This is a genomic window from Tatumella ptyseos, assembly GCF_030552895.1.
In the GTDB taxonomy this organism is placed as follows: Bacteria; Pseudomonadota; Gammaproteobacteria; order Enterobacterales; family Enterobacteriaceae; genus Rosenbergiella; species Rosenbergiella ptyseos_A.
In genome coordinates, this window is the sequence record NZ_CP130649.1 from 1,845,214 (window position 1) to 1,902,884 (window position 57,671).

The window sequence follows — 57,671 nt, forward strand, 5'->3', positions numbered from 1 at the left end:
TGTAGTTCAGTCGGTAGAACGGCGGACTGTTAATCCGTATGTCACTGGTTCGAGTCCAGTCAGAGGAGCCAAATTTAAAAATCCCGCTATCGCAAGATAGCGGGATTTTTGCTTTCATGCCGGTTTGCGAATCTTAATATGTCCCAGATTCATTGGGTTAGCGTGAAAGTCTTCCCGATGCATTTTCAGTTTACCCTCTGCACCGGCAGAATTTAGTGGTCAGATTTGGGGTCTTTCCGGTTCGATAATGGAGTGACCCGCCTATGTCTCTTAACGACTCAAAAATCCGCAACTTAACACCACCTGTTCCCCCCATAAAATTATCCGATTCACACGGCCTGAATCTTCACGGTAAACCTACTGGTTCAGATAATGCTGCCAACCTGTTGATGACCATTTGAATCTGCAGTCATTCAATCCTTGTAACACCAAGTGATCTTGTTATCAGTGAAAATATGGAATCAACAAGTTGGTATCATTATCCCCAATTCCAATCTAGTCGATGTAGTTCGACACCTAAGCGTTATGCGAGGATTGATACACATCCTCGTTAATAACTCATATTTATCGTTGCTTCATCACCTTCCAGAGAAAGAAGCGACACTTGGCCATCTCGTTGATTACCCAGATTATGGAATACGAATCAGAGCTTGCCGTGGGAAAAATATTATCGACCACTACGATGATATTCCCTACGACACCCTTAAATTAAGTCGTAATTGGAAGCATAATAGCCGTAGAAAGAAGTAATTTTACCGTTAATGTTAAGCCCTTAATTAAGAGGGTATTACCAAGAAAATAGAGGGTAGATGATGAGAACAATCACCCTACGCGAACAATATTTAACTAAAGGGGACGTTAGTGAGAGGACGGCTACACATATCATGACTGACGTGCGGGGCCTTGAAACGCTGTGCGGAGTTAGTTTTGCTAAACTACATAATGATAATAATGAGATCGTTGTATTGGTTCGGGGCAGCTTCTAATGACTTGCGCAGCCTGTCGCTTGATCTGGCATGATGCATATCACTTCAAGCAGACTGATTTTGATATAAGTCCTGAGAAAGGGAGATTTGAAGAAACCCCTCTCTCTGAGATCACCCTAGGGAAAGAGGCCGAGACAGAATAGGACCATATAACCGGCTAAACCTATACCTGACCTTCCCCTTTGTAAAAACTGCCCGTTAAGGACAATGCTGGCGGCTGTAGAGGCACTAACGACCCTATTAGGTATATGATGATGAAAATTAAAGGCATCCCTTACTCAGAATTTAAAGCCAGAGCATTAATGGAGAAGTTAGTGTGGCGAAATTATCAGCGTGAGCGCAGATCTGAAGCCATGAAATCGGTTATTAACGCCATGGCATACATAGGTATCGCAGCGCTTATGAAATATATCTTTGTTGGGTAGATTAAAAAGGTAACACCTTAACCCTATGATACAGTAGGATATATTATAAATACTGATACTGCTGAGTCGTTAAATAACTCAACAGACTAGAATATAGAGGGAAAAATGCTCACGAAAACAGCTACCATTTTATTCACATTAGTATTGGTTCTGTGCGTTTGTAACTCATTATTAGGAACGTACAATTTTTTCCTAGATACAAGTAAAACTACTACGCTCAGCGTATTACACTACTACACACCAACTTTAGTTGTGGGTGTCTTCTACTACTTTTCCGTATTGAGAAGAAAACGTACTTTATCATAAGTAAGTCCTCTCAATACTCTATTCTTGAGGGCTGACATCTTTCTAGGAAACTCGTCTCGATATCGCTACCCACCGTCTTTATGCCTGGATAGAGAAATACGAGCAGGCCTCTTCCACCAACAAAGAGCAGTCAGATGCTCAGGCCGATATCCGTCGACTCCAGCAGGAGTTAAAGCGGATTACTGACGAACGGGACCTATTAAAAAAAAGCCGCTGCGTATCTCGCAAAGCTGTCCGACTGCGGAACGCTTTTATCCGTGACAACTCCTGGTGTTGGACTGTTCGTCTCCTCTGTCAGGAGCTGAATATTCATCCGAGTGGGTGACACACTTCGGTTCAGCAGCCATATTTGCCACGGCACCAGACGGATTTCAGACTGACAGGACAAATCAAAAAACTCTGGCTGGCGTCCGGTTACGTTTATGGCTACCCTAAGATCCATCTCGACCTGAGATATGCTGCCTTAGGGTTAGGTTATGACGTTCAATACGCTAAGTAAAACGCTTACTATTAGACTGTATTTCTCTCTTCAGTCTTTTCACGTAAGTGGGTTAACCGTCTGTCGCCCAGACCACAACAGCGGACTCAGAGAGTAGCGCCAACAAAGGTTCCAGTGTATCTAGATTTTTTTCTCCGAATGCTTGTCAATCAGCGAGTTAATGGCTGAGGCGATCCCCGTCAGAGGAACCAAACTCTCCATTTCATACTCGAAAAATGTATTATCAATCCCTTCCTCGAACCTAAAATTAACTCTTTAAGCCTGTTTGTTTAAGGGTGGACTTTATCAAGCTTCCCCTCCTCTTCGGCAATCCCTATCAATCAGCAAAGTCATTAATCTCTCGTATTCGGTAAATCTTCAACTTGATAGTCATTTCCCCCTGATTACGTCACTCTTTACTCTCTAAGTGGTATTGTGCTTAGGCTCAGTTATCCAGTATCGAAATACCCAGCCTTCTCAACAAAATACAGAATAGGTGACCAGTGAGTCCAACAACCCATGAAGAGGTTTTTGAGTTCTCAAACCGAGTCGCAGCTTACAGCTAATAACCTTATCGAAGTTTCAATGCGCCCAACACAACGATTAGTAATGAAATCGCGATAAAAATAAATGCCGCCGCTAAACTGCTTAAATGGGCGATAAAGCCAATTACGGCAGGGCCCATAAGAATACCGAGATAACCGACTGTTGAGACAAAGGCAACAGACATATTCGAAGGCATTATTTTTTCTAATCCCGCAAGGGTTGTGACGACCGGCGCCACATTGGCAGCACCAATACCCACCAGAATAAAGGCAGCAAGCGAGGTTTCCCACCCAGGCAATAAAACGGCTAAGGTGTAGCCGCTCATCGCACAAATACCACTCAAGATAAGTAATTTTCTACGCCCCACTGCACTAATCAGTCTATCCCCCATTAGCCGCATAATGGCCATCGCAACCGCGAAAGTGGCATACCCCCATCCAGCATGGTCGAGAGAGAGCCCCCGCTCGGAAGTCAGCCAGATACCGCTCCAATCAAGCATCGCCCCCTCAGCAAGAAAGCATGTCATGCACATTAATGCCATAAGCAGTAATCGTGGATGCAGTCTGAAACGGCTCTGTTCTGCTTCGGCATGTGTTGCGAAAGGCAGTAGATGCTTACCTACCATAAACATGACCAAAACAATCACGGATAACGCGGCGATAGACATCATCATGGGTGACAGTCCACTACTGAGGGCAATACTCCCGCCTGCCGCACCCACTATGCCCCCTATGCTAAATAGCCCATGGAACCCGGACATCAGTGGCTTAGTGGAGGTTTGCTCAATCAGCGCTCCTTGAATATTGACGGTCACATCGGTTAACCCTACCCCCGCCCCAAAGAGGGCGAGACTCAGGATCATAACCCCTATCGATTCGGCTGTCGCGAGGAAGGGGAAAGCAAAACAGACCATCAATGAGCCCGCAATGATCACCGCACGACAGCCAAAGCGCCCGGCGAGCCGACCCGAAAATAACATACTGATCAGTGAGCCACTGCCAAGACACAATAAAAGCAGACCGAGTGAACCGGAATCCAGCTGTAAACGGTGTTGTGCATAGGGTACCAATGGAGCCCAAGCTCCCATGGCGAAGCCCGCCACAAAGAAAGCGGCTCGTGTAGAACTTCTTCTGGAAGAGGTGTTAATTGCGTGAGGTGCAACAGTTGTAGGCATCGATCCTCAGTGGGTGTAAGCAGTAGATGGTATCGATAGTATAAGTAGAAGAGCACTAAAAACCCAATTCCCGAACGTTAACGGGCTCTTCACTGTCAACATCGGATAAGTTATTCAGCACCGTGCAGCGTTCTATAACCTTTTAGTAAAAGATGAGTTGATTTTGAACCCGATGACCTGTGTAAAAGAGGACTCGTGAAGATGGCAACGATAGGCTCACCATGGTTAATTCCCGCCAAAAATAGCTCACCGCCTTAAGCGGCCTCTAGACGAATGTATAATCGTATTTCTCTGCCTGACTCCCTTGGGTAACGATTGTATCCCTCTGTATTCCAAACATCTGTATCTGTCACCAACATATCGAGATGCGTATCATCATTACAATATAGTTTACTTACTCACTTGAGAAGAGGTTGGTTATGCAAGCGTTAGCGGTTAATTTTAAGCAGGTCGATGTATTCACGTCTACACCCTTCAAAGGTAACCCCGTGGCAGTCATCCTGGATGCTCGTGGTTTATCAACGGCTCAGATGCAAGCCATTGCTAACTGGACTAATCTATCAGAAACCACCTTTGTTCTCCCCGCTGAAAACAGTGAAGCTGACTACCGTGTAAGAATTTTCACCCCTAAAAGTGAACTCCCTTTTGCGGGTCACCCAACCATTGGCACCGCCTGGGCGTTACTGGAAGCGGGGAGAGTCGTGCCCCATGAAGGTCATCTTATCCAAGAATGCGGTGCTGGACTGGTTAGACTGACCCTTACCCTAGGTCATAACGGGGAGACCTCGATCGCCTTCGATCTACCCAAGCCTCACATCACTGAACTGAGTCCTGAACAAATAGATGCAATTGAGGAAATGATTGGTTGCAAGATCAGTCGCTCCCTCTGCCCCGCTTTGGTCGACGTCGGCGCTAAATGGATAGTTGCTCAGTTATCTGACGCCTCATCCGTACTCAATGTCACGCCTGATTACGCACGATTGCGTCAGCATGACCTCGCCATGGCGATTACGGGGATATGCCTTTACGGTGATTATCCTCAACAAGAAGAAATGACGATTGAAGTTCGCTCTTTTGCCCCCGCCTGTGGCGTTAACGAAGATCCGGTTTGTGGCAGCGGAAACGGCAGTGTAGCCGCCTTTATTCGTTATCACGGCAAAGAGCTGTCAATGCCTCTTCAGGTAAAGGCTTCTCAAGGACAAGCCTTGGGTCGAGAGGGTAAGGTATCACTTATTATCGATCACGATATTATCAAGGTGGGGGGATGTGCCGTGACCTGTATTGATGGGCAAATTAACCTTTAAGTTAAAGCGGTATACTGACGCTAAACTTATCTGCATTAATGATAATTCGTGTAAATCCGTACCACCCGGTACAACAGTATTTTCTAAGGGGTTAGCTTACTCACCCTGCCACGTAACAGAAAGGTGATTTACCGCTTTGCCGTTAACCTCTTGTAATACAGCGACCTAATATTACGACGCGTTAGCGGCTTAGCCCTTATCCCCTTCCCGACGGATAAAACCAGCCATGCCCTGACACGACAGGACTACAGTAATTCCCTTACTTTTATGCTAAAAAGGGTCTTAGATCGGGGCTGAATAGAGTGAGCAGGAACATAATATGAATAAGCGAGCAGTGACGCTTTATGATGTGGCACGCGAAGCGGGTGTCTCTTACCAGACAGTTTCCCGCGTAATCAATCAATCAGCCCATGTTTCGAGTGAAACACGTCAGCGCGTCTTTCAAGCCATTGATCAGCTGCACTATGTCCCGAATAAAGTTGCGCAACAATTAGCCGGCAAACAAAGTCGAACCATTGGTCTTGCGACCACCAGCCTTGCCTTGCATGCCCCATCACAAATTGCCGCGGCAGTAAAAGCGCGTGCCACTGCAGAACACTATAATACGGTGATTGCGATGGTTGACACTCCACAGCCGCAGGCTATCCATGATGCGATCAAGCAACTTCTGGCACAACGCGTCGATGGCATCATTATTAATATTCCATTAAGCGATAAGTTAGCCGCTGAAGCACGCCAACTCGCACCACAACTGCCGATGCTGTTTAATGATGTTTCACCGAGCTGCGCTGAGCCTCACGTCATTTTTGATCCGACTCTCGGAAGTCAATTAACCATTGATCGCTTGGTTGCCCTCGGACACCGCGAAATTATTCTCCTGACTGGCCCACAGGACTCTATCTCCGCAACCTTACGTGCTAAGAGTGCTCAAGCTCAACTGCGCAGCCATCAATTAGAACCGGTATTGACGGTAGCCGGTGATTGGAGTGCTAAATCCGGATTCGATGCCATGACTTTCGCAATGATGCAGAGGCATTCTTTTACCGCGGTGGTGGTCGGCAATGACCAAATGGCGTTGGGGGCGTTGCGAGCGCTAACTGAAGCCGGTTTCTCTGTCCCCAACGAAATTTCAGTGACAGGTTATGATGATACCTCTGATAGTGCCTTCTTCACGCCGCCTTTAACCACGGTACAGCAAGATTTTTCGCTACTGGGTCACTCGAGTGTCGAACAACTCCTCACCTTGATGGCAGGAGGGGCCGCCTATAATCGTATTCTTCCCGTCAGTTTCATCGAGCGCGATACCATTGCCTCAGTCACACAAAATAATACGCTCTCAGTCCAACAACTTGCACGCCAACTCAAAAAAGTCTCCATTCAACTCGATCAACTTTCTGGTGGATAAATTAGCAACACTTTCTGTGATAAACCTCACGATGAAGATTTAGGCTACTTTACAGCTTAGTAAAATCGGCATAAGCCTATATGTGAGCGAATAACATATAGGGCCGATCATGACTTTACTTTCACTGCAAGCACTGCTTTCCCGACAAGACTGGCAACAGCCGGCAGTCACTCATTTCAATCAATTACCTGCCCACCCTCGATACAGGAGTTGGCGTGATCGGTCACAAGCACTCAGTAACTTAGCCTCCCCCTCTCTACAATCGCTCAATGGTCAATGGCAGTTCAGCTTCTTCGAGGCTCCCCAGCAGGTGCCCAATGAATGGCAGTTCTCTGATTTACCTGATGCAAGACCGATTTCGGTACCCAGTAATTGGCAGTTGCAAGGTGTAGATGATGTACCTATCTATACTAATGTCACCTATCCTTTTCCTGTTGACCCACCGAAGGTTCCTGATAGAAACCCAACCGGATGTTATTCGCTCACATTCTCCATTGAAGAGGCGTGGTTAACCTCGGGATCAACCAGAATCATTTTTGAAGGGGTCAATTCGGCTTTTTATCTCTGGTGTAACGGTATATGGATAGGTTATGCCCAAGACAGTCGTTTACCCTCCGAGTTCGACTTAACCTCAGTATTGCAGAGGGGTGAAAATCGCTTGGCGGTGTTGGTGCTTCGCTGGTCAGATGGCAGCTATCTTGAAGACCAAGATATGTGGCGGATGAGTGGTATTTTCCGCGAGGTGAACTTACTCCACAAACCTAGCTGCTACGTAAAACAATGGAAAATCACCTCACAATTATCCGCCAATTACACTCAAGCTGAGGTTAAGGTTCAGGTCGATGTGGGGGGTGACTATGACAGATTAACCACCCTCGCGATCGAGATTTGGGATGACACACAGTGCGTGGTATCACAGCATTCCGCCTTAGGGAGTACCCTCGTTGATGAACGCGGTGCCTATAGCGATCGGGCAATCCTTGAGTTATCCGTTCCCTCGCCACGCTTATGGAGTGCGGAGACGCCAACGCTTTATCGTGTATTGCTCTGTTTATACCAAGATGATCACTTAATCGAGGTCGAAATCAGCCCGCTGGGATTGCGTGAGGTAACCATTCAGCATGGACTGCTCACACTCAATGGCCAACCACTGCTTATTCGTGGGACCAATCGCCATGAACATCATCCAATTACCGGTCAAACTGTTACGCGTGAAGGGATGCTCAAGGATATTTTGTTGATGAAGCAGCATAACTTTAATGCCGTCCGCTGCTCCCATTACCCCAATCATCCCGATTGGTACGATCTCTGCGATCAATATGGGCTCTATGTCGTGGATGAAGCGAATATTGAAACCCATGGCATGGTGCCAATGAACCGATTGAGTGATGACCCTGGCTGGTTACCTGCGATGATGGAACGGGTCACGCGTATGGTGCTAAGAGATCTCAACCATCCTTCGATTATCATCTGGTCATTGGGTAATGAGTCGGGCTATGGCCATAATCACGACGCCCTCTATCAATGGATTAAAAAGTTTGACCCCACCCGTCCCGTGCAATACGAAGGCGGCGGCGCGAATACGCCTGCTACCGATATACTCTGTCCAATGTATGCGCGGGTAACTGAGGATCAATGCTTTCCAGCCGTCCCTAAATGGTCGATAACTAAATGGATATCCTTACCCGATGAGCAGCGGCCACTGCTCCTATGTGAGTACGCTCATGCGATGGGAAATAGCCTAGGGGGGTTCGAGGCATACTGGCAGGCGTTTCGACACTACCCGCGCTTACAGGGGGGGTTTATTTGGGATTGGGCGGATCAATCGTTACAAGCCTATGATGATGAGGGTAACCCTTATGCGGCATATGGCGGCGATTTTGGTGATACCCCTAACGACCGTCAATTTTGTATGAACGGCTTAGTCTTTGCTGACCGCAGCCCCCACCCCAGCTTGTATGAAGCGAAGTATCACCAACAGTTTTTCCAGTTTAGCTTTGCACAACGTACTCTGACAGTGACCAGTGAATACCTGTTCCGTCATTGTGATAATGAACAGCTTAATTGGACAGTGTCACAGCGTGGGAAGATCATCGGTCAGGGAGCATTTCCTCTTACTTTAGCCGCGAGAGAAACCCGCTCCTTTGTTCTGGACCTGCCTGATTTAGCCAATATTGACCAAGCGTGGTTAACCATCAGGATCGTACAGCCGAAGGCTACGCCATGGAGTGACGCCGGACATTGCGCCGCTTCTGCACAATGGCAATTAGCGACGCCATTACAATTACCGATCATCGCTGCATCTTCCGAGCAGGTCCAAGTTGAAGAGAACGAAAAAGCCATCATCCTGCGTTGTGCCGCGCAAAAATGGTCTTTTTCACGCGATACCGGCTTTCTGACTCAGTGGACGCGCGATAACGTAGAACAGCTGCTTACGCCGTTAACGGATAACTTTACCCGCGCCCCCATTGATAATGATATCGGAGTGAGTGAAGTCACGCGTATTGATCCCAATGCCTGGATTGAGCGCTGGAAAGCCGCCGGAATGTATCAGTTAACGAGTGAATGCCTTGAATTGAGTTATTCAACTGTCCACGACGGGATTATGGTCAATACTGTGCATAGTTATTCTTCTGGCGAGACCTTACTGTTTATTAGCCGCAAAGCGTTTAAGTTCACTGGACCGGGCAACGTCACTATAACAGTCGAGGTGGAACGCGCGTTAAATGCCCCCCCTCCGGCGCGGATTGGCCTCACCTGCCAACTCGCCGCCCATTATCCTGAGGTCAGCTGGCTAGGATTAGGGCCTCACGAAAATTATCCCGATCGTTGCCGTGCTGCCCACTTCGATCATTGGACCTTACCACTCGCCGCAATGCATACCGATTACGTTTTTCCTTGTGAGAATGGCTTACGTGGGGGCACCCAACAACTTACTTATGGTCCTCATCTGATAGAAGGAGACTTCCTTTTCTCTGTCAGTCGTTACAGCCAGCAGCAGTTAACGATGACGAGTCATCGCCATCTGCTTAAGCCCGAGGTAGGGAGTTGGCTTGTTCTCGATGGATTTCATATGGGGGTTGGCGGCGATGATTCGTGGAGCCCAAGCGTCGCCGCCCCCTTCTTATTAACCGCCAGCCACTTCCATTATCAGTTGAAGTGGAGTAGCGCCCCTCTCTCACAGCAAGACTCATTATCCGGCGGTGACTATGTTCTATCTTAAAAACAGTAATTTCTGGATCTTCGGCTTATTCTTTTTCTTCTACTTCTTTATCATGGGAGCGTACTTCCCTTTCTTTCCCATTTGGCTTCACGATATTAACCATATCAATAAAGGGGATACCGGCCTTATTTTCGCCTCCATCTCTTTCTTTTCATTAGTCTTTCAACCTATTTTTGGATTGCTGTCTGACAAGCTCGGGCTAAAAAAACACTTATTGTGGCTGATTACCTTACTGCTTGTGCTTTTCGCGCCGTTCTTTATTTATCTTTTTGGTCCATTACTGAAAACCAATATCTTTCTTGCCGCCATTGTTGGGGGGATCTATCTCGGATTTATTTATAATGGCGGCGCTCCAGCGATAGAGGCCTACATCGAAAAGGTCAGTCGTTATAGTGCCTTCGAGTTTGGGCGAGCACGACTCTTTGGCTGCATAGGGTGGGCAATTTGTGCATCGATCGCAGGGATAATGTTCACGATTAATAATGAGTTTGTATTTTGGCTTGGTTCGGGCTGTGCCGTTATCTTAGCCCTGCTTCTGTTTTGTGCTCGGCCCACCGTGCCAGCAACGAATCGTGTTATCAATTCTTTAGGGGCTAACCACTCTTTATTTAGCCTTCGTCTGGCCTTTGAACTCTTTAAAAAACCTAAGCTCTGGTTCTTATCGCTGTATGTGGTCGGCGTTTCCTGTACCTACGATATCTTTGACCAACAATTCGCCACCTTCTTTACCGGTTTTTTCTCCTCAGCGGAGCAGGGAACCCGTGTGTTTGGCTATGTCACGACCGGGGGCGAACTTCTGAATGCATTAATTATGTTTTTCGCTCCCACCATCGTAAACCGTATCGGCGGCAAAAATGCTTTACTGATTGCGGGATCGATTATGTCTATCCGTATCTTGGGCTCGGCTTATGCCAGCCAAGCCTGGGAAGTCGTTATTTTAAAATGCTTACATATGTTTGAGGTACCAATGCTTATCGTTGGCTGTTTCAAATACATCACGACGCAATTTGAGGTGAGATTTTCAGCGACCGTTTACCTTGTCTGTTTCTGTTTCTTTAAACAATTAGCGATGATATTTATGTCTGTCTTGGCGGGAAAAATGTATGACTCGATAGGCTTCCACGGGGCTTATCTCGTGCTCGGGCTGATCGCCCTACTTTTCACGCTACTCTCTCTATTCACCCTCACCGCCCCCTCACGCGCCCAACCTCTTTAAGGGTTAAGCTATCACCCGCGACTTAAGTAGCGGGTGATAGCACCTTAGGTTAAGTATAAGAAGATTTTAGCTTCTCACCAGCGCCATCGCCCTCTACACTTACCCTTTGCCCTGCTTAATCCTAATAAGGACGCTAAAATGAAATCACGTGCTGCGGTCGCTTTTGCACCCAATCAACCGTTGAAAATTGTCGAAATCGATGTTGAAGCGCCAAAGAAAGGCGAAGTATTGATTAAGAATACCCACACCGGTGTCTGCCATACCGATGCGTTCACCTTATCAGGCGAGGATCCTGAAGGCTTATTCCCGGTTGTTCTGGGTCATGAAGGCGCGGGGATTGTCATCGAAGTGGGTGAAGGCGTAACCAGCGTAAAACCCGGCGACCATGTCATTCCGTTATATACCGCAGAGTGTGGCGAGTGCGAATTTTGTCAGTCAGGAAAAACTAATCTCTGCGTTGCGGTGCGAGAGACACAAGGCAAAGGCGTCATGCCAGACGGCACCACGCGCTTCTCTTATCAAGGCCAACCGCTCTACCATTACATGGGGTGTTCGACCTTTAGTGAGTATTCCGTGGTCGCAGAAGTCTCTTTAGCCAAAATCACCCCTGAAGCAAATCATGAGCAAGTCTGTCTACTGGGCTGTGGGGTCACCACCGGTATCGGTGCAGTACACAATACCGCTAAAGTTCAACCAGGTGACTCAGTCGCGGTATTTGGCTTAGGTGCCATCGGACTCGCGGTCATCCAAGGTGCTCGTCAGGCGCAGGCCGGTAAAATTATTGCGATCGATACTAACCCCGGAAAATTTGCTTTAGCGACTCAATTTGGGGCAACAGAGTGTATTAACCCTAAAGACCATGATAAGTCGATCAAAGATGTGCTCTTAGAGAAGAATAAATGGGGTATCGACCATACCTTTGAATGTATTGGGAATGTCGACGTAATGCGCCAAGCGTTAGAGAGCGCTCACCGCGGCTGGGGACAATCTATCATCATCGGTGTGGCAGGTGCAGGAAAAGAGATCGCGACTCGCCCCTTCCAGTTAGTTACTGGGCGCAGCTGGAAAGGCTCAGCCTTTGGTGGTGTGAAGGGACGTAGTCAATTACCGGATATGGTCAAGCAAGCCATGGTCGGTAAGATTGACCTTGCGCCTTTTGTTACCCACACCCTGCCCTTGGATGAGATTAATCAGGCCTTCGATCTGATGCACGAAGGTAAATCTATCCGTACCGTTATTCGTTTTTAAGGGGGAGAGATGGCTACCGATTCACTCACCCGTGTCGAACGGCATGCGAGTTTTGGCGGGTGGCAAGAGGTATGGCAACATACCTCCGCGACCCTAGGCTGCGATATGAAGTTTGCGGTCTATCTACCCCCGCAAGCCGCGCATCAGTCGGTTCCCGTCCTGTATTGGTTATCAGGCCTCACCTGTTCGGAGCAGAACCTGATCACCAAGTCTGGATTCCAGCGTTATGCCGCCGAACTCGGTATGATGGTTGTAGCGATTGATACCAGCCCAAGAGGTGAACAGATTGCCGACGATGAAGCCTGGGATCTCGGGCAAGGGGCCGGGTTTTATCTCAATGCGACTCAGCAGCCTTGGGCCAGGCATTACGCGATGTTCGACTATCTGACTGAAGAGATCCCTGCGCTAATTGCCGCCCACTTTCCGAGTAATGGTCGACAAGCGATTGCCGGCCACTCGATGGGCGGGCATGGTGCATTAATGGTCGCGCTCAAATCTCCGGGCCGTTTTGACAGCGTCTCGGCTTTTGCGCCTATCGTTGCCCCTAGCCAGGTTAAGTGGGGGCAAAAGGCCTTCACTGCTTATTTGGGGAGTGATACCACTCAGTGGCAACAGTGGGATAGTTTATGGTTAGTTGACAATGGTTATTCGTTACCTTCAACCCTGATTGACCAAGGCTTAGCGGACCCCTTCTATCCTCAGCAACTGACGACGGAATTGCTAGAAGCGGCTTGCCAAGAAAAAGCACTACCCGTCACTTTCCGCTACCACCCGGATTACGACCATAGCTACTACTTCATCAGCACCTTTATTGAGGAACATCTCCGTTTCCATGCTAAAGCGTTGATGGCTTAATCGTAATGCTAAAGCAGAGTGTTGAGTTATTCATCACTCTGCTGATAAAAGCGGCAAACAGACGGCAGTCGTTAATAATTGTTTTGACAAGCCTGTCAGCAAACCGTACATTACGCACCAAGCAATTCCTCTGTAGTTCAGTCGGTAGAACGGCGGACTGTTAATCCGTATGTCACTGGTTCGAGTCCAGTCAGAGGAGCCAAATTTAAGAAGCCAGATATCGAAAGATGTCTGGTTTTTTTTGTTCTATAACCTCTTGTTATGCCCACCCTATAACATTTTCTAGACCCCATTTACCCATTCTGCGTTAGGATAAGGATTCCACTTGTCACAGGAATACTCGTTATGACGGCAACGCCAATCCGCCCCCCTCTTCCGCCTTTTACCCGGGAAACGGCGATTCAAAAAGTACGACTTGCTGAAGATGGCTGGAATAGCCGAAATGCTGAACAAGTCGCCTTAGCCTATTCGATGGATACGCACTGGCGTAACCGTATAGCCTTTATTGAAAATCGGCAGCAAGCGGCTCACTTCCTCGATCAAAAATGGCAGAAAGAATTACATTATCGGTTGATAAAAGAGTTATGGGCCTTTGATACTCATCGTATTGCAGTCAGGTATGCCTATGAGTGGCAAGACGATTCAGGTAACTGGTTTCGGTCATACGGCAACGAAAACTGGGAGTTCAATGATGAGGGGCTGATGACACACCGCCATGCCTCCATTAATGATAAGCCGATTACCGAAAGCGAGCGGCTTTTCCATTGGTCCTTGGGACGGAGACCAATAGATCATCCTGGATTATCGGAATTAGGACTGTAGGGGTTTTGTCAGAGGAGAAAGGCATGTTAACCGGCCTAAATCATCTTACTCTCGCCGTCAGTGATATTGGCAGGAGCTGGGCATTTTATACCGAATTATTAGGCTTCGTTCCGAAGGCAAAATGGAATACCGGGGCCTATCTCTCATTAGGGGAGTTATGGCTCTGCCTCAGCCTAGATACAGTCGGTACTAAAAATGACTATACCCACTACGCCTTCACTGTTTCACCCGAGGTTTTTGCTCCCTTAGTTGAACAGTTACGATTAAAGAAAGTGGCTGAGTGGAAAATAAATCAAAGTGAAGGTGATTCACTCTATTTCTGTGACCCGGATGGTCACAAACTAGAAATTCATAGCGGAAATCTTGAAAGCCGTTTGGAGTATTGTCGACGTCACCCTTACGCTGGAATGGAATTCTACTAAAGTCCCCTAACATTTGCCCCCAGAGAGCGGCTGCTCTCTGGGGGAACGAGGATTACTCTTCGACAATAATGGGTTTTGCAATACTGGTTTTGGCTCCCCAGTAATAACAGATCAGTGCTACCACCGTCACAATAATCATGTCCAATGGGGTACTGAGTAAGTTTAGCCCATCAAAGGTGCCGATTTTAGAAAGAATTAGCATCGCCACGTAATAGGCTAAGAGCCACCAGCTACAAGCGATGTCTTGCTTATAAGTAGGACTCTTTCTCGTTAACAGTGCGTAACCCAGCCACGCCACGATAAAGATAGGGATCAGAATTTCGTTCACTGGCCAACCACTCCAGTAGATCAATAGCGTGCTAGCGACAAAAGAGAGCGGACTCAAAATCGCTGCCATCGGTAAACGGAAAGGTCGATGTAACTCCGGTAGATGGGTACGAAATGCGGCTAAGGTTACCGGTCCTGGCATATAAGTGAAGACCGTAGCAGAAGTTACTGCACCGATCAGCCCTCCCCATACTTGGAATTCTGAAGGTAACGTCCAAGCAATAGATAAGATTAACGCCAGCCATAATGCGCCACGCGGTACGCCTGACTTTTCATCTATCTCACCTGCACTCTTCCACAGATGGCCATTACGCGCCAAGGCAAAAAGAACTCGCGCCGCACTAGCCAGATAAATATTACCCGTCCCGGCGGGAGAGATCACGGCATCAACCAAAATAAGATTGATCAACCACATCAAACCTAGGCTACGTGCCAAGTCGGCATAAGGGGATTGGAAAATCGCTTTTAATCCCGCCCAGCCATGCGCAGTAAGCACGTCGCTAGGTACAGCCCCCATAAACGCATATTGTAAGGCAAGATAAATAATAAAGCTGACCGCAATAGCGATACAGATAGCGATAGGCACGTTACGTTGCGGATTCTTCGCCTCGCTCGCAAAATCAACCGCTTGTCGAAATCCTAAGTAAGCGAAGACGATACCTGCACCAGTCAGTGAGGTAAAGACTCCATGTGCACCGCCAGGAGGCGCCGGCGGAACCTGTAAGTTAGCAGAGTTAAAGTAGAGGAGTAGCGTAACGATAGTAATAAGTGGCACGATAAACTTAAAGGTGGTGATGATGGTGTTCACCCGACCAAAGACGCTGACGCTCCAATAGTTAAGCAAAAAGAAGATAACTAATAAGCCAATCTGTACAGCAAACCCTAAGGTAGTGGGATTGCCGTTGCTATGGCCGAGTGCTGGCCACCAGTACAGCGCATATTGTCGCACTGCTTCGACTTCAACCCCTGCGGTACTGGTATAGGCGAGCAGTGAGCTGACCCCGATAACAAAACCAACGATATTTCCATGTGAGTAATTAGGATACCTTACGAACCCCCCTGCACGAGGGATGGCCGCAGAGAGTTCCGCCGAGACTAATCCAATAAGTAATACAATAATAGCGCCTAAGGTCCACGCCCACCCTGTATTACCGCCTGCATACCCTGAACTATTTAACGCTGCATACAGCCAACCCGAACCAATCATCGACCCGATACCGAGTAATGATAAGTCAATTAAGCTGAGTCTTTTTTTTAATTCACCCTTTGCCATAAGCGTTACCCCTGTCTTGTTTTTATTGTGACCTACAACATAGACAAAGCAGGTTTTATGCCAACTTAGGTGAAAAAAAGGTTAAATTACTCTCCGCAAACGGTTACCACTGCTAAAATGACTGACATTCTCAATCATTTGATGCACCATTTTTTGCCTCGCTTGCGCACTGCCCCACGCCACATGCGGCGTGGCAATAACTTTGTTAAGGAGTTCTTGAGCGAGGAGAGGATGTGAGGCCGCCGGCGGTTCATCACAAAATACATCAATTCCCGCTCCAGCCAGCCGCCCTTCCGTCAAGGCTTGCGCTAAAGCCTCTTCATCAACAATGGCTCCACGTGCCGTGTTAATAAGATAAGCACTAGGTTTCATTAAGCCTAATCGTTCTGCTGAAAAAAGCCCACGCGTCTGTTCGGTAAGGGGGCAATGTAGACTCACGATATCGGCTATAGGAAGTAACGCATCCAGTGGTACTCTATCTGGGCGAGTCGGCCTACCAGGGATTTCGGCGAGTTTTACCTCCATACCGAAAGCTTGTGCGAGCAGTTGCACACGTTGTCCGATAGCACCATGACCAACGATCACTAATGTTTGTTGCTTCAGTTCAATAATTGGCTCGCTAAGTAGACAAAATGTCCCTGCCTGTTGCCACAGGGGACTTCTCACCGTACGTTGAAACTGTGGAATGCTATTAGAGAGTGCCAGTATTAATGCAAGAGTATGCTGTGCAATGGCCTCGACACCATACTCCTGGCAATTATAAATCGCGATACCGAGATCACGGGCTGCGTGGTAATCAACATATTCGTAGCCCGTCCCGCCAATTAAGATTAAACGCAGCTGCTGAGCTTGTAAAAGTTGCTCTCGCGTCAAAGGGGTACCATTGGTGATCACCACCTCAGCGGACCGGATACGGGTAACACACTCTTGCGGCGAGGATGATGCAAAACGTTCACACTGCGTAAACGCTTGCAACAATCTATCAATATCTGCTTTCTCTGCAATAAGCTGAGCTTCATCGAGCAGCACTGCACGCAATGTCATCAGTCCCTCCCTAGCTGTTTGCGTGCAGTGACTCACGCGCCATTAAGATTTTTTTCATTTGCTCAAAATGCGCCTGCGAAAAATCAGTGATAGCCTCCCAACCTTGAGCCGTTTTTTCAGCCACCTCATCCGAGAGAACTCGTAAAGGTTGACCGGTGCTATAAGCCTTCACTAAAAAAGTACAAGCACGCTCTAAGGTATAAATATCATCGAAGGCTTCGCCAATCGTTTTGGCGGTCACCATCACCCCATGATTGCCCATTAGTAACCGCGAGTGGTGACCCAATAGTTTTACCAGCCTCGCCCCTTCGGCTTCAGTTTCTGCCATTCCGCCATATTGCTCGTCAAAAGCTACTCGGTTGAAATAACGCGCCGTCGTTTGGTCGATAGGTAAAATACGCGGATCCTCGAGACAGGCTATCGTCGTCGTATAAATAGGATGCAGATGAAGCACCGCCCGAATATCTGGGCGACGACGGTGGATCTGTCCATGTATTGCCCAAGCTGTCGGATCAACATCCTCTCGTAGAGCATCTTCAGGATTGTTTGCGTCCAGTAACAGTAAACTTTCCGCAGTAATTTGCGAAAAATGTACCCACTTAGGGTTAATTAAAAAAGTATTCCCCTCGGCTGAAACCGCTGCACTAAAATGGTTCGCGACGGCTTCGTGTAATCCCAATTCTGCGACCAATCGAAAACAAGCGGCCAAATCGATCCGTAACTGTAATTCATGCTCTGTCATATCGACCTCTTACTCGCTGGCGGCGAGAGATTGGATTTCTTGTTCGCTGGGCGCAGTGAAATGATAGCGCTCAAACAGTTGATGGTACTCCGCTGTTTGCCGGAATTGCGCTAACCCTTTGGTAATTGCTGCTTTAACATCTGGAGCATCCTTTCTGACCCCAATCCCCATTAATACCGGATAAAGCAATTGGGTTGAGCTCACTTTTACTTTACCTGGAAGTTTGCTTACTGCTGCTTGGGCTACCGCAACGTCGGTAATTTGCGCATCGATCGCATGAGATAGGAGCGCCTGTGTCGTTTGAGGATCAGTCGGGAATTCACTGATTTTTATTGCGGGTTTACCCTGTTTTACACATTGGTTTTCTGAGAATTGTTGTAAATGCTGTAAGAACGATGAACCAGCCATACTACCAATTTTATGCCCACAAAATTCATCGGGTGCCTTGGGTTGGTAGTGACTATTACTCAGTGACAGGATTTGCTGGCCTGTTTTGAGATAAGGCACCATATCGATCACTTTCAATCGCTCTGGCGTGATATACATCGCTGAATTGGTAACGTCAAAACGTTTTCCCCGCAGCCCAGGAATTAGATTAGGGAAGCGGGTGTCTACTGTCACCACTTGTCTATTGAGCTGTTTAGCGATGCCCGTCAACATTTCTATATCGAAGCCTGCGGGTTTCCCTTGGTTCATATATTCATAAGGTGCGAAGGTGACATCAGACCCAGCAATAATTTTTGCGGGTTGTAAAAATTCGGCGTGAGCGTTTACCATATTGAGAAAAACCATCATCCCGCACGCGTTAACTATTACTGTTTTTTTCATAATGATTACCTTTTAGTTTACTGAGATATCTTTGAGAAATTGTTGGATACGCGGGTGACTACCCTGACGCAGTTTTTCTGGGGTGTCATCACAGACCACTCTTCCTTGCTCCATAAAGACCACACGGTCAGAGATACTGAATGCGAATTTCATTTCATGTGTCACGATAAGCATCGTTATCCCTTCACGCGCGAGCTGTTCAATAACCTGTAATACCTCTGCTACTTTTTCCGGATCTAAAGCGGAAGTGGGTTCATCGAATAGCATAATGCGGGGTTTCATCATCAGCGCACGCGCGATAGCCACTCGCTGTTGTTGCCCCCCAGATAACTGATGGGGATATTTATTGGCATGATCGAGCATCCCAACTTTAGATAAAATCAGGGCCGCACTATGCCGACGTTGTGCCGCACTCCCTAACTTATGCCAAGTGGGGGCCAGTAATAAATTCTGCAAAACGGTAAGATGCGGAAAAAGGTTGAATCCTTGGAAAACCATGCCGATTTGCTGACTCAACTGCGTATTTTCGTAAAAGGTTTCTTTTGCAGGACCGTTACGTTCAAGCTTGATAAAGGGCTGATCGTTAAGCCACACTTCTCCACTATCGATTTTATCCATACCATTAAGCAGTCTGATAAAAGTCGTTTTTCCTGAGCCTGAAGGGCCAATGATCGAAATGACCTCACCGGGCTTGACCGCTAGAGAGACCCGCCCTAATACTTCAACGTTATTAAAGGCTTTATGGAGATCCTTAGCTTCTAAAGCATAATGTGAGTCTGAGGTGTGGAGGTCGTTCGAGGCACTAGGCGTTGTCGCCAATTCATAGAGTACCGGGTCTACAGGGGGACGTTGAGTGCGTTTGGACAGGTCTAACCATACTTCAAAACGCTTAAGCGCGGTATCGAAAACGGTAACGACCAAGATGTAGTAAAGTGCGACAGCACACATCGTTTCCATCACCAAAAAATTCTCGGTGTATAAACGCTGCCCTACCAACAAAATCTCCGTTAATGACACCACCGATACCAGTGAGGTTAATTTAACAATCGAGATAAATTCATTAGCCAGTGCGGGTAACGCGACACGAATAGCTTGTGGGATAATCACTCGATACTGCAGTACGCCATAACGAAGCCCCAATGCTTTCCCAGCTTCGTACTGTCCTTTTGGAATAGAGAGTAGCCCACCACGGTGGATTTCTGCGATGTACGCACTCTCACTTAGCACCAAGGCAATCAGCCCTGACCAATAGGGATTACTAAGGACGATTGATGTCGAAGGTAACGCTTGGGGTAAGTTATAAACAAAAATCAGTAAAACGAGTAACGGTAAACTTCTAAAGAACCAGATGTAGCTCCGTGCGAAGGTTTGAGGTATCCAATGTTTTTGCTGCCGTGCTAAAGCAAGGAAGAACCCTAGAACAATACTTATCCCCCATGCAGACAGGCTCAGGCTAACCACAGTCCAGGTTGCAGACCAAAAATCTTTATCTTTGAATAAACTGAAAAAATAGCCCCAATCAAAACTCATAGTCGAATCCCTTAATCGCTAGATACCACACGGCATCTACATGAAACACTGGGTGAGTTCTGCAATCTTCAGACCATTAGCTAGGAAGGTAAAATATTAAATTTATTCATTCAAAAGATAAAAAAACTATGCTTACATAAGCGTATTAACGCTTAATAAGCTCTGCTCGAGGGACGGTCTGTGGCGAACTATACATTAAGGCAGCTGAAGTATTTTATTACCACGGTAGAATGCGGTAGCGTTGCTGAAGCCTCCCGCCAATTATTTATTGCCCAACCCTCAATTTCGACCGCCATTAAGGGGCTAGAGGAGAGTTTTGGGGTAACACTATTTATTCGTCATCATGCTCAGGGGGTTTCACTGACCCCTTCCGGGGCAAGGTTTTATCATAAGGCACTAAAACTGATCAGAACGGCTCATGAATTTGAGCAGAATGCACTGGCTGATAACAATGTGGTATCAGGTAAAATCGAGATCGGCTGCTTCGAAACCGTTGCACCGCTGATACTGCCTAAATTATTACGGGGTTTTAAGGATCGCTATCCTGGCGTGGAGATAACGGTTCGCGATGGTGAACAGCATGAACTCGTTAAAGGATTAATTGCGGGAAGCTTTGACTTGGTACTGCTCTATCAACATCAACTTGATGTCACGATAGAAACCATGCCCCTTCTTCCTCCACAAGCCCCTTATGTGTTATTACCTGCTGATCATCCCTTAGCCCATAAAGCGTCGTTAAGCTTAGCTGAGCTAGCCCCACTACCAATGATTTTGTTAGATGTATTACCAAGCCGACATTATTTCGTCAGTCTGTTTACGCAAGCGGGTTTAGAACCGAATATCCTTTTCAGTTCTCCTTCAATCGAGATGGTCAGGGGAATGGTCGGCCAAGGATTTGGATTTGCGTTTCTGGTGACGCGTCCGCAAGGTGATACGACCTATGATGGCCAAAAATTAGTCACCCTTAAACTTAAAGACGTCGTAGAAGGATCGGGATTAGTGACCGCCTGGCTAAAACAGAATCCATTGACGATGCCAGCCGAATTGTTCAAACAATTTTGTGTGGAAAACATCACCTCAAAGATGACTTCTCACAGAGATGCTGAATGATTTTTTCGAGTAGCGCCAAGCATTGTACTAACTGACCTTTTTCTATGTATTCATCGGCTTTATGCCCCTGCTCCATGCTACCCGGGCCGCACACCACTGAGGTTATCCCCGATGCTTGGTATAGCCCCCCCTCAGTCCCAAAGGATACGGTCTGTGGGCTTGAGCAGTCGGTCCACTTTAGTAATCTTTGTAACCACGGCGTTGTTTCATCGAGGTGAAGGCCAGGATAAGCAGCGAGTGTTTCAAAGGTGATATTACTGTCACGACTCCTCTCCCGCATGTTGGGTAGCAGTTGCTGCTGCGCGTAAGCCTTTATTCCCTCAATTAGAAAAGAGGCTGAATAGCCGGGTAGATAACGTAATTCCATATCGAACTTACAATTATCTGGAACAATATTCAGTGCCTCGCCCCCTGAAATTGTCCCAACATGAAGTGTACTGAACGGCGGGTCAAAACGCGGATTGCGCTCTGTGGTTAAGATATTTTCTTGGTCGAGAATAAAATGGATTAAACGGGAGGCGTAATGAATAGCGTTCACCCCTTGAGGGGTATAAGCGGAGTGGCAAGCTTTACCTTTAACCTGACAGCGAAGGGCAATTTTCCCCTTATGGCCGTTAACCGGCTGCATCGAGGTCGGTTCCCCCACTACACAGAGTTCGGGCTTGATCGGCTGTGAGTCAAGATAGGCCACGAGATCATGCACGCCTAAGCACCCGACTTCCTCATCATAACTCAATCCCAGCCATACAGGCTTTTTGAGTTGGTCAGCGTCAAGGACAGTGATCATAGCAAGACTACAGGCAATAAAGCCTTTCATGTCTGTAGTGCCCCTTCCATAACAGCGTTCGTTATCGAGGATCAGAGAAAAAGGGGGATAGTGCCATTGCTGTCCATCAACAGGGACAACATCCGTGTGACCAGAGAGCAGGATGCCCCCTGTGACGCGAGGGCCAATACAGACCACTAAATTGGCTTTAGTTCGCTCTGGATTATAAAGAATCTCGGCTTGGAAGCCCTGTTCGGCAAGATAGTGTTGTACATAATCAATTAGGGCGAGGTTACTCTCACGACTGGTTGTATCAAAACTCACTAACTTGCTGAGTAATTCCAAGGTAAGTGGTAAATAATCATTCATTTCCTGGCACTCCATATCGGGGAGCCAATCGTGGATCTAACGCTCGCACTAAATAGTCTTGTTGCTGGGGCTGCCATAACGTCCACAGTTCACGTAACCTTACCGTAGGATTATCGGCCCAGTCTACTCGTAGATCGCACAGCGGCCATGACGGCTCACCATAGACTTTCAGCGCCGCTGAATGCACAGGCCCAGCTTCGCCTCCCGCCGCAATAGCCGCCTCTAAGGCCGATAAAAGCCGTTCGCCAAGTTCGCCTTCCCGAGCCATAAACTGCTGTACGGCCACTTCTGGCACTTGCTCTGACGCCAACATATTTCCCGCAGCGATACAGTATTCGCCTTGGCGAGACTGCCAAATACCCAAGGTATTGGCACCACTCCATACAGCAGTACGTCCTAGAGCGTCAATGACAGTCACCTGACGAAAATCGCGGTGAGGTTCTTGTTCCATCACTATTGCTAACGCTTGTTCAGCATTTCTTCCTGCGTCCAATTCTGCCAGTACCGCAGGCCCTAATGAAGGTAATGTCACATTTTGTGAAGAGACCGCGCCAATACCGGGCTGGATCCAAGGGCAGCGTTGTCCCACGGCAATACTGGATGAACTAATGGCAATACCAAATTGCCCCGTGTTTGGGCAGTAACCGCTGATCGAGATCGTCATTCGTTTTCCTCAGCGTCGGGGATAACCGCAATAATATCGATTTCCATTAACCATTCCGCCTGGGCTAAACCACTTACAACCAGGCCAGTTGAAATAGGGAAAACGCCCTTTAACCATTTACCGACTTCTCGATAAACCGGCTCCCTAAAACGAGGATCGGTTATATAGGTCGTGGTTTTAACAATATGACTCAGATCAGAACCTGCTTCTTCGAGGAGTATTTTAACGTTCTTCATCGCTTGTTCTGCTTGCGCGGCGGGGTCACCTAGGCCGACCAGATTGCCATTAAAATCAGTACCGACTTGCCCTCTTACATAAACGGTATTCCCTGCCCTCACCGCCTGGCATAAATCATTATCCAATGATTGATTGGGGTAAGTCTCTTTGGTGTTGAACATTCTAATACGCGTATGAGTGGGCGACTTCATCGTCTGTTCCTTATCACGTTAGGCTGTAGGGGTAATGTTTGATAAATAATGGTGCTGGATAGCAATCTGGTCAGCGATATATTTAGCATCATGCCAGACTCCCCAGATAAACGAAGAACCGCGACGCGATTGCCAAGGCAGGCCAAGGAAATAGAGACCTCGCTCGCAAGATACGCCTCGCTGCTGACGCGGTTTACCCTGTTCATCGATAACATCAATCTCTAACCAGCGATAATCGGTAGTGTAGCCAGTCGCCCAAATGATCGTCCCCACCCCTGCCGCCCTTAAATCGAGTTCCATTAAGGGGCTGCGCAAACACTCAGCATCTTCGATGATTTCACGCGCGCGTGGATCCTCTGGAAATGCTACCCCATTGCGTTCAACCCATGCATCAGCCGCATCAAGCAGGGTGAGATAACTTTCATCACCATTTTTAATATTTTTCAGGAGATCTTTTTTAAAGGTCACGACATTTTCCTCAACGGATTCAGTCATTCCCGTAAGAATGATGCCTTGCTGTGCGAGCCGTCGAAAATCAATGGTCTCCCCTCCTCTCGCGCCACTGACCGCAATGGTTACATGGCTCTTCCCCGGTGCATGTTCGGTGGCATCCCATAAACCGAGAACCCCCAGCCACCAACAAAAATCTTGACCTCGATAGCGTCTTGGTGGGCGATCATGCGGGCCAACGGAGAGGTAAACTTGACGTCCTGAGCGTTGGATCTCATCAGCGATTTGCACACCAGAAGATCCCGCTCCCACCACCAAGACCGCTCCTGGTGCTACTTGCTGAGGATTGAAATAGTCTGCGGAATGAATTTGTTGAATACCCGTCACTGTCGTGGCTAACGAAGGGATCACGGGATGATGGAAAGGTCCGGTCGCCACGACCACGTTGTTTGCGACCAGCGATCCGGTAGAGGTTTGAATGTGAAAACCCGGTTTATTATCCCGTTTAGTGACCCGCTGAACATCAACCCCACACTCTACGGGGAGATTAAATTGTTCAACATAGTCAACGAAGTAATCAGCCACATCTTCTTTCGCCACAAAGTGGTTAGCTTCATACTTCGAAAACTCACGATCGGGGAAGCGGTCATGCCAAGCGGGACCATTGGCGACTAGCGAATCCCAGCGTCCGCTACGCCAAGCTTCCGCGATACGATTTTTCTCCAACACACGGTGGGAAATCCCTCTTTCCAATAAGTGCTGACTCATCGCAATACCTGCTTGGCCCGCACCGATTACAAGCGTATCGACCTGTTGTTCACTCATCCACTCAGCCTCATTATTCATCGTCTTTTACACTCAGAATAGGCATTGGACTAAGGTAAATAAAATAGTATAAAACTACGGGTTAACCATAAATTAACTATGGCTCGGTACGCTTACCCTCTTCACCCACCAGCTGCAACTGTACCCAACATGCACGCAAAACCGGTATTACCTGCTGCGTCGTCTCAGCCAGCTTAACTAAGGCACCAATGATTGCACGGCTCTCTGAGAGATTACCGGCCATCACATCGCGGTAAAGCGAAGAGACAAGAGGTGTTTCGTTATTCAGTAGCGTCTTTAGTAACTGTTCGACCACTTTCGATCGAGGCTGATAGCCCGACGCGGTGATAACACTCAGTACTTCATTATATAGCGCCTCAATATAGTGTGCTCCCCCTTCCTTAGAGAGAATACGTTGCGTATCGGCTTGAGCAAGGCAAGTGACCGCGCCAAGAGTGCTTAAGAAAAGATACTTCTCCCACATCTCACTGGTGATATCCTCACTGGCATCTAAGGTGAACGTTACGCCTGCTAATTGATCGGCGAGCAATGCCACGTCTTTCTGTTGTACTGACGCGAGCGCACCAAAACTGATTCGGTGTAGCGGCGTTAACTGCTCAATTTCATTTTTTGAATTAAGCGTCGCGTATATCTGACATAAACCACCGAGAACGCGATCACCATAATGGCGCTGAAGCGTCGCGATATGGCCCATTCCATTTAGCAGCGGTAGGATAAAAGTGTTATCCCCTACCGCAGGACGAATTTGTTCAATAACTTGGGCTAAATGGGGATGTTTAACGGCGAGGATAATCAATTGCCAAGCGTCATCGGTAAGCTCCTCTGCCGTCAAGATAGAAGGCCTGATACTGAAGATCTCTTGATAACCTTTTATCACCAACCCCTCATCGGCTAACTGCTGCGCGCGCCCTTTACGAACTAAAAAAGTTACCTCATGTCCAGCTTGCGTTAATCGGGCACCGAAATAGCCTCCCGTTGCCCCCGCCCCTACAACAAGTATTTTCATGATTTTCCCGATATCTATCGATATTGTTGTTTTCGATTTCAAAAAAAAGGGCCTGATCAATCAGGCCCTCTTCTTATTTGCTCTCTTGCGCTTTGCTCTCGCCCAGCACTTTCAATTTTTTCGATAAATCACGGCGTTCTTTCGACAGTTCAGCATTTTTAATGATGTATTCATCAACGCGGTCTTCATAATCACTTCGCATGCTTGCAATGATCTCTTGAATCGCCTCGACACTCATTCCTGGCTTAATATATTCGCTAAGGTTGTCGAGCAGTAACACACGCTTTTGGTTATCACGAACCTTCTTCTCATTATCAGTGATTTCACGTTGCAGCTTATTTTTACGACGAAACATTCTTACAAACTCAAGCACATCCTGGAATGACTGTTTTGCATTTTCCATGACAACACCTTTAGTTAAACCTGCTACGCAGGGGATAGATTTCTCGGATTTAAAAACCGTTTAACGACGTAACGCTAAACGTATAAGCTCTCGCATTCTTTCTAATTGTTTCGTTAGTTCCAAACTTAGCCAAACGTAACCGTAGACTGGGGTTAATTCTGCCTTAGCATGTTCGGCTTGAGCAAGTAGCTGTGTGAGTTCGCCAGTAATTTCATCCATGGCTGCGCTACTTAACGCCAGCTGATCACTTTCACTGACACCATTACGCAGCATATCGGCCAATGCGTCCAGCATTTGTTCTGTCGTCGCTTGAGTGCGACGTAAGGTCGGAGCATTAAGTAATAACAAATGGCTTTCGCGGGAAGACCACCATGCGTTAATTTGCATCTCCATGGTATTCACCATATTGCGTTGGATGGTCTGAATCCCTTCAAATACAGAACGCGGGATACGCGTCTCTTTACATGCCGGCTCAAGCAGGCTTCGCATCTTGATAAGTGACGTTAATAACTGCTGTAACGGCTTATTTAACCGTGGCTTTTCCAACAGATTCGATGACAATCCCGTATGATAGATTTTTCGGCTGTCTACCAGTGCATCGGCTAAGCGTAATCGCCAGAATACATAAGCCCGTTGCGTGAAAATGCCAGTAAAAAAGATGGAAAGTAGACATCCAAACACGACATCTCCCCCACGCCACAATGCGGTAAGAAAGTCTCCTGCGGGCGCGCCCACGACAACCCCAAGCGTAATCCCAATCAGTAGCGCCATATAAGGGCGTTTACCTAAGGTCAGGTAACCGCAAAAGAACATCACAATGCCACACCAGCCGAGCATAAGAGGCAAAGAAATCATTTCGAGTTTCAATGCTATCAGCCCTGATATTGACCCAAGAACCGTTCCAATAATCCGTTGTATTGCCCGAGGAAAGACATTCCCCCACGTAGAGATAGGTCCGATAACCACGACTAACGTAATTAAGGGCCAACTTCCTTCAGGAATATTTAAGATACGGATGAGCATGAAGGAGGCTAAGAACGCGATGGCAATACGGACACCATGCACCCAACGATAATGTCGATAGAGCCAATATTCTAATTTCGAGAGGGGTTTGTCGGTTTTCACAGCTCGCGCTAAGGGTCAGAAAATGATACTAGGCAGTGTACCCTGAGTTATCTTGTTTTTTAACCCTTAACGAAAAAAAGCCTCGCGAACGAGGCTTATACTTTTAAAATTTACGTTTAATATAATCAATCGCGCGAGTAAAGATCCCAGCTTCGGCCACCGGTTGAAGGGCAACCAGAGGATAGCTAGCAAGTTCTTTATCTTTATCCATAACCTTGATTTGACCGATAGGCTGATTAGCCGCCAGCGGCGCTTCAAGCTCTTTTTTATCGATAATATATTTTGCTTTAACGTTATTGATCTCGTTTTTAGGCAAAGATAAATAAAGATCTTTATCACTGCCTACTGCAACCGTATGAGGATTACCGTACCAAACATTTTCGTTACCGATTGCACGACCTGCATGGAACAGCTGCACAGTATCAAAATTGTTCTGTCCCCAGACTAACAACTTACGTGCCTGCTCTTCACGTCCCTTCGAGCTTTTACCGCCCATAATCACCGCAATCAGACGGTGGTTACCCACAACGTTCGACGCGATGATGTTAAAGCCTGCAGTTTCAGTGTGACCGGTCTTTAATCCATCGACGTGTAAGCTATTGTCCCACAATAGACCATTGCGGTTATTTTGTGTAATACCGTTCCAGGTTAAGGTTTTCTCACTATACATCTGATAGAAATCAGGCTCTCCATCGATAATGGCTTTAGAGAGAATCGCGAGATCGCGGGCCGTCGAGTGCTGTCCCGGTGCATCGAGGCCATGAACCGTTTCAAAGTGAGTATTTTTTAAACCTAATTTCGCAACATATTGATTCATCAACCCAACAAAGTTTTCTTGGCTACCCGCCACATAATCTGCCAAGGCAACACAGGCGTCGTTACCGGAATCAATGATAACGCCACGACTTAAGTCGCGAACGGTGAGCACATCACCCGGTTTCAAAAACATCAAGGATGAGCCCTTAAATACTGGGTTACCCGCCCCCCAAGCATCTTGCCCCACCGTAACTTTATCGTCACGCGTGATACGTTTTTGATCAATCGCTCGGTCAACCACATACCCGGTCATCAGTTTGGTTAAGCTTGCTGGATTACGTTGCTCATCAGGATTACCAGCAGTCAATATTTGACCTGTTTTCGCATCCATTAGAACCCAGGAGGCTGCATCAATGGAAGGCGGCGCTAGAGAGAAAGGTAATGCATCATCTTGCGCAAATGCATGCGCAGCATAAAGAACTAAAGAAGTAACAACTAGAGTGGCGCGCCTTTTCAAAATAATCCTCGGTAATCTTAACTGAACGAATAGTTGGCCTTTTTACGGTATTTTTCAGCATCTATCACCTGTTAATTGTGAGAAATTGTGAATATTTTCTGGTTTGCTCGGATTTCACTCAACTCTCCTGCTGTATTCTCTATTCGACTGATAGACCGTCACTTCTATCCCCCCTGATCTATTGCTCACCCGTGCCTCAATACTTTGATAATACCCACCTCACTTGGGGTGCGGTAACCCCACCATCACCTCATTAATCCTTTTTATTACCCTTTAGTACGATAAATAGGATTAATGAACTTTCTTGTTGGGCGTGGGAAACCTACACTGATTCATACAACAATAAGGGTCTGAAATGAGTAATCTACTACTATTGGTTTTTGGAATTATCCTAGGGATCATCGCTATTTGGTTAGGGGTTTCATATTTTACTGAAGTCCTTGCCCACAAGAAAACATTTAAAAAATAACCAAGGCCGAGTTCGGCCTTTTTCTTTCAAATGCAATAATTAGCTTTGATAATTAAACATTGATCAATTAATGATCAAGTCGCCGATATAATACGCTAACATATTGTTAGTATTGATAAATCCCTTCAAATAAACTAATCTTACCCTCATTACTTTGAATAAAAATGAGTTAGATACAATTTAGAAACATTCATCATTAACATGATATTTTCTTATATGTTAATAGACAATGCTAAATCTATCACACTATAATTTATGAAATTAACTAGGGTCTTTTAACGTGGGGAAGACGTCCTACATTGTAAAAAGAGTGTAATTAAATTTACCTAGCGAATTATTGATTTCATTCACCCGCTAATGGAATATTATAGAGGGCATGTAAGCAATGAGCTTTTTCCATTTAAAAAATACGATTGAACGTAATAAATATTTGGCAGAAAAAAACCTCAAAGAGCTCAATCTTCACGAACTATCTTATATCCACCTCAATACAAACAGTCCAGCGGTTAAACTGCAAGATTGCTCTGTAAACTCTAAGCTTTATGGTTTGCACGAAATTCTGTTGATGAGCTCACCGGTAAAAGATCATCACTTTGTTATGCTGATTACCGTTATATCGCTGTTAAACGAATTATGTAGCCTCTATACCCTTAAGCAAACTCGCTCAACAAATAACTTCATAAATTTTATTATGAGCTTTACGTCGCTGACCTTGGACCAAGCTGTATTGCTCTATACCTTGAAGGAAAGTTTACAGAAAGATGGTAGCCTGGCTAACCTTCAGAACGTTGAGGGAAAGATTTTAGCGGTATTTAAATTCAACCATCACCAAAGAGAAGCGATTACTCCCCCTGCTGTTGCATGGGATGGCTGCTATCCGATTATGAGTCAAGAGGCCTATACACTGATCAATGTTGTTGAGTTACAAAAGCTCGCCATCAATATTATGGATCGTATTTACCAAGGCCTTCTTAAAAGAAAAATTGAAATTGTGGAAATGCCTGCTGAAGATTTCTTTTATAAATATCTCGATAAAGTCTAATTTGACCCTAGTCTTGAGAAACACCACGCTAAGTTAGCTCTCGTAGTGTTGCCCCATACCGCGACCTTTTAAGTGAGGCTCGCAATAAGCTATTACCCATTTCATCCCATACAGACTGAAACCCTAAACGCTTTAAAAATTTTAAAACTACGGACAGTGAGTCAAGCATCTTCACAACGCCGTTAAGTAAGTTCATCTCCAGCCTATCCGTTAGACAATTAGTGAGACATACTAAGGGCTAACCTTGAGCTGAAATGATAACATTGTAGCGAGACAAGCCTACAGTACGCTGAGGGATTGATTTTCAAACAGAACAATTAAAAGTGATGATGGTGAATGAAAAACAACGATACTGCCCAGCCCACCTTTCTCTTTCACGATTATGAGACCTTTGGTAAACATCCTGCCTTGGATAGGCCCGCACAATTCGCAGGCGTCAGGACAGATGGTAATTTCCAAGTGATCGGGGAACCAGAAGTGTTTTATTGCAAATTGGCTGACGATTATCTGCCCGAGCCTGAGGCCGTATTAATCACGCATATTACGCCGCAAGAAGCGCAACAGAAAGGGATGATAGAAGCGGTGTTTACGCAACGTATACATCATCTATTTAGTGAGCCAAATACCTGCATAGTCGGCTATAACAATATACGTTTTGACGACGAAGTCACTCGACATCTTTTTTATCGAAATTTCCATGACCCTTACGGCTGGAGCTGGCAAGAAGGTAACTCGCGCTGGGATCTGTTGGATGTGATGCGTGCTTGCTACGCATTACGTCCCGAAGGGATCGAATGGCCGGAAAACGAACAAGGTTTGCCAAGTTTTAAGCTTGAACATCTCACCAAAGCAAATGGTATTGCTCATACACAAGCCCATGATGCGATGTCAGATGTTTACGCTACCATTGCTATGGCGCAGCTCGTCAAAGAAAAACAGCCCAAATTATTCGACTTTCTGTTTACCCATCGTAATAAGCATCGTCTAACAAGTTTAATCGATATTCCACAAATGAAACCTTTGGTGCATGTGTCGGGAATGTTTGGTGCTGCGCGGGGCAATACAAGTTGGATTGTACCGCTCGCTTGGCACCCAGATAATAAAAATGCACTGATTACCGTCGATTTAGCCGGTGAAATAACGCCACTTCTGACCCTTGATAGTGATACGTTACGTGAAAGACTTTACCAAAATAAAGCGCAACGCGGTGAGAATGCCCCTATCCCGTTAAAGTTAGTCCACATCAACAAATGCCCCGTTCTAGCACCTGCCAGTGTATTACGTCCTGAAGATGCTGAACGCTTAGGGATTGATCGACAAGCCTGTTTGGACAATTTAGCACTTTTACGTCAGCATCCTGAGATTCGCGAAAAAGTGGTAGCAGTCTTTGCCGATAAAGCGCCTTTTGCACCCTCTCACAATGTCGATAACCAGCTTTATGATGGCTTTTTTTCCGCTGCAGATAAACAAACGATGGATGTGATTCGTCAGACCAATCCTCAGCATTTACCCGCAATGGATCTACGCTGGAGCGATAATCGCATCGACGAGCTTCTATTCCGTTTTCGGGCAAGGAATTACCCTGGCACATTGGATGAAGTGGAACAGCTACGCTGGATAGAATACCGACGCTCAGTGCTTACGCCAGAGAAGGTCAATGACTATTTCGAACAACTCACTGGGTTACTGCAAGAGCACCAAGATGCTCCAGATAAAGTTGCTTTACTGCAGGCTTTGGCGCGCTATGCTCAAGAAATGTTAAGTTGAAAAAAAAGCCTGCTAAGCAGGCTTTTTCAATTAGAGGGGCGAAATTACTTGTTTGGAATCTCTGAAACCACTTTAACTTCGCTCTTATTAATTTGTTGCTTAACACCGTTTGCATCGGTGTAGCCCACTAAGCCGGCATCCGTTTCTTTTGGCTTGCCATCGCTGACTATCGTGCGCCCATCAACAGTATGGATTGCATAACTGGTACGAGTACAACCTGATAATGCACAAACCGCAATCATTGCTACAGCAGGGATAATCAACTTCTTCATATGACACTCCTTGAAATATGTAATTTTTTTGGCTTCGTGTTAAGTATAGTCACTATTTCTAATTTTGCAGGAAGCAAAAAAAAACCGACCTTCTCAGGTCGGTTTGCAACGTACAAAATGTACCGTTAGCGTTCTTCGTTGTACTGGGGTACAGGGAGACGGAAGCCTTTCGTCACAATCGCTAGATAGATAATACCGATTGCCGCCCAGATTAAGCCTAATTCCATTGAGCTTTTCTCTAAGTTAACCCACAGCGCACCAACCGTGATTGCTCCACATAGTGGCAGGATCAGGAAGCGGATATTATCCTTCAGCGTACGGCGCAGTTTTTCACGGATCCAATATTGTGAAATTACCGACAGGTTAACGAATGTAAAGGCAACCAATGCACCAAAGTTAATCAACGCGGTGGCCGTCACCAGATCGAAATTAATCGCCAATAACGCAATAGCACCCACTAATAACACGTTGAAAACGGGTGTATGGAATTTCGGGCTGATGTAGCCGAAGAAACGTTTAGGGAATACCCCATCACGTCCCATTACATACATTAAGCGTGAAACCCCGGCATGTGCCGCCATACCTGACGCAAGAACCGTCACACAAGAGAAAATCAAAATACCAAATTGGAAGGCTTTACCTGCCACATAAAGCATGATTTCGGGTTGTGAAGAGTCAGGATCTTTGAAATGGCTGACATCAGGGAAATACAGCTGTAAGAAGTAAGACACCGCAATAAACAGTAATCCACCAATCAGCGCGGTTAAGAAAATCGCCTTGGGAATTACGCGCTTAGCGTCTTTAGTCTCTTCAGATAACGAACTGATGCCATCAAAGCCCAAGAAAGAGAAACAGAGTATTGTCGCACCGGTTATCATCGGTACCACCTGTGAGTTCTCCGTCCAGAATGGCTTACTGCTGACTAATGTCCCTGCACCAACGCCCTGCGAGACACCGTAGATAACCATACCGACTATCACTAACATCACCAGGATCTGTAAAACAACGATCAGACCGTTAAAGTTAGCAACCGTACGGATACCTTTTAGGTTGGTCAGGGTCATAAAGCCTACTAATAGTACGACGAAAATCCACGAAGGAATCCCCGGTATTAGCGACTCAAAATAGCTTTTGGCCAGCAAAATATTGATCATCGGCATAAACAGATAATCAAGCAGCGACGACCAACCCACCATGAAACCAACATGTGGGCAAATCGATTTCTGTGCGTAGGTATACGCAGAACCCGCTGATGGGAACCGGTGAACCAGTTTTCCATAACTCAACGCAGTAAACAGAATCGCAATAAGGGCGAAGGCATAAGCCGTGGCAACATGCCCACCCGTTAAATTCGTAACAATACCGAACGTATCAAACAAGGTCATTGGCTGCATGTAGGCTAAGCCAATCATAACGACCGGGAAGAGAGTCAGTGTTTTCTTTAAGCTGGCACGTGATTGTGCTGGAGATGCATTAGTCTGCATGATGTTGCCCCCCTATAGCCGCAATCGACATGGACTGCACCACAGGGAAACTCCGTGAAGAGACGGAAGGAGTGACATTGATAGGCTGTGAAATAGCCTTAGCGCCGTAGTCATCGCGAAAGCGAGCAGCAGCTGCTACTTGCATAATAGTTGATGGCCCCATTACTTTTCCTCTAAACATACGCTCAAGCGTGAAAGGGTGACTAAGTCGACGTAGCCGACCAGATAAACACTACTAGTAAGTTTTACTGCAAAAAAATAACCGACGCACGGTTAATTAAAACAGTTTACGTCGGTTATCTCGAATTTTGCAGGCCGCGCATTGTGCCTAAATCCAGCTTTCAACACAAGCCTTTAAGGGGAAAACCTCAGAATTTTCTTGATCGACTTTCGGTCAGCTAGCCAAGAGGCATGGTGAAAGGATCGCTATAGCGGTATTGAAATCCTAAACTGCGACAAATCGCTTCACCATTTACCCACTTTCCATCCGTGGCTTGTGGATCAACAAATTCAAAGGTCGGCGGCTCGGCGCCCAGCTGTTTAGCCACAAATGGATAAAACTCATCGCGCCGAGGATGTCGGTGTGCCGACAGATTGAAGGTTGTTCCCGAGCGCGGCTCTGCAAGAAGCAGCGAGATCGCTTCAATAACATCATCTAGATGGACTAAATTGACGGGATGATTGCCTTGCGTTAACTGTTTCTTGCCCGCTAAAAAGCGGCCAGGGTGGCGATTCGGTCCAACTAACCCGGAGAGTCGTAAAATATCCACTTCGATACCAGGTAACTGGTGCAACCATTGCTCTAACGCGACGAGGCGTTTGCCCGCGGGGGTCACCGGTAGGAGTGGACTTGCTTCCACCATCTCGCCTTGTTGATCACCATACACCGAGGTGGAGCTGGTGAAAATCAACCGTTTCACGCCATTCGCTATCGCACTATCGACGAGATTTTGCACCGCGTTCACATAATACTCTCCCCCCTCACCACTCCGTGATGCGGGTAAGGTGATTATGAGCGTATCGACTGACATTAATTGCTCTAACTCGTCGAAATCGCACTCGATATCAGGGGTCGTTACTAATTTAACCGCGGAGATGCCACAGCGTCGGGCAGCTAGAATCCCATCTTCCGATGTTTTTGACCCTTGTACATCGTAGCCACGCTGGCTGAGCGCTAAGGCTAAAGGCATCCCTAACCACCCTAATCCAATAATCGCTATTTTTTTCATACTGATCTCGCCGTCGAATATCGTGATTCAAGGTTAGCGCGACTCTACTTCCCCTTCCAGTAAAGTTATCTGAGTTTGCTGTAAAAAAAATTCACCTTAGGGTCGAAAAAACGGTTGCCAAGGCGATTCATCTCGGCTAGGTTAAATGACATCACTTTTTTCCAATATTTGGATAAGAAAATTATGAATTTTGTTCAAACCCGCCATCATCACCATCATCACCCTGACTAGTCTTTCAGGCGATGACGGCTGGAAGACGATTAGGTCTTCCTCTGGTTTGAACGTATAAAGCCCTCGGAAGATCGCTCTTCCGAGGGCTTTTTTAATGCCCATAACAACGACAAAACAATGACAGACAGAAAAGTAAATTAAGAGGATTGGTGTAATGTTGGATAACACGCGTTTACGAATTGCAATGCAGAAATCAGGCCGTTTAAGTGATGAATCTCGCGAACTGCTCACCCGCTGTGGTATAAAAATTAACTTACAACAGCAGCGTTTAATCGCTTTCGCAGAGAATATGCCTATTGACATCTTACGTGTGCGTGATGACGACATTCCAGGCTTAGTCATGGATGGCGTGGTGGATCTTGGAATCATTGGCGAAAATGTGTTGGAAGAAGAAGTATTAACTCGTCGTGCACAAGGTGAAGATCCACAACTTACGATTTTACGTCGCCTAGATTTCGGTGGATGCCGACTTTCACTCGCAATGCCTGCAGATAGCGTTTATACCGGCCCTGAATGTTTAGACACCAAACGCATTGCGACATCATACCCTCACCTATTAAAGAAATATTTTGACTCGAAAGGCCTGACGTTTAAATCTTGCTTACTCAATGGATCAGTTGAAGTCGCTCCACGCGCAGGGCTTAGTGATGCAATTTGCGATCTGGTCTCGACCGGGGCAACGTTAGAGGCTAATGGTCTGCGCGAAGTAGACGTGATTTATCGCTCCAAAGCGGTACTCATCCAACGCGCAGGCGAGCTTTCAGAGGATAAGCAAGCCTTAGTCGATCGGATGATGACGCGTATTCAAGGGGTTATTCAAGCTCGTGAATCGAAATACATTATGATGCATGCGCCGAGTGAGAAACTTGAGCAAATTATCGATCTACTCCCCGGTGCCGAGCGCCCTACCGTATTGCCATTGGCTGGTGACCAGTCCCGCCTTGCGTTACACATGGTCAGCAGCGAAACACTTTTCTGGGAAACCATGGAGAAACTAAAAGCGTTAGGGGCTAGCTCCATACTCGTTCTCCCCATTGAGAAAATGATGGAGTAAACGATGAGCGCGCTTAATCCTATTGTTTCTTGGGCAAGCCTGACGCCCGCCGAGCAGCAAAAAATGTTACAGCGTCCAGCGATGGCTGCTGCGAATAACATTAGCCAGACGGTTCAACAGATTTTGGCACAGGTCAGAGAAGAAGGTGACGCAGCGCTGCGTCGCTTTAGCCAACAGTTTGATCGCTGCGAAATAGAACAGTTTGTGGTCAGCAAGGCGCTTGTAGACCAGGCCTGTGAGCGCGTTGCACCTGCGCTCAAACAAGCCATGGCAACTGCCTGCAAGAATATCGAGACCTTTCACAAAGCTCAACAATTAGCCAGTGTAGACGTGGAAACTCAACCGGGAATTCGTTGCCAACAAGTCACGCGTCCAATTCAATCTGTCGGCCTTTACATTCCTGGCGGCAGCGCCCCATTGTTTTCGACCGTATTGATGTTGGCAACGCCTGCAAAGATCGCCGGTTGTACCCGCCGTGTGCTTTGTTCGCCACCGCCAATCGCCGATGAGATCCTCTACGCGGCTAAGCTGTGTGGGATTGAGGAGATATATCAAATCGGTGGCGCTCAGGCGATTGCAGCGATGGCTTTTGGTACCGAGACACTGACCAGTGTCGATAAAATTTTTGGCCCCGGTAATGCTTGGGTAACCGAAGCTAAGCGCCAAGTAAGTCAACACATCGATGGTGCAGCCATTGATATGCCAGCCGGACCCTCCGAGGTTTTAGTGATTGCTGATAGCGGCGCGACTCCGGCTTTCGTTGCCGCCGATCTACTCTCCCAAGCAGAGCATGGTCCGGACTCGCAAGTGATCTTATTAACCCCGGATCAAAGCATTGCTGAACAGGTGGTCGCTGAGGTCGAGCAACAATTGGCGCAACTGCCCCGCTCACAGACCGCCGCACAAGCCTTAGCCTCAAGTCAAGTCATCGTTGCCGGTGATGTCGCTGAATGTATTGCCATCTCGAATCTCTATGGCCCTGAACATCTCATCTTACAGCTTCGATCGCCCCGCGATTGGGTAGAAAGTATTACTAGTGCTGGGTCCGTCTTTTTGGGGGATTGGTCTCCGGAATCTGCAGGCGACTATGCCTCAGGTACCAACCATGTGTTACCCACCTATGGTTATACCGCCACCTATTCCAGTTTAGGCTTAGCGGATTTCCAAAAACGGATGACACTTCAAGAATTGACCCCACAAGGGTTTCTCTCCCTCGCCGAGACCATCGAACTATTGGCTGCGGCAGAACGGTTAGATGCACACAAAAATGCGGTGACACTTCGCGTTAAGGCGCTTAAGGAGTCCTTATGAGTGGCCAACTGAACCAACTTGTCCGGCAAAATGTTAGAGAGTTAACGCCTTATCAATCTGCTCGTCGATTAGGGGGGTGTGGTGACGTCTGGCTGAATGCGAACGAATACCCAACACCTGTTAATTTTAGTCTAACGCAGCAGACCTTGAATCGTTATCCTGAATGCCAACCAACTGAGGTGATCAGTCGGTATGCTCGGTACGCAGGGCTACACTCCGAAAATGTCTTGGTGAGTCGCGGTGCCGACGAAGCGATTGAGCTACTGATCCGTGCCTACTGCGAACCGGGCCAAGATACCGTTCTCTATTGCCCGCCGACCTACGGGATGTATAGTGTCAGTGCCGAAACCTATGGCGTAGAGACCAAGACGCAGCGGCTTACAGAGGCATGGCAACTTGATGTGCCCGCTATCCTTCAGCAACTGGACTCCGTGAAGATTGTCTATATCTGTAGTCCAAATAACCCAACCGGTAACTTACTCAACGCTGAAGATATTCGCCAAGTCTTAACGGCAACCGAAGGTAAAGCCTTAGTGGTGGTGGATGAAGCTTATATTGAGTTTTGCCCAGAAGCCTCTGTCGTTAGCTGGATGCAACAATTTCCACACCTAGTCATTTTACGCACGCTGTCTAAGGCTTTTGCGCTGGCCGGATTACGTTGCGGCTTTACCTTGGCACAACCTGAAGTGATACAGACCCTACTCAAGGTGATCGCTCCTTATCCCCTGTCGACGCCCGTGGCCGATATCGCCAGTCAAGCCTTAAGCGATGAGGGCCTCAACGCGATGCGCGACCGCGTCGCAGAGCTGAATACGATTCGTGATAGCTTTATTCCACGCTTAGTTGACTTACCTTGCGTAGAACAAGCCTTTTTTAGCGACACCAACTACTTCTTAATCCGCTTCCATGATTCTCCCGCTATCTTCAAAGCGCTGTGGGATCGAGGGATCATCCTACGAGACCAAAATAAAAATCCACTTCTCGGTGGGTGTCTGCGCGTATCGATTGGTACTGAAGCAGAAATGGAATCACTCTATCAAGCCTTGACACAATTTGGTCCGAAGGGAGAACGTTCATGACCACTAAAACCTTATTTATCGACCGAGACGGGACACTTATCAGCGAACCGCCTCTCGACTTTCAAGTTGACCGTCTTGATAAGTTAGCCTTCGAACCTGGAGTGATCCCTGCACTACTCGATTTACAAAAGGCTGGCTATGAGTTGGTCATGATCACCAACCAAGATGGATTAGGGACAGAAAGTTTTCCGCAAGCAGATTTCGATCCTCCTCACAACTTGATGATGCAGATATTTTCCTCACAGGGCATAGTGTTTTCTGACGTCTTAATTTGCCCGCACTTACCCGCCGATAACTGTGCATGCCGTAAGCCGAAAACTCAGCTGGTCGAGAAATGGCTGGCAGACAACACTCTTGATAAAGCACAGAGTTATGTGATTGGCGACCGTGCTACCGATATTACTCTAGCAGAGAATATGGGTATTCAAGGGATCCGCTATGGCGCGGAGGGAGAAACCTGGCCAGCTATCGCTAAGCGCTTAGGACGTAAAGATCGTTACGCTAAAGTGATTCGCAATACGCACGAGACGCAAATTACAGTCGAAGTCTGGTTAGACCGTGAAGGGGAAAATCAAATTTCGACGGGTATTGGCTTCTTTGACCATATGCTTGACCAAATAGCGACCCATGGCGGCTGCCGTTTGCACATCCAGGCGAAAGGCGATCTGCATATTGATGATCATCACACGGTAGAAGATACCGGGTTAGCCTTGGGTGAAGCGCTCCTTAAAGCCTTAGGCGATAAGCGTGGTATTGGTCGTTTCGGTTTCACGTTGCCAATGGATGAATGTCTCGCTCGTTGCGCACTGGATATTTCAGGTCGTCCTTGGCTGGAGTATAAAGCGGAGTTTACCCACCAGCATGTTGGCGACCTCAGTACAGAGATGATTGAGCACTTTTTCCGTTCGCTCTCTTACACCATGGCAGCGACCTTGCACCTGAAGACCAAAGGTAAAAATGACCACCACCGTGTAGAGAGTCTGTTTAAGGCGTTTGGCCGCACCTTGCGTCAAGCAATACGTGTAGAAGGTAACACCTTGCCAAGTTCTAAAGGGGTATTGTGATGGACCTTGTCATTCTTGATACCGGTTGTGCCAACCTCTCGTCGGTAAAATGGGCGGTACAACGCCTAGGCTATCAGCCTGTCGTCAGCCGTGACAAACACGTGGTTCTGTCGGCAGACAAACTCCTGCTTCCTGGTGTGGGGACCGCCACTGCGGCCATGCAACAGCTTGAGGAGCGGGATCTGATTTCGTTGATCACTCGCTGCACTCAACCCGTGTTAGGGATCTGCCTAGGGATGCAAATTCTCGGGAGCCGCAGCAAGGAACGGGGTGAGATCAAAACCTTGGGCTTAATCCCTGAAGAGGTGCGCGCGTTAGAGACGGGTGAACTCCCCACGCCTCATATGGGATGGAATCAAGTTACCGCTCAAGCCGGTCACCCGCTATTTCGTGATATCGATAAAGAGGCGTATTTCTACTTCGTGCATAGCTACGCGATGCCGGTTAATGAATTCACCATTGCGCAGTGCCACTATGGTGAAGCCTTCTCCGCTGCCGTACAACGCGATAATTTTTACGGGGTGCAATTTCACCCTGAGCGCTCAGGCGCTGCGGGAGCACAGCTGCTGAAAAACTTTTTGGAGATGTCATGATTATCCCAGCATTAGACCTGATTGAAGGCGCTGTTGTCCGGTTACATCAAGGCGACTATGGCCAACAGCGTGATTATGGCCGCGAGCCACTTCCTCGGCTGCAGTCTTATCAGCAACAAGGCGCAGAAGTTCTACATTTAGTTGATTTAACCGGCGCTAGAGACCCCGCTGCCAGACAGATCGCTTTACTCTCTGAACTGCTCGCCGGAGTCTCGGTTCCCGTGCAAGTAGGGGGCGGTATTCGCCAACGAGATGACGTTGTGGCGTTATTGCAGGCCGGTGCAAGTCGAGTTGTTGTAGGGTCCACCGCAATCCGTCACCCAGAGATGGTCAAGGCGTGGTTCGAGGAATTTGGACCCGCAGCAATAGTGTTAGCATTGGATATTCGTATCGACGAAAACCAACGCAAGGAAGTGGCTATCAGCGGTTGGCAAGAGGCCTCTGGCGTAACATTAGAGCAAGTCATTGCAGACTATGAGCCTTACGGCCTTCGCCATGTGCTCTGTACCGATATTTCGCGCGATGGGACCCTAGCGGGCTCAAACGTCGAGCTCTATCAAGAAATTACCACTACTTGGCCAGCGATTGCCTTTCAGTCTTCGGGTGGCATAGGTTCACTTGAGGACATTGCGGCCCTACGCACAAGTGGCGTGCAAGGCGTTATTGTCGGTCGCGCATTATTAGAAGATAAGTTTACTGTCTCGGAGGCAATCTCATGCTGGCAAAACGGATAATCCCGTGCCTTGACGTGCGTGATGGTCAGGTGGTGAAAGGTGTTCAGTTTCGTGACCATGAAATCATTGGCGATATCGTACCACTGGCGGCGCGTTATGCCGCTGAAGGTGCGGATGAGTTAGTGTTCTATGATATTACTGCTTCGTCTGCAGGACGAGTCGTCGACAAAAGCTGGGTCTCGCGCGTTGCTGAAGTGATCGATATCCCTTTCTGTGTCGCAGGCGGGATTAAATCGGTAGAAGAAGCAGGTGAAATTCTCTCTTTCGGCGCAGATAAGATTTCGATCAACTCTCCGGCGCTCGCGGACCCAGAATTGATTACTCGACTCGCTGACCGCTTCGGTGTGCAGTGTGTGGTCGTCGGGATCGATACATGGTTTGATGAGACAACTGGCACGTATCAAGTCAAGCAATTCACTGGCGATGAGGCTCGGACACGTAATACCTCATGGCAAACCGCAGAGTGGGTAAAAGAGGTACAGCAGCGCGGTGCTGGCGAAATCGTGTTGAATATGATGAATCAAGATGGTGTACGCAAAGGCTATGATTTAACGCAGTTAGCACTAATCCGCCAAATTTGCCAAGTTCCCCTTATCGCTTCGGGCGGCGCAGGCACTGCACAGCACTTTCTCGATGCTTTCACCCAAGCTAATGTTGATGGTGCCTTGGCTGCCTCGGTATTTCACAAACAAATTATCAATATTGGTGAGCTCAAGCAGTTCCTAAAAGAAAATCAGATAGAGGTTCGTCTATGTTAACGCCTGAAGCCATTACCGCACTTGATTGGGAAAAAACAGATAACTTGATCCCGGCCGTTATTCAACATGCCGTGTCCGGTGAAGTATTGATGCTCGGTTATATGAATCAAGAGGCTCTAATGCAGACCCAGCAAAGCGGCAAGGTCACTTTTTGGTCACGCAGCAAGCAGCGTCTCTGGACCAAGGGCGAATCATCAGGGCACTTTCTTACGGTGAAGCAAATTACCGCCGACTGTGATCGCGATAGCTTATTGATTCTAGCCTTACCTCATGGCCCCACCTGCCACAATGGTACCTCAAGTTGCTTTTCTCCGGCCGAGACAGAGTGGCAATTTTTGTGGCAATTAGAGCAACTACTGGCCAGTCGTAAATCCGCCGATCCCAGCAGCTCTTACACGGCAAGTTTATACGCAAGTGGAACGAAGCGTATTGCCCAGAAAGTTGGTGAGGAAGGCGTAGAAACGGCGCTAGCTGCTACCGTTAATGATCGTGAAGAGTTAACAAATGAAGCCTCAGATCTGCTCTATCACCTGATTGTGCTACTACAGGATCAGGATCTTGATCTCAGTGCGATTATTACCAACCTGCGCCAGCGTCATCAGTCATAATCCCTACAGCTGGGCGACGATTTGTCGTCCGGCTATCGAGTTACTCTCAACAAATCTCTGCCAACGGTAATACTCCCATTCACATATCCTATTACAACTCTGCATACTAGCGACCTTTCCTCTTGGGAGACGGTGAATGGATTCTCTTAGCTCTGAAATAAAACACAGCTTTACGCTTTTCTCATTATGGCGAACCTTGGCGTGGAACGATGTGCTCAATCGTTATCGACGTTCAATCCTTGGGCCATTTTGGATCACCCTCAGTATGGCGACCACTCTCTTGGCAATGGGCCCGTTATATGGAAACTTATTTCATCTAAGCCTACAGGATTTTTTGCCGCATCTTTGTTTGGGATTAATTTTCTGGTCGCTATGCACAGGGGTGATTAACGAAAGTAGCACGGCTTTTACCGATGCCGCCCACTTTATCCGACAGATCCCTTTACCTTTCCCACTCTATATTTTACGGGTTACGTGGCGACAGCTGATTATCTTATTACATAATTTGACGGTGGTACCCTTCCTATTACTGTTTTATCCCCCGGACTGGTCATGGTCCATGCTTTTGCTAGCGCCTGCGCTGGGTATTACTCTACTATTTTTAAGTAGCCTAGGGCTCATTTCCGCCATTCTCTGTACTCGCTACCGCGATGTCGCGCCTATTATCAACAGTGTCATGACACTTCTTTTCTTTGTTACGCCAATCATTTGGCAACTTTCACTGCTGTCAGCGGATCAGCAATACTTCGCTCGACTTAATCCTTTTACGCACTTTATCGAGTTACTAAGGGGAACAATGTTAGGCCATCCCCCATCGTTAACCGAATGGGCGCTCACCGCATTGTTGGCCCTTATCGCTGCGGTACTGGCCAGTAGGCTTATCACCCAAACGCATAAACGTATCGCTTATTGGATTTGAATAATGTACATCGATTGCCAGCAACTGAAGATTGAGTTCCCCATTTTTAATGCTCAACAACGCTCCGTAAAGCGCTCACTGCTTAATCTTGCCGGGGGAAGAGTCAATAGAACCAGCGGGGCTGTGTCTATTACTGCATTGGAAGATATCAGCTTCCGACTAGAGGAAGGGGATCGCTTAGCGCTAATCGGTCATAATGGTTCCGGGAAAACCACGTTACTACGCGCCTTAGCGGGTGTTTATAGCCCGACAGCTGGCTACATCAAAACCTGTGGCCGCATTAGTTCACTATTGGATGCGACGCTTGGAATGGAACCCGAGTTAACCGGTATTGAAAATATCAAACTCAGAAGCTTATTAATGGGGATCCCCACGCAGCAATTATCAAGCCTGATTGAGGAGGTGATTACTTTTAGCGAGCTTGAGGAGTTTATCTATCTTCCCGTAAGGACCTACTCAAGTGGCATGATACTACGATTAGCCTTCGCCATTTGTACGGCTAAATCGCCAGAAATATTGCTAATGGATGAGTGGATAAGTGTGGGAGATGAACGATTTAAAGAAAAAGCCGAAAAACGGTTACAACAGTATATTCAACAAGCAGCGATCTTAGTTATCGCCACCCACGATGCAGACCTGGCGCAACGGATCACTAATCGCCAACTTCGTTTAGTGCAAGGACGATGTCAAGGTTAAAAAAAAGCCAGTGACCGAGTCACTGGCTGATGAACGCGTTTACCTTAGGACTTAGTCTAACCACTCAGTGTGGAAAACACCTTCTTTATCTGTACGCTTATAAGTGTGCGCACCGAAGTAGTCACGTTGGGCCTGGATCAGGTTAGCAGGCAGAACTTCTGAACGATAGCTATCGTAGTAAGCAATCGCTGCAGAGAAGGTTGGCATTGGAATACCATTTTGCACTGCATAGCTCACCACATCACGTAACGCTTGTTGGTATTCGTCAGCGATATTTTTGAAGTAAGGAGCAAGCAGTAAGTTAGCGATCTCTGGGTTCTCTGCATAAGCATCAGTGATTTTTTGCAGGAATTGAGCACGGATGATACAGCCCGCACGGAAGATTTTCGCTAACTCACCGTAGTTAAGATCCCAGCTATATTGATCTGACGCCGCACGAAGCTGAGAGAAACCTTGTGCGTAAGAAACAATTTTACCTAGGTATAATGCACGACGAACTTTCTCGATAAATTCAGCTTTATCACCGTTGAATGCAGCAACTTTTGGTCCGGTTAGCACCTTAGAGGCAGCAACGCGTTGTGATTTCAGAGAAGAGAGATAGCGCGCAAAGACAGACTCAGTAATCAGAGATAATGGCTCACCCAGATCTAATGAACTTTGGCTAGTCCACTTACCTGTACCTTTGTTAGCCGCTTCATCAAGAATCACATCGACTAAGTAGTTACCGGTATCATCTTTCTTAGTGAAAATGTCTTTTGTGATGTCAATTAAGTAGCTGCTAAGCTCGCCTTGATTCCACTCACTAAAGGTTTTCGCTAATTCTTCATTAGACAGGCCTAAGGAGCCTTTCAGTACAGAGTAGGCTTCGGCGATTAGCTGCATATCACCGTATTCGATACCGTTGTGTACCATTTTAACGTAGTGACCCGCACCGTCTGGACCGATATAGGTCACACAGGCTTCGCCTTCTGCACGTGCAGCGATTTTATCGAAAATCGGTGCCACTAACTCGTAAGCTTCTTTTTGACCGCCAGGCATGATTGAAGGACCCTTCAATGCCCCCTCTTCACCACCCGAAACGCCGGTACCGATAAAGTTGAAACCTTGGTCAGACAGTTCTTTGTTACGACGGATGGTATCTTTATAGAAGGTGTTACCCCCATCAATCAAGATATCGCCTTTATCTAGGTGTGGAGTGAGTGATGCAATGGTTTTATCGGTCGCTTCACCGGCTTGTACCATCAACAGAATACGGCGAGGTTTTTCTAAGGACTCGACAAACTCTTCAACGCTGTAGAACGGCGCGAGTTTTTTACCTGGGTTTTCTGCAATCACTTCATCCGTTTTTTCACGTGAACGGTTGAAGATTGAGACAGTATAGCCACGGCTTTCAATATTCAGCGCGAGATTACGGCCCATTACTGCCATTCCGACAACACCAATTTGCTGCTTAGACATTACATTCTCCTGTCTGGTAGAAAGCTTACCTATGTGAACATTATGTTCTAGGTTTGTTAGCACGTACCTTGTTCTATAAGTTATATAAAAACCTGAGCGGGAAATCCATGCATAACGCACGTTTGATCAAGTCCACGCCGCTCAGATGCTTATTAATTACACTTATTGACGATATCCATGCGGATTTTTCTGCTGCCAACGCCAGGTATCAACCATCATCTGATCAATCCCTCTTGAAACGCTCCAGTTCAATTCTTTCGCCGCTAAGGCAGGTTCTGCCCAAAACGCAGCCAAGTCACCCGCGCGACGTGGCTTAATTTCAAACGGGATAGTACAACCAGAGGCTTGTTCGAATGCACGGATCATGTCGAGTACTGAATAGCCTTTACCCGCTCCAAGATTATAAGCGCGATAACCTTGAGTCTGTTGTAAATGGTCCAGAGCTTTTAAATGCCCTTCAGCCAGATCCATGACGTGAATATAATCACGTTGACAGGTTCCATCTGGTGTCGGGTAGTCACCACCAAAGACCCCTAATTGCGGCAACTTACCGATGGCAACCTGTGCAATGTAAGGTAATAAATTATTCGGGATGCCAGAAGGATCTTCACCGATTTCCCCAGACTCATGTGCGCCTACTGGGTTAAAATACCGTAAAGCGATAGTATTAAATTGCGGTTCTGCTTTAGCAAAATCTTGTAATACCAGCTCAATCATCAGTTTCGACGTACCATAGGGACTCGTCGTGCCACCGATCGCCGTCGTTTCCACATAAGGCACAGGCGCATCCGCCCCATAGACAGTGGCGGAAGAACTAAAAATAAAGTTCCAAATCTCTGCGCGACGCATCTCTTCAAGCAATACCAAGGTACCGGATACGTTATTTTCATAATATTCTAACGGCATCCGCGTCGATTCCCCCACCGCTTTTAAGGCAGCGAAGTGGATGACATCGGTGATACGATGCTCAGCGAACAATGACTGCAAGCAGGCTCTATCGCGGATATCGCCTTCGACAAAAGCTGCCTGCCGGCCAGTTAACTTTGCTACGCGTGCAAGAGCTTCTTGTGAGGCATTACAGAGATTATCCAATACAACGACATCATCACCACGTTCAAGCAGTGCTAGGACGGTATGGGAGCCGATATAGCCCGCACCACCTGTGACTAAAATTGCCATAATTATTCAGCCTAATTAGGAATTAAGAAGTTTTTTAATTGAGTCTCTGAATGCTTGTCCAGATTGAGCATTACGTAAGCCGTAGGCAACAAAAGCCTGCATATAGCCGAGTTTGCGCCCGCAATTATAACTAATGCCATGAAGTTCACTGGCTTCAACCGCTTCCGATTGATTAAGGGCAGAAATTGCATCGGTAAGTTGAATACGGCCCCAAGCCCCTGGCTGAGTCGCTTCTAAATGCGCCCAGATTTTTTCGGATAAGACATAACGACCTACCGCCGCGAGCTGTGCGGTGTCCGGTAAATTGTCAACATTGGATGGTTTTTCGATGAAATCGACGATACGACAGGTATCACCTGGAGAGACTAAAGGTTGTTCCGTTGTAATCACCGAGTAATCTGCGAGCTCTTCCCGGGGAAGCGTTTGACAGAGAACTTGTGAGTGGCCAGTTTCCGAGAAACGCGACAACATCGCCGCCAGATTATAACGCAGTGGATCGGCACTCTGGTTATCGAGAATAACATCAGGCAATACCACGACAAATGGGTTATCCCCAACGATGGGCTTAGCACAAAGAATCGCATGGCCTAAACCCAATGGCTGCGGTTGGCGGACATTCATGATGGTTACACCAGGGGGACAGATACTTTTCACTTCACTGAGAAGTTGTCGTTTTACACGCTGTTCAAGGAGTGCTTCAAGTTCGTAGGTGGTATCGAAATGGTTTTCAACTGCATTTTTAGAAGCGTGGGTCACTAAGACAATTTCTTTGATACCCGCGGTAACGCATTCATCGATGATGTACTGAATCATCGGTTTATCGACCACTGGCAACATCTCTTTAGGAATCGCTTTAGTCGCGGGTAACATATGCATACCGAGGCCGGCGACGGGAATAACCGCTTTCAAATTTTTCATCTCTTATCCACTAGTTAGAGTACGTGCACGATAGTATCGATGAGCCTAGTCCCTCAAAGCATAGGGAGAGTCTGAAACTCTCCCTATATCATCATGATGAGGGATGTTTAGCCTTATCGTTATCTTTCAGCCACTGCTGTAATCGATTCTTAAGATTATTTTTCAATAACCTATCGACAGAAAGCGAATATTGTAACTGATTCCAAGGACCATAGAATCGTAATGGAATAGGTTGATTAGCCAACAATGCCACCATATCCCGATCGCCTTTCCACCCACGAGTTAACAGGTTGAAGGTGATATCAAGTTGACGTTGTGAAAAGTTGATATCGCCGAGGGCATTCAATGAGACTTGAGCATTTTCGCCTTCCAGCTGTTTAAGCTGTAATTCGCCGTTAGCCAAAGTAAAATAGCCCCGCATATTGGGAATAGTTGGATGTAATGAAGGGTCGGAATTTACGCGATTACTGGCTCGCGTTACCGCATCAATGACCATTTGTTGGACATTCATCTGCGGAATATCCAGGCTAATCAGCTCGACTGATGAACGTCCCTGCCACTGGGTAAGGATTTCATGACCGGTCAGTCCTTGTCCCGTGAAGTCGCCAAGTAAGCTTATATCCCCGTTTAATACTGGCGGAATTTGTAATAATGGCTGAACCACCTGTAACGGAATACGTTGTATATCGGTGTGTAATTCGACAGACGCCAATTCTGGACGAAAATCAACGTTACCCTTGATAGCGAATTGTCCATTACCCACCTTACCGGAAAGCGTGTTCAGGCTCATCATCCCCAGGTTATTTTGCGTATCAAACGTCAAGTCCTTGACTGTCACACCATGCCAGGTTGCTCGGTTGGCCGTCAGTTGGCTAGTTATCTCACTTTGGTTGAGCCAATCGATGAAGCCTCGATTATTTTTTTCTACCACAACCGGAGAATGAACACGACGAACAGCGATCTCGTTCACGTTTTGCGCAATGGTGGCAGACTGAGACTGTTTTGATACCAGCAGCTGATCGAAATTAGCATTCTGTGAATGCAAGGTAAGATTGAGTTTTAAGGCAGAGGCTAAGGTACCGTTTGCTCTCCCCTCGAAATCACTATCGTTGGCTTGAAGAGTAAAATGGGTTAGGTCAAAGCTGTTACTCATCGGTGACCATTGCGCAGAAAATGTGGTCTCGCCCTTAATACCTTGTTCAGGTAATGACACTCCCTGTAATTGATAATTCCCCCGGTCGACAGAGAAGGACATTTTGTAAGGATAATGGCGGGCATCCATCTTTCCTTCGAAATCAATTGAAAAAGTTTGCTGATTCCGCGTTAAAGCAGTGCTGAGATGATATTGCCCACTACGTGAGGCATCTTGGTGTAAGCTCAGATTGAGATTACGAAAATTAAGTTGCTCACCTTGCGGAGTTTGCCAGATGAGTAAACTATTCGCTACCGAAACATGCGCAATATCTAAGGTCCAGTGGCCTAAGGTGGAAGGCAGTGCGGTGTTATCATCTGGGGCGATCGGCGCCGCTGACGCTGTTTTGGCTGCCGCATCCGGCGTGGCTTGTATTACCGCATGCGTGATTAAGACTTTACTAATGTGTAACTGGTGAGAAAGAAGTGGAAAAAGCTCAACATCTAAACGCATATTGTCAGCCGTCACCGCGGGCTGTTGCGCCCCCGGCGCGGTGAGGACGACCGGTCCGCTTAAGATGCTCAGTCTTGGCCACACATGCCAACGCAGATCGCCTTTTAGCGTCAGTTGATAACCACTGCGCTTTTGAACCTGTTGAACCATGTAATGTTTGAAATCATTGGGGTTTACCAACAGGACGAGTGCAGACATCCCTGCGACCAACACCGCGATGAGAATGGCGAAGGTGGTTATCAGCTTTCTCATGCCATCTCCCTTTTAAGCGTAATTAATCTTTATCAATTCGGCTAGCGACCGCGCTTTGTTGATCACGGTACTTGGCATCCTGACGACTATTATAAGGTCGTGCAGCCGGTCCTGATAAAGGCTCAAAACTTAATGCTCCGATTAACATTCCTGGGCGCAAGGCCAAGGGGAGTTTACCCGAGTTAAAAAATTCTAACACAATTCGCCCTTTCCAACCGGGATCGATTCGATGGGCGGTGACGTGCACCATTAATCCAAGACGGGCTAATGATGAGCGGCCATCTAACCAACCGACCAAATCGTTGGGCAAGGTAACGGATTCATAAGTCACAGCCAACGCAAGTTCGCCTGGGTGCAGGAAAAAGGCTTCATCGTCTTGCAGGACAATTTCTTCGCTCATCACGCGCTCTAAGGATGCACTCACGGCGTCTTTAGGGCCACTTAAATCGATGTATGCCGCGGTGTGCCCACGAAAGGTACGAAAGCCATTCCCCAATCGTACATCGACCGTCGCACCGTTGATCCGTTCAACTGGCGGTCGGGGGTCGATAGACAGTTTCCCCTCATCCATCCATGCCTCAATGTCTCGGTCGCATAATCTCATAGTGAATCCCTAATAAAATATCGCAAAAAAAACTTACTCAAAGAACTGATTAATCTTAGCTTTTAAAATGTCGATCGCAATACGATTCTTTCCACCGCGCGGCACAATGATATCTGCATATTGTTTAGACGGTTCGATAAATTGCAGAAACATTGGACGAACTGTTTTTTGATATTGACTCATCACCGAATCCATTGAACGTCCACGTTCATTAACGTCACGTTTCATCCGACGCATCAAGCAAATATCTAATGGGGTATCGACGAAAATAGAGAAGTTGAGTTCGTTTCGAAGGCGGGCATCGGTCAACAATAAAATCCCTTCGAGGATAATCACTTTTTTGGGGTTTAAGGTTTGAGTTTTTGCCATGCGAGTATGTTCAGAATAGCTGTACATTGGCAATTCAATCGACTGACCGGCTTTTATGGCTTGCAACTGATTTAAAAGTAAATCGTGATCCATCGCATTGGGATGGTCATAGTTGGTCTTGATGCGCTCTTCCATCGTGAGATGGCTTTGGTCGCGGTAATAACAATCTTCTGGGATAACACCGATATGTTCATCACCCACTTGGTCACGAATTTCACGATATAGCGTACTGGCAATTAAGCTTTTTCCAGATGCGGATGCGCCCGCAATTCCGATAATCACACATTGATGAGACTGGTCAGACATTATTTTACAACCTGAAACTGAAGCCGTAATACTCGCGTTGTGAAGCAAGTACTTTAGCAAAATGGGAGGATAAACGCTGGCGATTATAAGGGTTTCACCGCGGTGATGCTAGCAAAAAGGACGTACTTTTAAGAGTTTAACACTGTTTTTTTGGTGGCGGTTGGATACACTAGCGCGCTGAATTGGCTGACGGGCAGCCAATCCCTGTCAATCGTAGAGGATTTATGCACTGGCAAATGTTGACCTATTTTGGTGATAGCATGCTGTTGTTACCAAGTGCTGTTGTCTTGGCTTTTGCCCTGTTCTATAACACCTCGCGATTCTCGCCAGTTTTCTACTGGCTGCTGAGTTTTGGCACTGCAGGGTTAGTGGTCAGCATCTCAAAAGTCTTATTTCTAGGATTTTTGATTGGCAGTGCACGCTATAACTTTACCGGCTTTAGTGGCCATACCACGATGTCCACAACATTTTGGCCAATCTTTCTATGGTTTATGGCACGGGGTTTCTCGTTCAAACGCCCACTTATCTGGGTCGCCTTCGGTTATCTTTTCGCGCTAACTATCGCCTATTCTCGTCTAGTACTGCATGCCCACTCGCCGAGTGAAGTCATCTGTGGCTTTTTATTGGGGTGCGGTTGTAGTCTATTTTTTCTGTCCATGCAGCGAAAAGTGGCATTTAAGCCGATTAGCCTCATTGAATTACTGCTTATCGTCGCGCTACCGCTATTTCTGGTCTCACAGGGAAAACCGGCTACCACCCAACATTTTCTCGGTACGCTAGCAGCCAAACTCGCCGGAATGGAGCAGCCACACACACGTCAGCAATTACTCTCCTTAGGTCAATAAAGGTTAACGATTGACTTTGCGCCGTAACCCGTTAAAGTGCGCCCCTTTTATTAAAGGGGGTGCAGCATGGTAATTGGTTTCGATTATGGTACAGCAAACTGTTCGGTAGCAATCGAACGTGAGGGTCAGTTTCAACAACTGCCACTTGCCGGCACTGACAAATTACTTCCCTCAATGATGAGCGCCCCCATTCGCTCAGTGGTCAGTGAGTGGTTATATCGTCATCACGGTGTCAGTTATCACACCGCTGAAGAGACCGCCCTTTTACAACACGCTTTACGCGCAAACCGCGACGAAGACCTGCCCGTCTCGACGCAAAGTGTGCAGTTTGGCTTATCTGCGTTAAACCACTATATTGCAGACCCGCAAGATGTGTGGTTTGTAAAGTCACCGAAATCGTTTCTCGGCGCAAAGGGACTTAAACCCCAACAAATCGCCTTTTTTGATGATGTAGTCTGCGCCATGATGCTCCATATCCGCCAGCAGGCGGAGCAGCATACCCAAATGCCAATTGAACAAGCAGTTATCGGGCGTCCAGTTAACTTTCAAGGCATCGGTGGTGAAGAGGCAAATCAGCAAGCTGTCGGCATTTTACGTCGCGCAGCACTGCGCGCAGGCTTTCGTGATGTAGAGTTTCAGTTCGAACCCGTGGCTGCAGGCTTAGAATATGAATCCCGACTCACTCGCGAAACACGCGTACTGGTCGTCGATATCGGCGGCGGAACCACTGACTGTTCACTACTGCTGATGGGTCCTGAGTGGCGACATAAAGCTGAGCGGAGCGAAAGCTTACTGGCTCATAGTGGCTGTCGCGTGGGGGGAAACGATTTGGATATTATGCTGGCTTATAAACAGCTAATGCCGCTGTTAGGCGCAGGCAGTCCTTCACGAACCGGTAAAGCCTTACCGATGCTGCCTTGGTGGAATGCGATCGCCATCAATGATGTGATGGCTCAAGGCGACTTTTACAGTGCCAGTGGCGGCAAACAACTCCAACAGATGGTGAAAGATGCGCAACAGCCCGAATTAGTCGCTCGTCTTTTGACCCTATGGCAAGAAAAACAAAGCTATCAGCTGGTGCGCAGTGCTGAGCAAGCGAAAATTGACCTCTCCGAACAAGCGGAAACCCGTTGTGATCTAGGGTATCTGGAAACGGCCTTGGAACTGCACCTTTCTGCGCAAACCTTGCGGGAAGCGATCGACTCACCTTTGCAGAAAATGTTACAGCAAGTTGTCGAAGTGATGCAGCAAGCTACCGTTCAACCTGAAGTCATTTACTTGACTGGGGGGAGCGCACGCTCACCACTGCTACGCCAAGCGTTGGCGCAGCTTTTACCTAATACCCAAATTGTCCAAGGGGATGATTTTGGTTCAGTTACCTTAGGGCTAACACGCTGGGCCAATACGCTTTTTGCGTAGTCAGATCAATTCCATAAAGGTTAGTGGTTGTTAGGCTAACAGGCGGCCCGTACAATCCCCTACTTTTTACAGGGTTACTATCAACCCTGCTTAAGTATGGGGTTGACCATGGCAACAGAATTACTTTCACCTGCGGGTTCATTAAAAAATATGCGCTATGCCTTTGCGTATGGGGCAGATGCCGTTTATGCAGGGCAACCGCGCTACAGCTTGCGCGTAAGAAATAATGAATTCACACTGGAGAATCTTGCTATCGGGATCCAAGAGGCTCATCAGCTTGGTAAGAAATTCTATGTTGTCAGTAATATTGCGCCGCATAATGCTAAGCTCAAAACCTTCATCCGCGACCTAACACCAATTGTTGCCCTGCAACCCGACGCCCTCATTATGTCTGATCCCGGGTTGATCATGTTGGTGCGGGAACATTTCCCTACCCTCCCCCTCCATCTCTCCGTCCAAGCCAATGCCGTCAATTGGGCTACGGTTAAGTTTTGGCAAACACAAGGCATCCATCGCGTTATCCTGTCCCGCGAACTCTCTTTGGAAGAGATCAGCGAAATTCGCCAGCACGTTCCTGAGATGGAGCTCGAAGTTTTCGTTCACGGTGCGCTCTGCATGGCCTACTCTGGCCGTTGCCTACTCTCCGGCTATCTTAATAAACGTGATCCTAATCAGGGGACCTGTACCAATGCCTGTCGTTGGGACTACAAAATCACCCCCGCTCAAGAGGACGACCTCGGCAATATGGTAGAAAGCGTTTCGCCTCCCCCAACGCTTGGCCTCGGCCCCACCACTCAGCAAGCTTTATTATTGACCGATAAAATGCGTCCTGACGAACCGATGAGTGCAACCGAGGACGAGCATGGCTCCTATATCATGAATTCTAAGGATTTACGGGCCGTTGAACATGTCTCTCGCTTAGTCGAAATGGGGATCCATTCGTTAAAGATTGAAGGGCGGACCAAATCCTTTTACTACTGCGCTCGCACCGCGCAAGTCTATCGTCAGGCCATCGACGATGCGCAAACGGGAAAGCCTTTCGACCCAGCATTACTCATAAGCTTAGAGGGGCTAGCCCATCGTGGTTATACCGAAGGATTTTTACGCCGTCATACCCATGACAGCTATCAGAATACGCAACAAGGTTACTCTGTTTCTGATCGACAGCAGTTTGTCGGGGAGTTTAGTCAAGCCCAAGACCAAGGTTTCGCCGAAGTGATTGTTAAAAATAAATTCCAGTGTGGTGACCACCTTGAAGTGATGACACCTAAGGGTAATTTCTCTTTTATTCTTGATATCCTGCACGATAAACAACACCGCCCCATCACGGTGGCCCCAGGTGATGGTTATCGCGTCTGGATACCGATCCCCCCTAATACCGAGCTTGGCTACGCCTTACTCGTTAGGCATTTAGAACAGGGGCAGACTACGCAAGCACCCCATCGCAACAATCATCGCGCAGGTGTGGTATAAAGGAGCCAATTTGATTGAGTAAAGGTAAAGAGTATGGGTTCAGCGTTTCTGATTCTACATGGCAAAAAAGCCAGTGATCCAATAATTCGTGACGCTGTCACTCTTCTAAGAGAAGAAGGGATAAGCCTAGAAGTTAGGGTGACCTGGGAGTTCGGTGACTGCCACCGTTTCATTACCGAGGCCATCGAAGCTGGCTGTTCAACCCTGATTATCGGCGGTGGCGATGGAAGTTTAAACGAAGCCGTTAATAGCCTAATGCGTTTCGCGGCAACACAACGTCCACCACTTGCCGTGTTGCCGCTGGGAACCGCTAACGACTTTGCCACCAGTATTGGCGTACCACAGGAAATCGAAGCTGCCTTGAGGTTAGCCCTGACGGTGACGGCGCAGCCTATCGACCTTGTCTGCGTCAATCAGCAGCACTATTTTATCAATATGGCGACAGGGGGTTTTGGAACACGGATCACCACCGAGACGCCAGAAAAATTGAAATCAGCACTGGGTGGGGCCTCCTATTTCCTGCATGGACTGTTACGGATGGACCGCTTAAAGCCAGACCATTGCACACTCGCCAGTGAGCAATGGCAATGGCAAGGCGATGCCTTAGTTATCGCAGTCGGTAATGGTCGTATGGCAGGAGGCGGGCAGCGACTCTGTCCAACGGCCTTGATTAACGATCAGCAATTGGCCTTGACCGTCATTACGGCGCAAGAGCTGTTCCCTTCCCTGCTGCACTCACTGACCCGTGATGATGAAAATCCCAATATCATTAATCAACGCGCCAGTGAATTTACCCTCACGAGCGAACATACCATGACCTTTAACTTGGATGGTGAACCGCAAAGCGGCACGCACTTTCACTTTAAGGTCTTGGGCGAAGCGATCCGTTTTCGTCTACCCGCGACCTGTGACCTATTGGGGTAAACTTACGGGCCACTGTTGGTAAAAATGATGTACGGGACCATGGCCTTGTCCAACATTTAACTCATCGGCATGAGCAATCGCCCCTTGCAACCACTGTTTTGCTTGCCAAGTCGTTTGCGCCCAATCTGTAAAATGTGGGCGCAACGCTGCCAATGCAGCGGATAAGGTGCAGCCTGTACCATGGGTGTTATGTGTCGCAATTCTCGGCTGGCTAAAACGCTGCTCACCTGTGGTCGTCATTAGCCAGTCAGGGCTATCTGCCGTCTGCAAATGGCCGCCCTTCATTAGTACCGCCTCACAGCCTAATGTCAGCAGTTTTTCGCCCTGCTCGCGCATCTGCGTCTCATTTTCCGCAGGTCGACAATCGAGTAACGCTGCGGCCTCAGGAATATTCGGGGTGATAATTGAAACCTCGGGGATCAGGACCTCACGTAGGCAACGTATCGCTTCGGGGTCTAATAAGGGATCACCGCTTTTTGCCAACATCACCGTATCCAAAACTCGCCATGGGATTGACGAGTGCTGCAAGCTTGCCGCTACCTGCTCAATGATCCCTTGATGATGTAACATCCCCATTTTTACACTGGCAATGTCAAGGTCACTGAGGACCGAGTCTAACTGCTGGCCAACAAATTCAGCCGTCACAGGAAAAATACCTTGTACACCGCAGGTATTTTGCGCCACTAAAGCAGTAATAACGCTCGCGCCATACCCTCCCAACGCACTGAAGGTTTTTAAATCAGCATGGATCCCCGCGCCACCCGAAGGGTCAGTTCCCGCAATGGTTAGAATATTATAAGGGCTCATTATGCCTCCTTCTGCTGCGCAAGACCGTCTAGTAAATGCAGCGCAAAGGTTCCTGGGCCCGCTGCCTGTCGGGCCGCGAACTCAGCCGCCCGTGATAGCATCCAGCATGCACTTGCCACGTTACTAAGCCTGTCCCCCTCTAACGAGGCGAAAGCCGCACAGAGTGCCGACAATGCACAACCGGCCCCCGTCACCCGAGTCGCGAGCACCGAACCTCCTGAAACCCCAAGGGTCCGATCCCCATCAGTGATCAGGTCCACTTCCCCGGTGACCACCACTATGCCCTCAATCGTTATCGCCAGTTTTTGCGCGGCGTCGAGTGCCTGATCGGCGCTGAGTTGCGTTTCTGGCCCTCGGCCACCCGCCGACTCACCCGCTAACACGCTGATTTCCGAGGCATTGCCGCGAATTACGCTCGGATTTAACGACAGTAATTTGCGACAAAATTCGGTCCGCAGCGTTAAGCCTCCGACAGCCACTGGATCCAGTACCCAAGGCTTACCAAAACGATTAGCATTTTCCGCGGCATGGTAATAAGTAGGGCAGTGTTCATGGTGAAGAGTACCCACATTCACTAACAGCCCATCGGCGATCTGCGCAAATTCTTGGCATTCACTCGGATCAATAATCATCGCTGGAATCGCCCCAGCCGCAAGCAGCAGATTGGCAGTAAAATTTTGTACGACTGTGTTAGTGATACAGTGAATGAGGGGGGGATGCTCGGCAAGCTGAGCGATAGCCTGTTGGGCAATGGCTGCATCAAGCTCAGGTATAGCGGTATTTGTGGGCATATTGTCTCCCACCGGCGGTAGAAAGACAGCCCCCAAGGAGGCGAGTGACTTTCCTACGCTGGCATTATCCAGTTCAGGTAGTACGGGTATTTCTCAGCCTGATTAAGTAGGCACCCCGAGTCGAAGAGAAAGCGTTTCTCTATAACTGACCAGCTTAAGAGATGTTGTGTATCGGTGCAAGGAAACTGTCGTCTGGGGCTGTCGAATAAAATGCGTATAACGTACAAAGCGATCCCCAATCCCGTCTCATCCTATGACACCCGCTTGCTCGGCTATCCACGCCATAAACAGTTTAACCTTAGGCCAATGGGTACCTTGCTGTGTATATAACGCGTAGCCATAAGGGCTTACTAAAATCTTATCGGGAAAGGGGGCCACCAAGTTACCTGATTGAAGACTATCTTCGAGTAAACGCATCCGCCCCATGGCAACGCCACCATGATGGAGTGCGGCGGTAACCGATAACGCCATTTGATCGCAATAGAGATGAGAGGCCGCCGCTAAGCTAATATCGAAGGCCTCTGTCCACTGCTGCCACTCATGGTCACCGCTATTCGTCTCCCATGCTTTATGGTCGTGTAATAAGCGGCATTCTTTTAATCGCTCAGGATGATTCACTAATCCAAACTTGTCAGCATAATAGGCTGAGCAAACCGGTGTCATGGATTCGTTCATCAATGGCGTACAGACAAGCCCGGGTAGATTAAGCTGGCCGAAATTGATAGCAATATCGACGCCGAGCTCATCCAACTGGATAGGGTCATTGCCCGTTGAGAG

The 57,671-nt window shown here is 47.5% G+C and carries 52 protein-coding genes, 2 tRNA genes, 2 pseudogenes, 1 riboswitch and 1 other annotated feature (2 of these 58 only partly in view); of the genes and pseudogenes, 28 read left to right on the plus strand and 28 right to left on the minus strand.

Annotated features, from left to right (window positions below; all coding sequences use genetic code 11):
- Both QJR74_RS08745 and QJR74_RS08750 read left to right on the plus strand, forming a co-directional pair.
- Positions 1 to 71: transfer RNA gene (locus QJR74_RS08745), tRNA-Asn, on the plus strand; it begins 5 nt to the left of the window's first position.
- A 1,695-nt stretch (positions 72 to 1,766) separates the two neighbouring features.
- Positions 1,767 to 2,171 (plus strand): annotated as a pseudogene (locus QJR74_RS08750) (IS3 family transposase); the annotation flags it as partial.
- Positions 2,172 to 2,211: 40 nt separating this feature from the next.
- Here the strand turns inward: QJR74_RS08750 and QJR74_RS08755 are convergent.
- Together QJR74_RS08755 and QJR74_RS08760 are read right to left on the minus strand one after the other, a co-directional pair.
- Positions 2,212 to 2,355 (minus strand): annotated as a pseudogene (locus QJR74_RS08755) (IS1 family transposase); the annotation flags it as partial.
- 411 nt (positions 2,356 to 2,766) lie between these two features.
- Complete coding sequence (locus QJR74_RS08760) at positions 2,767 to 3,915, minus strand: MFS transporter (RefSeq protein ID WP_304371479.1); 1,149 nt, start codon at positions 3,913 to 3,915, stop codon at positions 2,767 to 2,769.
- A 419-nt stretch (positions 3,916 to 4,334) separates the two neighbouring features.
- Between QJR74_RS08760 and QJR74_RS08765 the strand changes: the two genes are divergently transcribed.
- The 9 genes from QJR74_RS08765 to fos all read left to right on the plus strand — a co-directional run bounded on the left by QJR74_RS08765 (position 4,335) and on the right by fos (position 14,410).
- Positions 4,335 to 5,219, plus strand: coding sequence for a PhzF family phenazine biosynthesis protein (locus QJR74_RS08765; protein ID WP_304371480.1), 885 nt, complete (start codon positions 4,335 to 4,337; stop codon positions 5,217 to 5,219).
- A 319-nt stretch (positions 5,220 to 5,538) separates the two neighbouring features.
- Positions 5,539 to 6,624, plus strand: a complete 1,086-nt coding sequence (locus tag QJR74_RS08770) for a LacI family DNA-binding transcriptional regulator (RefSeq protein WP_304371481.1) — start codon at positions 5,539 to 5,541, stop codon at positions 6,622 to 6,624.
- A 109-nt stretch (positions 6,625 to 6,733) separates the two neighbouring features.
- Positions 6,734 to 9,847: a beta-galactosidase gene (locus QJR74_RS08775; protein WP_304371482.1), complete on the plus strand. Its 3,114-nt coding sequence runs from the start codon at positions 6,734 to 6,736 to the stop codon at positions 9,845 to 9,847.
- Positions 9,834 to 11,063, plus strand: coding sequence for an MFS transporter (locus QJR74_RS08780; RefSeq protein ID WP_304371483.1), 1,230 nt, complete (start codon positions 9,834 to 9,836; stop codon positions 11,061 to 11,063). The genes QJR74_RS08775 and QJR74_RS08780 overlap by 14 nt, the downstream gene beginning before the upstream one ends.
- A 138-nt stretch (positions 11,064 to 11,201) precedes the next feature.
- Positions 11,202 to 12,311, plus strand: coding sequence for an S-(hydroxymethyl)glutathione dehydrogenase/class III alcohol dehydrogenase (locus tag QJR74_RS08785; RefSeq protein ID WP_304371484.1), 1,110 nt, complete (start codon positions 11,202 to 11,204; stop codon positions 12,309 to 12,311).
- 9 nt (positions 12,312 to 12,320) lie between these two features.
- Complete coding sequence (gene fghA / locus QJR74_RS08790) at positions 12,321 to 13,166, plus strand: S-formylglutathione hydrolase (protein WP_304371485.1); 846 nt, start codon at positions 12,321 to 12,323, stop codon at positions 13,164 to 13,166.
- Positions 13,167 to 13,292: 126 nt separating this feature from the next.
- A tRNA-Asn gene (locus QJR74_RS08795) sits at positions 13,293 to 13,368 on the plus strand.
- 143 nt (positions 13,369 to 13,511) lie between these two features.
- Positions 13,512 to 13,988 carry a nuclear transport factor 2 family protein gene (locus QJR74_RS08800; protein ID WP_304371486.1) on the plus strand — a complete coding sequence of 159 codons (477 nt, stop codon included), beginning with the start codon at positions 13,512 to 13,514 and terminating at the stop codon, positions 13,986 to 13,988.
- 23 nt (positions 13,989 to 14,011) lie between these two features.
- The gene (gene fos, locus QJR74_RS08805) at positions 14,012 to 14,410 is read left to right on the plus strand and encodes a fosfomycin resistance glutathione transferase (RefSeq protein WP_304371487.1); all 399 of its coding nucleotides are present in this window, start codon (positions 14,012 to 14,014) and stop codon (positions 14,408 to 14,410) included.
- A 52-nt stretch (positions 14,411 to 14,462) separates the two neighbouring features.
- Here the strand turns inward: fos and QJR74_RS08810 are convergent, their stop codons facing one another.
- From QJR74_RS08810 to QJR74_RS08830, 5 genes are all read right to left on the minus strand, one after another.
- Positions 14,463 to 16,010, minus strand: coding sequence for an APC family permease (locus tag QJR74_RS08810; protein WP_304371488.1), 1,548 nt, complete (start codon positions 16,008 to 16,010; stop codon positions 14,463 to 14,465).
- Between the two features lie 81 nt (positions 16,011 to 16,091).
- Positions 16,092 to 17,054, minus strand: coding sequence for an NAD(P)-dependent oxidoreductase (locus tag QJR74_RS08815; RefSeq protein WP_304371489.1), 963 nt, complete (start codon positions 17,052 to 17,054; stop codon positions 16,092 to 16,094).
- Positions 17,055 to 17,064: 10 nt separating this feature from the next.
- On the minus strand, positions 17,065 to 17,796 hold the full coding sequence (locus QJR74_RS08820; RefSeq protein ID WP_304371490.1) for a class II aldolase and adducin N-terminal domain-containing protein: 732 nt from the start codon (positions 17,794 to 17,796) through the stop codon (positions 17,065 to 17,067).
- Between the two features lie 9 nt (positions 17,797 to 17,805).
- A complete protein-coding gene (locus tag QJR74_RS08825; protein WP_304371491.1) occupies positions 17,806 to 18,624 on the minus strand; it encodes an ABC transporter substrate-binding protein in 819 nt (272 codons plus the stop codon).
- Between the two features lie 12 nt (positions 18,625 to 18,636).
- Positions 18,637 to 20,154 carry an amino acid ABC transporter permease/ATP-binding protein gene (locus QJR74_RS08830; protein ID WP_304371492.1) on the minus strand — a complete coding sequence of 506 codons (1,518 nt, stop codon included), beginning with the start codon at positions 20,152 to 20,154 and terminating at the stop codon, positions 18,637 to 18,639.
- Positions 20,155 to 20,334: 180 nt separating this feature from the next.
- Here QJR74_RS08830 and QJR74_RS08835 point away from each other — a divergent pair, with 180 nt between their 5' ends.
- Positions 20,335 to 21,264, plus strand: a complete 930-nt coding sequence (locus QJR74_RS08835) for a LysR family transcriptional regulator (RefSeq protein ID WP_304371493.1) — start codon at positions 20,335 to 20,337, stop codon at positions 21,262 to 21,264.
- On the opposite strand, the gene argE is transcribed toward QJR74_RS08835, so the two are convergent.
- From argE to dacD, 8 genes are all read right to left on the minus strand, one after another.
- The gene (gene argE / locus QJR74_RS08840) at positions 21,227 to 22,399 is read right to left on the minus strand and encodes an acetylornithine deacetylase (RefSeq protein WP_304371494.1); all 1,173 of its coding nucleotides are present in this window, start codon (positions 22,397 to 22,399) and stop codon (positions 21,227 to 21,229) included. The genes QJR74_RS08835 and argE overlap by 38 nt on opposite strands.
- Positions 22,392 to 23,063: a DUF1028 domain-containing protein gene (locus QJR74_RS08845; protein WP_304371495.1), complete on the minus strand. Its 672-nt coding sequence runs from the start codon at positions 23,061 to 23,063 to the stop codon at positions 22,392 to 22,394. Before QJR74_RS08845 ends, argE begins: the two co-directional genes overlap by 8 nt.
- Positions 23,060 to 23,491: a RidA family protein gene (locus QJR74_RS08850; RefSeq protein ID WP_304371496.1), complete on the minus strand. Its 432-nt coding sequence runs from the start codon at positions 23,489 to 23,491 to the stop codon at positions 23,060 to 23,062. Before QJR74_RS08850 ends, QJR74_RS08845 begins: the two co-directional genes overlap by 4 nt.
- 18 nt (positions 23,492 to 23,509) lie before the next feature.
- Positions 23,510 to 24,766 (minus strand): flavin-containing monooxygenase, encoded by a 1,257-nt coding sequence (locus tag QJR74_RS08855; RefSeq protein ID WP_304371497.1) that lies wholly within the window; start codon positions 24,764 to 24,766, stop codon positions 23,510 to 23,512.
- A 97-nt stretch (positions 24,767 to 24,863) separates the two neighbouring features.
- Complete coding sequence (locus QJR74_RS08860; RefSeq protein ID WP_304371498.1) at positions 24,864 to 25,793, minus strand: ketopantoate reductase family protein; 930 nt, start codon at positions 25,791 to 25,793, stop codon at positions 24,864 to 24,866.
- Positions 25,794 to 25,866: 73 nt separating this feature from the next.
- Complete coding sequence (locus tag QJR74_RS08865) at positions 25,867 to 26,196, minus strand: DUF496 family protein (RefSeq protein WP_304371499.1); 330 nt, start codon at positions 26,194 to 26,196, stop codon at positions 25,867 to 25,869.
- Between the two features lie 60 nt (positions 26,197 to 26,256).
- On the minus strand, positions 26,257 to 27,321 hold the full coding sequence (locus QJR74_RS08870; protein WP_304371500.1) for an FUSC family protein: 1,065 nt from the start codon (positions 27,319 to 27,321) through the stop codon (positions 26,257 to 26,259).
- A gap of 103 nt (positions 27,322 to 27,424) precedes the next feature.
- Positions 27,425 to 28,594, minus strand: a complete 1,170-nt coding sequence (dacD, locus tag QJR74_RS08875) for a serine-type D-Ala-D-Ala carboxypeptidase DacD (protein WP_304371501.1) — start codon at positions 28,592 to 28,594, stop codon at positions 27,425 to 27,427.
- Between the two features lie 854 nt (positions 28,595 to 29,448).
- On the opposite strand from dacD, the gene QJR74_RS08880 reads away from it, so the two are divergent.
- Complete coding sequence (locus QJR74_RS08880) at positions 29,449 to 30,105, plus strand: hypothetical protein (RefSeq protein WP_304371502.1); 657 nt, start codon at positions 29,449 to 29,451, stop codon at positions 30,103 to 30,105.
- 336 nt (positions 30,106 to 30,441) lie between these two features.
- Entirely contained in the window at positions 30,442 to 31,872 is a 1,431-nt protein-coding gene (sbcB, locus tag QJR74_RS08885; RefSeq protein ID WP_304371503.1) for an exodeoxyribonuclease I, read from the plus strand.
- A 44-nt stretch (positions 31,873 to 31,916) separates the two neighbouring features.
- Here the strand turns inward: sbcB and QJR74_RS08890 are convergent, their stop codons facing one another.
- From QJR74_RS08890 to QJR74_RS08905, 4 genes are all read right to left on the minus strand, one after another.
- Positions 31,917 to 32,144, minus strand: coding sequence for a YgdI/YgdR family lipoprotein (locus tag QJR74_RS08890; protein WP_048912232.1), 228 nt, complete (start codon positions 32,142 to 32,144; stop codon positions 31,917 to 31,919).
- A 125-nt stretch (positions 32,145 to 32,269) separates the two neighbouring features.
- Positions 32,270 to 33,628: an APC family permease gene (locus QJR74_RS08895; protein ID WP_304371504.1), complete on the minus strand. Its 1,359-nt coding sequence runs from the start codon at positions 33,626 to 33,628 to the stop codon at positions 32,270 to 32,272.
- The gene (locus tag QJR74_RS08900) at positions 33,618 to 33,791 is read right to left on the minus strand and encodes a hypothetical protein (RefSeq protein ID WP_250332149.1); all 174 of its coding nucleotides are present in this window, start codon (positions 33,789 to 33,791) and stop codon (positions 33,618 to 33,620) included. Before QJR74_RS08900 ends, QJR74_RS08895 begins: the two co-directional genes overlap by 11 nt.
- Before the next feature lie 235 nt (positions 33,792 to 34,026).
- Entirely contained in the window at positions 34,027 to 34,857 is an 831-nt protein-coding gene (locus QJR74_RS08905) for an SDR family oxidoreductase (protein ID WP_304371505.1), read from the minus strand.
- A 206-nt stretch (positions 34,858 to 35,063) separates the two neighbouring features.
- Positions 35,064 to 35,183: a sequence feature (His leader region), on the plus strand.
- 59 nt (positions 35,184 to 35,242) lie between these two features.
- Between QJR74_RS08905 and hisG the strand changes: the two genes are divergently transcribed.
- The 10 genes from hisG to QJR74_RS08955 all read left to right on the plus strand — a co-directional run bounded on the left by hisG (position 35,243) and on the right by QJR74_RS08955 (position 43,904).
- Entirely contained in the window at positions 35,243 to 36,142 is a 900-nt protein-coding gene (gene hisG / locus QJR74_RS08910) for an ATP phosphoribosyltransferase (RefSeq protein ID WP_304371506.1), read from the plus strand.
- Positions 36,143 to 36,145: 3 nt separating this feature from the next.
- Complete coding sequence (gene hisD / locus QJR74_RS08915) at positions 36,146 to 37,453, plus strand: histidinol dehydrogenase (RefSeq protein ID WP_304371507.1); 1,308 nt, start codon at positions 36,146 to 36,148, stop codon at positions 37,451 to 37,453.
- A complete protein-coding gene (gene hisC, locus QJR74_RS08920) occupies positions 37,450 to 38,532 on the plus strand; it encodes a histidinol-phosphate transaminase (RefSeq protein ID WP_304371508.1) in 1,083 nt (360 codons plus the stop codon). The genes hisD and hisC overlap by 4 nt, the downstream gene beginning before the upstream one ends.
- The gene (hisB, locus tag QJR74_RS08925; protein WP_304371509.1) at positions 38,529 to 39,596 is read left to right on the plus strand and encodes a bifunctional histidinol-phosphatase/imidazoleglycerol-phosphate dehydratase HisB; all 1,068 of its coding nucleotides are present in this window, start codon (positions 38,529 to 38,531) and stop codon (positions 39,594 to 39,596) included. Before hisC ends, hisB begins: the two co-directional genes overlap by 4 nt.
- Positions 39,596 to 40,189, plus strand: coding sequence for an imidazole glycerol phosphate synthase subunit HisH (gene hisH, locus QJR74_RS08930; protein WP_304371510.1), 594 nt, complete (start codon positions 39,596 to 39,598; stop codon positions 40,187 to 40,189). Before hisB ends, hisH begins: the two co-directional genes overlap by 1 nt.
- The gene (gene hisA / locus QJR74_RS08935; RefSeq protein ID WP_304371511.1) at positions 40,186 to 40,923 is read left to right on the plus strand and encodes a 1-(5-phosphoribosyl)-5-[(5-phosphoribosylamino)methylideneamino]imidazole-4-carboxamide isomerase; all 738 of its coding nucleotides are present in this window, start codon (positions 40,186 to 40,188) and stop codon (positions 40,921 to 40,923) included. The genes hisH and hisA overlap by 4 nt, the downstream gene beginning before the upstream one ends.
- Complete coding sequence (gene hisF, locus QJR74_RS08940) at positions 40,905 to 41,681, plus strand: imidazole glycerol phosphate synthase subunit HisF (protein ID WP_304371512.1); 777 nt, start codon at positions 40,905 to 40,907, stop codon at positions 41,679 to 41,681. The genes hisA and hisF overlap by 19 nt, the downstream gene beginning before the upstream one ends.
- Complete coding sequence (hisIE, locus tag QJR74_RS08945; protein WP_304371513.1) at positions 41,675 to 42,289, plus strand: bifunctional phosphoribosyl-AMP cyclohydrolase/phosphoribosyl-ATP diphosphatase HisIE; 615 nt, start codon at positions 41,675 to 41,677, stop codon at positions 42,287 to 42,289. Before hisF ends, hisIE begins: the two co-directional genes overlap by 7 nt.
- A 136-nt stretch (positions 42,290 to 42,425) precedes the next feature.
- Positions 42,426 to 43,208, plus strand: coding sequence for an ABC transporter permease (locus QJR74_RS08950; protein WP_304371514.1), 783 nt, complete (start codon positions 42,426 to 42,428; stop codon positions 43,206 to 43,208).
- Between the two features lie 3 nt (positions 43,209 to 43,211).
- Positions 43,212 to 43,904: an ABC transporter ATP-binding protein gene (locus QJR74_RS08955; protein WP_304371515.1), complete on the plus strand. Its 693-nt coding sequence runs from the start codon at positions 43,212 to 43,214 to the stop codon at positions 43,902 to 43,904.
- A gap of 51 nt (positions 43,905 to 43,955) precedes the next feature.
- Here QJR74_RS08955 and gndA read toward each other — a convergent pair whose 3' ends face one another.
- The 6 genes from gndA to udk all read right to left on the minus strand — a co-directional run bounded on the left by gndA (position 43,956) and on the right by udk (position 50,635).
- Positions 43,956 to 45,362 carry an NADP-dependent phosphogluconate dehydrogenase gene (gndA, locus tag QJR74_RS08960; RefSeq protein ID WP_099824322.1) on the minus strand — a complete coding sequence of 469 codons (1,407 nt, stop codon included), beginning with the start codon at positions 45,360 to 45,362 and terminating at the stop codon, positions 43,956 to 43,958.
- Between the two features lie 162 nt (positions 45,363 to 45,524).
- On the minus strand, positions 45,525 to 46,541 hold the full coding sequence (gene galE, locus QJR74_RS08965; protein ID WP_304371516.1) for a UDP-glucose 4-epimerase GalE: 1,017 nt from the start codon (positions 46,539 to 46,541) through the stop codon (positions 45,525 to 45,527).
- Between the two features lie 15 nt (positions 46,542 to 46,556).
- Complete coding sequence (gene galF, locus QJR74_RS08970) at positions 46,557 to 47,459, minus strand: UTP--glucose-1-phosphate uridylyltransferase GalF (protein WP_304371517.1); 903 nt, start codon at positions 47,457 to 47,459, stop codon at positions 46,557 to 46,559.
- A 91-nt stretch (positions 47,460 to 47,550) separates the two neighbouring features.
- Positions 47,551 to 49,356 (minus strand): outer membrane assembly protein AsmA, encoded by a 1,806-nt coding sequence (asmA, locus tag QJR74_RS08975; RefSeq protein WP_304371518.1) that lies wholly within the window; start codon positions 49,354 to 49,356, stop codon positions 47,551 to 47,553.
- Between the two features lie 22 nt (positions 49,357 to 49,378).
- A complete protein-coding gene (gene dcd, locus QJR74_RS08980) occupies positions 49,379 to 49,960 on the minus strand; it encodes a dCTP deaminase (protein WP_304371519.1) in 582 nt (193 codons plus the stop codon).
- A gap of 33 nt (positions 49,961 to 49,993) precedes the next feature.
- A complete protein-coding gene (gene udk, locus QJR74_RS08985) occupies positions 49,994 to 50,635 on the minus strand; it encodes a uridine kinase (RefSeq protein WP_304371520.1) in 642 nt (213 codons plus the stop codon).
- Positions 50,636 to 50,859: 224 nt separating this feature from the next.
- Here udk and QJR74_RS08990 point away from each other — a divergent pair, with 224 nt between their 5' ends.
- From QJR74_RS08990 to yegS, 4 genes are all read left to right on the plus strand, one after another.
- Positions 50,860 to 51,480: a phosphatase PAP2 family protein gene (locus QJR74_RS08990; RefSeq protein ID WP_304371521.1), complete on the plus strand. Its 621-nt coding sequence runs from the start codon at positions 50,860 to 50,862 to the stop codon at positions 51,478 to 51,480.
- 66 nt (positions 51,481 to 51,546) lie between these two features.
- Positions 51,547 to 52,899: a molecular chaperone gene (gene yegD, locus QJR74_RS08995; protein ID WP_304371522.1), complete on the plus strand. Its 1,353-nt coding sequence runs from the start codon at positions 51,547 to 51,549 to the stop codon at positions 52,897 to 52,899.
- 108 nt (positions 52,900 to 53,007) lie between these two features.
- Entirely contained in the window at positions 53,008 to 54,372 is a 1,365-nt protein-coding gene (trhP, locus tag QJR74_RS09000) for a prephenate-dependent tRNA uridine(34) hydroxylase TrhP (RefSeq protein ID WP_304371523.1), read from the plus strand.
- Between the two features lie 33 nt (positions 54,373 to 54,405).
- Positions 54,406 to 55,296, plus strand: a complete 891-nt coding sequence (yegS, locus tag QJR74_RS09005; RefSeq protein WP_304371524.1) for a lipid kinase YegS — start codon at positions 54,406 to 54,408, stop codon at positions 55,294 to 55,296.
- Here yegS and thiD read toward each other — a convergent pair.
- The 3 genes from thiD to dsdC all read right to left on the minus strand — a co-directional run.
- Positions 55,285 to 56,103, minus strand: a complete 819-nt coding sequence (thiD, locus tag QJR74_RS09010) for a bifunctional hydroxymethylpyrimidine kinase/phosphomethylpyrimidine kinase (protein ID WP_304371525.1) — start codon at positions 56,101 to 56,103, stop codon at positions 55,285 to 55,287. The two genes, yegS and thiD, sit on opposite strands and share 12 nt — an antisense overlap.
- Positions 56,103 to 56,894 (minus strand): hydroxyethylthiazole kinase, encoded by a 792-nt coding sequence (thiM, locus tag QJR74_RS09015; RefSeq protein ID WP_304371526.1) that lies wholly within the window; start codon positions 56,892 to 56,894, stop codon positions 56,103 to 56,105. Before thiM ends, thiD begins: the two co-directional genes overlap by 1 nt.
- 33 nt (positions 56,895 to 56,927) lie before the next feature.
- Positions 56,928 to 57,022: riboswitch (TPP riboswitch) on the minus strand.
- Positions 57,023 to 57,140: 118 nt separating this feature from the next.
- A protein-coding gene (dsdC, locus tag QJR74_RS09020) for a DNA-binding transcriptional regulator DsdC (RefSeq protein WP_304374008.1) crosses the window boundary here: on the minus strand, positions 57,141 to 57,671 show its 3' portion. Its footprint extends 330 nt past the window's final position; 531 of the gene's 861 nt are visible here — the last part of the coding sequence; the start codon falls outside the window, past its right edge; its stop codon occupies positions 57,141 to 57,143.

Bases quoted from the DNA above. Each gene is read 5' to 3' on its own strand.
- QJR74_RS08760 (WP_304371479.1), bottom strand. From the start codon at position 3,915: ATGCCTACAACTGTTGCACCTCACGCAATTAACACCTCTTCCAGAAGA.
- QJR74_RS08765 (WP_304371480.1), top strand. From the start codon at position 4,335: ATGCAAGCGTTAGCGGTTAATTTTAAGCAGGTCGATGTATTCACGTCT.
- QJR74_RS08770 (WP_304371481.1), top strand. From the start codon at position 5,539: ATGAATAAGCGAGCAGTGACGCTTTATGATGTGGCACGCGAAGCGGGT.
- QJR74_RS08775 (WP_304371482.1), top strand. From the start codon at position 6,734: ATGACTTTACTTTCACTGCAAGCACTGCTTTCCCGACAAGACTGGCAA.
- QJR74_RS08780 (WP_304371483.1), top strand. From the start codon at position 9,834: ATGTTCTATCTTAAAAACAGTAATTTCTGGATCTTCGGCTTATTCTTT.
- QJR74_RS08785 (WP_304371484.1), top strand. From the start codon at position 11,202: ATGAAATCACGTGCTGCGGTCGCTTTTGCACCCAATCAACCGTTGAAA.
- fghA (WP_304371485.1), top strand. From the start codon at position 12,321: ATGGCTACCGATTCACTCACCCGTGTCGAACGGCATGCGAGTTTTGGC.
- QJR74_RS08800 (WP_304371486.1), top strand. From the start codon at position 13,512: ATGACGGCAACGCCAATCCGCCCCCCTCTTCCGCCTTTTACCCGGGAA.
- fos (WP_304371487.1), top strand. From the start codon at position 14,012: ATGTTAACCGGCCTAAATCATCTTACTCTCGCCGTCAGTGATATTGGC.
- QJR74_RS08810 (WP_304371488.1), bottom strand. From the start codon at position 16,010: ATGGCAAAGGGTGAATTAAAAAAAAGACTCAGCTTAATTGACTTATCA.
- QJR74_RS08815 (WP_304371489.1), bottom strand. From the start codon at position 17,054: ATGACATTGCGTGCAGTGCTGCTCGATGAAGCTCAGCTTATTGCAGAG.
- QJR74_RS08820 (WP_304371490.1), bottom strand. From the start codon at position 17,796: ATGACAGAGCATGAATTACAGTTACGGATCGATTTGGCCGCTTGTTTT.
- QJR74_RS08825 (WP_304371491.1), bottom strand. From the start codon at position 18,624: ATGAAAAAAACAGTAATAGTTAACGCGTGCGGGATGATGGTTTTTCTC.
- QJR74_RS08830 (WP_304371492.1), bottom strand. From the start codon at position 20,154: ATGAGTTTTGATTGGGGCTATTTTTTCAGTTTATTCAAAGATAAAGAT.
- argE (WP_304371494.1), bottom strand. From the start codon at position 22,399: ATGAATGATTATTTACCACTTACCTTGGAATTACTCAGCAAGTTAGTG.
- QJR74_RS08845 (WP_304371495.1), bottom strand. From the start codon at position 23,063: ATGACGATCTCGATCAGCGGTTACTGCCCAAACACGGGGCAATTTGGT.
- QJR74_RS08850 (WP_304371496.1), bottom strand. From the start codon at position 23,491: ATGAAGTCGCCCACTCATACGCGTATTAGAATGTTCAACACCAAAGAG.
- QJR74_RS08855 (WP_304371497.1), bottom strand. From the start codon at position 24,766: ATGAGTGAACAACAGGTCGATACGCTTGTAATCGGTGCGGGCCAAGCA.
- QJR74_RS08860 (WP_304371498.1), bottom strand. From the start codon at position 25,793: ATGAAAATACTTGTTGTAGGGGCGGGGGCAACGGGAGGCTATTTCGGT.
- QJR74_RS08865 (WP_304371499.1), bottom strand. From the start codon at position 26,196: ATGGAAAATGCAAAACAGTCATTCCAGGATGTGCTTGAGTTTGTAAGA.
- QJR74_RS08880 (WP_304371502.1), top strand. From the start codon at position 29,449: ATGAGCTTTTTCCATTTAAAAAATACGATTGAACGTAATAAATATTTG.
- sbcB (WP_304371503.1), top strand. From the start codon at position 30,442: ATGAAAAACAACGATACTGCCCAGCCCACCTTTCTCTTTCACGATTAT.
- QJR74_RS08890 (WP_048912232.1), bottom strand. From the start codon at position 32,144: ATGAAGAAGTTGATTATCCCTGCTGTAGCAATGATTGCGGTTTGTGCA.
- QJR74_RS08895 (WP_304371504.1), bottom strand. From the start codon at position 33,628: ATGCAGACTAATGCATCTCCAGCACAATCACGTGCCAGCTTAAAGAAA.
- QJR74_RS08900 (WP_250332149.1), bottom strand. From the start codon at position 33,791: ATGGGGCCATCAACTATTATGCAAGTAGCAGCTGCTGCTCGCTTTCGC.
- QJR74_RS08905 (WP_304371505.1), bottom strand. From the start codon at position 34,857: ATGAAAAAAATAGCGATTATTGGATTAGGGTGGTTAGGGATGCCTTTA.
- hisG (WP_304371506.1), top strand. From the start codon at position 35,243: ATGTTGGATAACACGCGTTTACGAATTGCAATGCAGAAATCAGGCCGT.
- hisD (WP_304371507.1), top strand. From the start codon at position 36,146: ATGAGCGCGCTTAATCCTATTGTTTCTTGGGCAAGCCTGACGCCCGCC.
- hisC (WP_304371508.1), top strand. From the start codon at position 37,450: ATGAGTGGCCAACTGAACCAACTTGTCCGGCAAAATGTTAGAGAGTTA.
- hisB (WP_304371509.1), top strand. From the start codon at position 38,529: ATGACCACTAAAACCTTATTTATCGACCGAGACGGGACACTTATCAGC.
- hisH (WP_304371510.1), top strand. From the start codon at position 39,596: ATGGACCTTGTCATTCTTGATACCGGTTGTGCCAACCTCTCGTCGGTA.
- hisA (WP_304371511.1), top strand. From the start codon at position 40,186: ATGATTATCCCAGCATTAGACCTGATTGAAGGCGCTGTTGTCCGGTTA.
- hisF (WP_304371512.1), top strand. From the start codon at position 40,905: ATGCTGGCAAAACGGATAATCCCGTGCCTTGACGTGCGTGATGGTCAG.
- hisIE (WP_304371513.1), top strand. From the start codon at position 41,675: ATGTTAACGCCTGAAGCCATTACCGCACTTGATTGGGAAAAAACAGAT.
- QJR74_RS08950 (WP_304371514.1), top strand. From the start codon at position 42,426: ATGGATTCTCTTAGCTCTGAAATAAAACACAGCTTTACGCTTTTCTCA.
- QJR74_RS08955 (WP_304371515.1), top strand. From the start codon at position 43,212: ATGTACATCGATTGCCAGCAACTGAAGATTGAGTTCCCCATTTTTAAT.
- gndA (WP_099824322.1), bottom strand. From the start codon at position 45,362: ATGTCTAAGCAGCAAATTGGTGTTGTCGGAATGGCAGTAATGGGCCGT.
- galE (WP_304371516.1), bottom strand. From the start codon at position 46,541: ATGGCAATTTTAGTCACAGGTGGTGCGGGCTATATCGGCTCCCATACC.
- galF (WP_304371517.1), bottom strand. From the start codon at position 47,459: ATGAAAAATTTGAAAGCGGTTATTCCCGTCGCCGGCCTCGGTATGCAT.
- asmA (WP_304371518.1), bottom strand. From the start codon at position 49,356: ATGAGAAAGCTGATAACCACCTTCGCCATTCTCATCGCGGTGTTGGTC.
- dcd (WP_304371519.1), bottom strand. From the start codon at position 49,960: ATGAGATTATGCGACCGAGACATTGAGGCATGGATGGATGAGGGGAAA.
- udk (WP_304371520.1), bottom strand. From the start codon at position 50,635: ATGTCTGACCAGTCTCATCAATGTGTGATTATCGGAATTGCGGGCGCA.
- QJR74_RS08990 (WP_304371521.1), top strand. From the start codon at position 50,860: ATGCACTGGCAAATGTTGACCTATTTTGGTGATAGCATGCTGTTGTTA.
- yegD (WP_304371522.1), top strand. From the start codon at position 51,547: ATGGTAATTGGTTTCGATTATGGTACAGCAAACTGTTCGGTAGCAATC.
- trhP (WP_304371523.1), top strand. From the start codon at position 53,008: ATGGCAACAGAATTACTTTCACCTGCGGGTTCATTAAAAAATATGCGC.
- yegS (WP_304371524.1), top strand. From the start codon at position 54,406: ATGGGTTCAGCGTTTCTGATTCTACATGGCAAAAAAGCCAGTGATCCA.
- thiD (WP_304371525.1), bottom strand. From the start codon at position 56,103: ATGAGCCCTTATAATATTCTAACCATTGCGGGAACTGACCCTTCGGGT.
- thiM (WP_304371526.1), bottom strand. From the start codon at position 56,894: ATGCCCACAAATACCGCTATACCTGAGCTTGATGCAGCCATTGCCCAA.